Annotated in this window: 44 protein-coding genes (1 of these 44 running past the window's edge); 3 read left to right on the plus strand and 41 right to left on the minus strand. The window is 37.9% G+C overall.

Annotated features, from left to right (window positions below):
- Positions 1-246: 246 nt before the first annotated feature.
- From VK159_RS09440 to VK159_RS09510, 15 genes are all read right to left on the minus strand, one after another.
- Positions 247-963 carry a SprT family zinc-dependent metalloprotease gene (locus VK159_RS09440; protein ID WP_324229886.1) on the minus strand — a complete coding sequence of 239 codons (717 nt, stop codon included), beginning with the start codon at positions 961-963 and terminating at the stop codon, positions 247-249.
- A gap of 1 nt (position 964) precedes the next feature.
- A complete protein-coding gene (locus VK159_RS09445; protein ID WP_324229887.1) occupies positions 965-4,042 on the minus strand; it encodes a type I restriction endonuclease subunit R in 3,078 nt (1,025 codons plus the stop codon).
- A gap of 1 nt (position 4,043) precedes the next feature.
- The gene (locus VK159_RS09450; protein WP_324229888.1) at positions 4,044-6,518 is read right to left on the minus strand and encodes a GmrSD restriction endonuclease domain-containing protein; all 2,475 of its coding nucleotides are present in this window, start codon (positions 6,516-6,518) and stop codon (positions 4,044-4,046) included.
- Position 6,519: 1 nt separating this feature from the next.
- Positions 6,520-8,385: a DUF262 domain-containing protein gene (locus VK159_RS09455; RefSeq protein ID WP_324229889.1), complete on the minus strand. Its 1,866-nt coding sequence runs from the start codon at positions 8,383-8,385 to the stop codon at positions 6,520-6,522.
- Positions 8,386-8,433: 48 nt separating this feature from the next.
- Positions 8,434-9,087, minus strand: coding sequence for a hypothetical protein (locus VK159_RS09460; protein WP_324229890.1), 654 nt, complete (start codon positions 9,085-9,087; stop codon positions 8,434-8,436).
- A gap of 49 nt (positions 9,088-9,136) precedes the next feature.
- Positions 9,137-9,745 (minus strand): hypothetical protein, encoded by a 609-nt coding sequence (locus tag VK159_RS09465; RefSeq protein WP_324229891.1) that lies wholly within the window; start codon positions 9,743-9,745, stop codon positions 9,137-9,139.
- Positions 9,746-9,790: 45 nt separating this feature from the next.
- Positions 9,791-10,306, minus strand: a complete 516-nt coding sequence (locus tag VK159_RS09470; RefSeq protein ID WP_324229892.1) for a mismatch-specific DNA-glycosylase — start codon at positions 10,304-10,306, stop codon at positions 9,791-9,793.
- Positions 10,303-11,508: a restriction endonuclease subunit S gene (locus VK159_RS09475; RefSeq protein WP_324229893.1), complete on the minus strand. Its 1,206-nt coding sequence runs from the start codon at positions 11,506-11,508 to the stop codon at positions 10,303-10,305. The genes VK159_RS09470 and VK159_RS09475 overlap by 4 nt, the downstream gene beginning before the upstream one ends.
- 241 nt (positions 11,509-11,749) lie before the next feature.
- On the minus strand, positions 11,750-13,507 hold the full coding sequence (locus tag VK159_RS09480) for an RNA-binding domain-containing protein (protein WP_324229894.1): 1,758 nt from the start codon (positions 13,505-13,507) through the stop codon (positions 11,750-11,752).
- Positions 13,508-13,519: 12 nt separating this feature from the next.
- Positions 13,520-16,009 (minus strand): N-6 DNA methylase, encoded by a 2,490-nt coding sequence (locus VK159_RS09485; protein WP_324229895.1) that lies wholly within the window; start codon positions 16,007-16,009, stop codon positions 13,520-13,522.
- A 316-nt stretch (positions 16,010-16,325) separates the two neighbouring features.
- The gene (locus tag VK159_RS09490) at positions 16,326-17,729 is read right to left on the minus strand and encodes a DUF2779 domain-containing protein (RefSeq protein ID WP_324229896.1); all 1,404 of its coding nucleotides are present in this window, start codon (positions 17,727-17,729) and stop codon (positions 16,326-16,328) included.
- Positions 17,730-17,858: 129 nt separating this feature from the next.
- The gene (gene rmuC, locus VK159_RS09495; RefSeq protein WP_324229897.1) at positions 17,859-19,259 is read right to left on the minus strand and encodes a DNA recombination protein RmuC; all 1,401 of its coding nucleotides are present in this window, start codon (positions 19,257-19,259) and stop codon (positions 17,859-17,861) included.
- An 82-nt stretch (positions 19,260-19,341) separates the two neighbouring features.
- On the minus strand, positions 19,342-19,740 hold the full coding sequence (locus VK159_RS09500; protein WP_324229898.1) for a hypothetical protein: 399 nt from the start codon (positions 19,738-19,740) through the stop codon (positions 19,342-19,344).
- Between the two features lie 90 nt (positions 19,741-19,830).
- Positions 19,831-20,199 (minus strand): hypothetical protein, encoded by a 369-nt coding sequence (locus tag VK159_RS09505; protein ID WP_324229899.1) that lies wholly within the window; start codon positions 20,197-20,199, stop codon positions 19,831-19,833.
- Positions 20,200-20,263: 64 nt separating this feature from the next.
- The gene (locus VK159_RS09510) at positions 20,264-20,977 is read right to left on the minus strand and encodes a hypothetical protein (RefSeq protein ID WP_324229900.1); all 714 of its coding nucleotides are present in this window, start codon (positions 20,975-20,977) and stop codon (positions 20,264-20,266) included.
- 288 nt (positions 20,978-21,265) lie between these two features.
- On the opposite strand from VK159_RS09510, the gene VK159_RS09515 reads away from it, so the two are divergent.
- From VK159_RS09515 to VK159_RS09525, 3 genes are all read left to right on the plus strand, one after another.
- A complete protein-coding gene (locus tag VK159_RS09515; RefSeq protein ID WP_324229901.1) occupies positions 21,266-22,729 on the plus strand; it encodes a replicative DNA helicase in 1,464 nt (487 codons plus the stop codon).
- Positions 22,730-22,871: 142 nt separating this feature from the next.
- A complete protein-coding gene (locus VK159_RS09520; protein WP_324229902.1) occupies positions 22,872-24,014 on the plus strand; it encodes a reverse transcriptase family protein in 1,143 nt (380 codons plus the stop codon).
- 238 nt (positions 24,015-24,252) lie between these two features.
- Positions 24,253-24,558, plus strand: a complete 306-nt coding sequence (locus tag VK159_RS09525) for a hypothetical protein (protein ID WP_324229903.1) — start codon at positions 24,253-24,255, stop codon at positions 24,556-24,558.
- A 237-nt stretch (positions 24,559-24,795) separates the two neighbouring features.
- Here VK159_RS09525 and VK159_RS09530 read toward each other — a convergent pair whose 3' ends face one another.
- From VK159_RS09530 to VK159_RS09655, 26 genes are all read right to left on the minus strand, one after another.
- Entirely contained in the window at positions 24,796-25,047 is a 252-nt protein-coding gene (locus VK159_RS09530) for a hypothetical protein (RefSeq protein WP_324229904.1), read from the minus strand.
- On the minus strand, positions 25,001-25,828 hold the full coding sequence (locus VK159_RS09535; protein ID WP_324229905.1) for an SOS response-associated peptidase: 828 nt from the start codon (positions 25,826-25,828) through the stop codon (positions 25,001-25,003). Before VK159_RS09535 ends, VK159_RS09530 begins: the two co-directional genes overlap by 47 nt.
- Before the next feature lie 219 nt (positions 25,829-26,047).
- Positions 26,048-26,992: a toxin-antitoxin system YwqK family antitoxin gene (locus tag VK159_RS09540; protein ID WP_324229906.1), complete on the minus strand. Its 945-nt coding sequence runs from the start codon at positions 26,990-26,992 to the stop codon at positions 26,048-26,050.
- Between the two features lie 381 nt (positions 26,993-27,373).
- Positions 27,374-30,352, minus strand: a complete 2,979-nt coding sequence (locus VK159_RS09545) for a DUF4132 domain-containing protein (RefSeq protein WP_324229907.1) — start codon at positions 30,350-30,352, stop codon at positions 27,374-27,376.
- Between the two features lie 6 nt (positions 30,353-30,358).
- The gene (locus tag VK159_RS09550; protein WP_324229908.1) at positions 30,359-31,498 is read right to left on the minus strand and encodes a VWA domain-containing protein; all 1,140 of its coding nucleotides are present in this window, start codon (positions 31,496-31,498) and stop codon (positions 30,359-30,361) included.
- Positions 31,499-31,630: 132 nt separating this feature from the next.
- Positions 31,631-33,907, minus strand: a complete 2,277-nt coding sequence (locus VK159_RS09555; protein WP_324229909.1) for a DUF5682 family protein — start codon at positions 33,905-33,907, stop codon at positions 31,631-31,633.
- A gap of 22 nt (positions 33,908-33,929) precedes the next feature.
- Complete coding sequence (locus VK159_RS09560; RefSeq protein WP_182802581.1) at positions 33,930-35,012, minus strand: ATP-binding protein; 1,083 nt, start codon at positions 35,010-35,012, stop codon at positions 33,930-33,932.
- 10 nt (positions 35,013-35,022) lie between these two features.
- On the minus strand, positions 35,023-36,513 hold the full coding sequence (locus VK159_RS09565; RefSeq protein WP_324229910.1) for a DUF5691 domain-containing protein: 1,491 nt from the start codon (positions 36,511-36,513) through the stop codon (positions 35,023-35,025).
- Between the two features lie 18 nt (positions 36,514-36,531).
- Complete coding sequence (locus VK159_RS09570) at positions 36,532-37,836, minus strand: SWIM zinc finger family protein (protein WP_324229911.1); 1,305 nt, start codon at positions 37,834-37,836, stop codon at positions 36,532-36,534.
- A gap of 61 nt (positions 37,837-37,897) precedes the next feature.
- Positions 37,898-38,464: a hypothetical protein gene (locus VK159_RS09575; RefSeq protein WP_324229912.1), complete on the minus strand. Its 567-nt coding sequence runs from the start codon at positions 38,462-38,464 to the stop codon at positions 37,898-37,900.
- A 16-nt stretch (positions 38,465-38,480) separates the two neighbouring features.
- Complete coding sequence (locus tag VK159_RS09580; protein WP_324229913.1) at positions 38,481-39,575, minus strand: hypothetical protein; 1,095 nt, start codon at positions 39,573-39,575, stop codon at positions 38,481-38,483.
- The gene (locus VK159_RS09585; protein WP_324229914.1) at positions 39,565-41,166 is read right to left on the minus strand and encodes an FAD-dependent oxidoreductase; all 1,602 of its coding nucleotides are present in this window, start codon (positions 41,164-41,166) and stop codon (positions 39,565-39,567) included. Before VK159_RS09585 ends, VK159_RS09580 begins: the two co-directional genes overlap by 11 nt.
- Before the next feature lie 3 nt (positions 41,167-41,169).
- A complete protein-coding gene (locus VK159_RS09590; RefSeq protein ID WP_324229915.1) occupies positions 41,170-42,693 on the minus strand; it encodes a polyamine aminopropyltransferase in 1,524 nt (507 codons plus the stop codon).
- A gap of 3 nt (positions 42,694-42,696) precedes the next feature.
- Positions 42,697-42,900, minus strand: coding sequence for a DUF350 domain-containing protein (locus VK159_RS09595; protein WP_182802588.1), 204 nt, complete (start codon positions 42,898-42,900; stop codon positions 42,697-42,699).
- Positions 42,901-43,080: 180 nt separating this feature from the next.
- Positions 43,081-44,991 carry a DUF4178 domain-containing protein gene (locus VK159_RS09600; RefSeq protein ID WP_324229916.1) on the minus strand — a complete coding sequence of 637 codons (1,911 nt, stop codon included), beginning with the start codon at positions 44,989-44,991 and terminating at the stop codon, positions 43,081-43,083.
- The gene (gene speD / locus VK159_RS09605) at positions 44,991-45,344 is read right to left on the minus strand and encodes an adenosylmethionine decarboxylase (RefSeq protein WP_324229917.1); all 354 of its coding nucleotides are present in this window, start codon (positions 45,342-45,344) and stop codon (positions 44,991-44,993) included. Before speD ends, VK159_RS09600 begins: the two co-directional genes overlap by 1 nt.
- A 95-nt stretch (positions 45,345-45,439) precedes the next feature.
- Positions 45,440-48,133: a hypothetical protein gene (locus VK159_RS09610; RefSeq protein WP_324229918.1), complete on the minus strand. Its 2,694-nt coding sequence runs from the start codon at positions 48,131-48,133 to the stop codon at positions 45,440-45,442.
- Positions 48,130-50,523: a hypothetical protein gene (locus VK159_RS09615; protein WP_324229919.1), complete on the minus strand. Its 2,394-nt coding sequence runs from the start codon at positions 50,521-50,523 to the stop codon at positions 48,130-48,132. Before VK159_RS09615 ends, VK159_RS09610 begins: the two co-directional genes overlap by 4 nt.
- Positions 50,520-51,239 (minus strand): hypothetical protein, encoded by a 720-nt coding sequence (locus tag VK159_RS09620; RefSeq protein WP_324229920.1) that lies wholly within the window; start codon positions 51,237-51,239, stop codon positions 50,520-50,522. The genes VK159_RS09615 and VK159_RS09620 overlap by 4 nt, the downstream gene beginning before the upstream one ends.
- A gap of 8 nt (positions 51,240-51,247) precedes the next feature.
- Complete coding sequence (locus VK159_RS09625; protein ID WP_182802595.1) at positions 51,248-52,402, minus strand: AAA family ATPase; 1,155 nt, start codon at positions 52,400-52,402, stop codon at positions 51,248-51,250.
- Positions 52,402-53,034 (minus strand): hypothetical protein, encoded by a 633-nt coding sequence (locus VK159_RS09630; RefSeq protein WP_324229921.1) that lies wholly within the window; start codon positions 53,032-53,034, stop codon positions 52,402-52,404. Before VK159_RS09630 ends, VK159_RS09625 begins: the two co-directional genes overlap by 1 nt.
- Before the next feature lie 33 nt (positions 53,035-53,067).
- Complete coding sequence (locus tag VK159_RS09635) at positions 53,068-53,802, minus strand: metallophosphoesterase family protein (RefSeq protein WP_324229922.1); 735 nt, start codon at positions 53,800-53,802, stop codon at positions 53,068-53,070.
- A 2-nt stretch (positions 53,803-53,804) separates the two neighbouring features.
- The gene (locus VK159_RS09640) at positions 53,805-54,344 is read right to left on the minus strand and encodes an RNA 2'-phosphotransferase (RefSeq protein WP_324229923.1); all 540 of its coding nucleotides are present in this window, start codon (positions 54,342-54,344) and stop codon (positions 53,805-53,807) included.
- A gap of 3 nt (positions 54,345-54,347) precedes the next feature.
- The gene (locus VK159_RS09645) at positions 54,348-54,896 is read right to left on the minus strand and encodes an NADAR family protein (protein ID WP_324229924.1); all 549 of its coding nucleotides are present in this window, start codon (positions 54,894-54,896) and stop codon (positions 54,348-54,350) included.
- A 10-nt stretch (positions 54,897-54,906) separates the two neighbouring features.
- Positions 54,907-55,989 (minus strand): SIR2 family protein, encoded by a 1,083-nt coding sequence (locus VK159_RS09650; RefSeq protein ID WP_324229925.1) that lies wholly within the window; start codon positions 55,987-55,989, stop codon positions 54,907-54,909.
- Position 55,990: 1 nt separating this feature from the next.
- A protein-coding gene (locus tag VK159_RS09655; RefSeq protein ID WP_324229926.1) for a Piwi domain-containing protein crosses the window boundary here: on the minus strand, positions 55,991-57,671 show its 3' portion. The gene runs 203 nt beyond the window's last position; 1,681 of the gene's 1,884 nt are visible here — the last part of the coding sequence; the start codon falls outside the window, past its right edge; the stop codon is at positions 55,991-55,993.

Raw genomic sequence — 57,671 nt, forward strand, 5'->3', positions numbered from 1 at the left:
ATAATTTTATCCTACGTTTGACAAGTAAAAACAACCAGTTCTTTAACAGCTTCAGAGTATCTCTCCTCCAGTTTTTGGAAGATTTTTTTAGGGGGTCAATTTAAAATGGCGGATGGGGGTCAGTTTGGGTGGTATTTACAATAGAGAAGTCAGTTTTAGATAAAAAGAAATAGCAACACAGTTCATTGATTTTATGAACATCACTTTTATTCAATTCTTTATAATCTATCATAGGTACTTCTTGTTTTAGTAAGTCCATTCACCATGACTTACAGGTAAACGATTTAATTCTTCTTTATAAAACTTCCATTTAGGTATAAACTTGTCAAGGTATGCAAGGAAACGGTCGTTGTGATGGCGCTCTAATAGGTGTATCATTTCGTGAACTACTATGTATTCCAAACAATATGCTGGCTTTTTAGCCAGTTCAAGATTTACCCAAATGCGTTTCTGTTCTATATTACAAGTACCCCATTTGGTCTTCATTTGTTTTACACCCCAGTCTGCAACTTCTACTCCGATAATCCTTTCCCACTTGACAATGAGTGCAGGTATATGATATTTTAATTGATTGCGATACCATTCATTTAAAATAATTTGCCGTTGTTCTATGCTTGAGTTCGGTCTTACAAACAGGTCAATGTGGGTTTTGGTTTTAATAATGACTTTTGGCGGAGCTTCGTGTTCTGTTACTCTTAACAAATACCTGCGTCCTTCAAAGTAATGGCTCTCCCTTTCTGCAAATGATCTTGGCGACTGTCTTTCCTGTTTCTCGAATTTCCGTTGGTTCTTTTTTATCCAGGATAGTTTTGAAATCGCAAACAGCCGTACCGCTTCATCATCAATAGCTAAAGGTGCGGCAATACGGACCCTGCCTGTTGGCGGATATACAGAAAGGTGCATATTCTTTATGCTTTTTCGCACCACATCAATGGTAAAGTCGCTTATTTCGATTTGATGCATTTTAATATTCCTTCTGGTTAGAAACTAAATCAAATATTTTACGGAGCACGGCTTCGTCTGTTATGCCATATTTTTCTAAAATTTCCTTAATAGCCAATTCAACTTTTCTTCGCTTGATATGTGTGCTTCTCCAGTCATCATCTTTTACATAGCGTACCTGTTCATCCATCAAAATCGATAATTCTTCGTTCTCTTCTAAGTTGTCGTAAAGAGCTTGCTTTGGCTTTGTGTCGATGTCTTTGGGATAAGATTTCTTTGTGTTTGGCTGAATATCCTTTGCCAATTCTTCATACTTTTTCAGCAATTCTTCGTAGGTAATGGCTTCTTCTTTTCTTAATCGTATCAATTCTAAAAGCAGCACACTCATCCTTTCATAATATGCAGGATTTACAGGCATTTCCTGAATAATTGTTTTCCGCATGTTATTTTCAATGGTTTCACTCATGGCCGCTTTGTTGCCTTTGATACTTGCCGGTAATTTGTCTGTGGCTTCTTCAATACCATTTTCAACAATGAGTTGCAGCAAGGTTGCTTCGCCTAAATTGGAAAGTACACGGCTTGGATCGGCTGTGAGATACATATCCAACATCTGACGCATATCGGGTTCGTATTTCTTTAAGTCGATATAGTCGGAGCTGTAATGCTTGATGCTGTTTCGCAATTCAGCATAGTAGTTTACTTTCTCTTTTATTTTGTCGGCTTCAGCTTGTGTGTAACCTGCTTCTACTATTTCAGCGGCAATGTTATTGTAAGCCCTGATTAATGCTACTGTCAATTTGTATAAAGTCAAACGTTTTTCTTCGTTATCCTTCAGATCGTCTTTGTTGGTTGTGTCGCCACAGAAATAGTGATAATACTGTTCCAGTTGTTTAGGTGCAGGCACATCTAAACATAATTGATGCAAGGCTTCAATGGCATCTTCCAGGCGTTCTTTTGCTTTTACTAATCTATCGGTCAACAGGCCTTCTACGTCTTCAGCATCAAAAGCATCAAAAGCATCTGACGTATAATTGGTGATGGATTTATTGAGATTGTCTATCAGGTTTTTGTAGTCAATGATATAACCAAACTCTTTGTAGTAAGGATCGTTTTCTTCTTCTTTACCTAACCTATTAGTACGACAAATGGCTTGAAACAAACCATGGTCTTGCATCTGCTTGTCTATGTACAAATACGTACAATGGATGGCATCAAAACCTGTGAGCAATTTATCAACTACAATAAGCAGCTGCATATTGGCAGGTTCTTCCTTAAATTTCTTTTTGGCAAATTTTTCAAAACTCTCGGCATCTTTAAAACCATAGTCTTTGAGCATTTTTTGGTAAATCTCAAACTGCTCTTTTTTCTCCGTTTCTCCGTTACCAGTTTCTTCTATTTTAATGCTGTTCTCGTTGGGTTCAAAACTCGTGATGATGCCGCATTTCTTTAAACCGAAATTTTGAAATATTTCGTAGTACCTGCATGCTTCATAAATACTTCTTGCTACCAATAGGGCGTTTCCTCTACCGTCTTTTAATCGTGGTTTGGTAATAAAATCTTTTTTGATGTCGAATACAATTTTCTCCAAGCGGCTTTTCGTACTCAACACTTTTTGCATAGTTCCCCATTTCTGTTTCAGTTCTGCTTTGGGCAGGTCGTTCATTCCCTGGGTAACAATTTCAAACCAATCATCAATCCCCTTTTGGTCTAATACGTGTTGGTCAACATCACGGGCTTCATAAAGCAAATCCAAAACAACTCCATCTTTTACCGCTTCGTCAAATTTGTAAGTATGTATATACCTGCCGAAAACCTCCAGACTTTTCTTTTTGTCTTTTTTCAACAAAGGTGTGCCTGTGAAACCAATGAAAATTGAATTTTCAGGCAAGATGCTTTTCATTGCTTTATGCAAATCGCCACTTTGGGTACGATGACATTCATCAATAAAAACCACAAAGTCGCCTTTAGGATGAAAGTCTTTTGATTGCTTTAAAGCTGATACAAATTCATGAGCTGCATTTTCTTCTTTACCTCCAAACTTATGCACAAGGCTGCAAACCAAACGTGGCGAAGTATTATTGAGTATCGAAACCAAATCGCCTCCGCTTTTGGTTCGTTTGATGGTTTCTCCAACGCCCAGAAAAACGCCTTCAATTTGTTCGTCTAATTCAGTTCGATCGGTTACGATCAGCAAGCGGGCTTTAGGGTTATTTTCTAAAATCCATTTTGCCAGCCACACCATCGTTAAACTCTTACCGCTGCCTTGTGTGTGCCAAATGATGCCGCCTTCCTTTTTGGCTATGTATTTCTGTGCTTCTTTGATTCCGAAATACTGATTAGGACGACACAATTTTTTCGTACCAAAATCAAAAATCACAAAATTGTGAATGATTTCCAATAGGCGTTCTTTGTTGCAAAATTGAATAATATGCTTATTTAACAAAATTTCATCGGCATTGTACACATCATTGTCTTCTTTCCATTTTAGAAAATACTTTTCTTCGGTTTTGGTTGTCCCATAATACAAACCATTGCTGTCGTTGCCTGCCAATACCAGTTGAATGGTAGTGAAAAACGGTTTGTTGAAAAGGTGTAATTGATTGCTGATATTTTGCCGAATACCTTCATTCACGGAAACACTTGCTTTTTTAAGCTCTAATATGCCAATGGAAATACCGTTGATGTATAGTACAATATCGGGTCTGCGTTCTTTGGCTCCTTTAATGGTTACTTCTTCGGCAATGGCAAAGTGGTTATTGAGTGGATTTTCCCAATCAATAAAATCAACGTGCTCAGGTCTTCGAATGGCATCTACTTTTTTTGATGTGCCATAGCGGAGCATTGAATACACTTCTTTGTTGGCAGTGTACAGGTCGTCGTTGCTATTGATATTGGCTTCTTTCTTTAAGGCAAAAATGGCTTTGGTAATAAGTTCATCGCTGTATTTGCCTTGCAGAAATTTGCGCAACTCTGCTTCTTCTATATTGCTGTTGCCTTCACGTTCTTCCCAATTGCCTAAATATTCGTACTGCAATTGCTCTCGAAACAATTGTATAATGCGGTTTTGAGTGGCACGTTCTATTTGACCTACTTTGCTCATACTAAACAGATTTCAATAATTTAATAATGGCTAAGGAAGCAGTGTTATATTCTTCCGCAACTTTTTCCTTGCTCATCTTATAAACTATCTTATTATTTAAAACTTCGAAATCGGAAATATCTACAAATCGAGTTATTTCAAAATCAATTACAAATGCACACTCGTCATTACTATAATTGGGTTCATAACAAATACTAATAGTTTCAGCAGCTAGTTTAATTTCAATCTTTGGCCTATTAGATTCGGTTCTTCGCCCATTCACTGAAATATATTTAACATTATAATCTTCCGCACCCAAATCAATATATAGCGTATGAGAATATAAATCAGCGTGCTTCCCACTGAATGTTGATTTTTCTAAAAGTCTGATATCCCATAAACTTCCCCAATCAATCAACCGGTTCTGCAAAAAATTGAGGTTTTCAATGTACTTTTCATTTATGAAAAAAGTTGCCCAGCTATTATTTGAGTAGCTCGCTAATGAAACAGCGGAAATATCCAAAGAAGACGACTCGTCTAAAACTTCCTTTATAAATCTAAGCTTGGTTTGATCGTTAAACACTTTTCTCCAATTGTCTTGTCTTGCACGAAGACCTCTGATGTTTGATTCACAGAATGAAAATTTACTGTTGGAATGTACCAAATAATCACCTTTTGACAGCAATAATCTATGAAATAAAAAATCGTTTACTTCAGGCTGGTTAAATATTCTGATTAACTTATCGCAATAAAACTGAAATTGTTGATAATCTTCTTTATTATCTAAAAGATTGAAGATAAAATCAATTTGACCATAGAAATAAGAGTGATTCTCAACTTCTACTATTTTCTTTTTCCAATTCTCCCCTTTTTTGAAATATCCTATTTTCCTGATTTCTTCCTTTAGCTGACTATCAAAGAATTTAATACTAAAATTCTCTTTACAGATTACTGTCTCAATCTCGTTTTTATGAATTGACAACTCCTTGATGGACTTTATAGCATCGATGAAGTTATCCGGATTTTGGATATAAGTGTTGAAGATGATATTGCGGCATATTCTCATCCATTTTCTAAGTTGTTCAATAGTTTCAGCTTTGGAAACATCAACAGAACTTTCGGATATAAATAATAAAAAAGCGTAAAAGAAAACTCTGTCTGGCAGAGACGGGTTAATACTATCTGATAAAAATATGGAAGGCAATTTAACTTCCTTATCAGCGGTACCTAAAAAAGGGAAAAGAGTAATGTCTTTCAAATTGGCATGCAAAATATCTAACTCAATTTCAGATAATTTCCTCAAACAAGAGAAGGTGAAGTTTAAACTTTCACTGCTAAAAAAAAGCGATTCCTCATACTCAGTTACTGATATAAAGCTTTTTTCTTCTTTGTTTTTATTGATTTTATCTATTAGTTCCCTGTTGATGGCATTTTTATTTTGATTCTCCTTACTTGATGGTTCTTTTTTTGTGCTTAAGATATACTCATAAAGGTTAACACTTTTAATGAAATTATAAATTGAACCATCTACCTCGTAAGAATTTTCAGGCTTATTGCTCCAAAACAAATCCAACCATAGAGTATCAATTTTATCAGACCAATTGTCCTCCGAAATCTTAATCACCTTCGATTTAACGTATTCGTGTAACCAAGACTTGAAATGCTCAAAATCTGTTAATTGCTTTCCTCTTGCATTCATTTTTACATACAACTCATCAGTTTGTTCGTATTGATCCAAATCCAAAAAATCAAATGTTACTCTTCGGTTCTTTGCTAGGTTATACCAGTATGCTGTCAACAAACTTTCATCAGCGTATTTTATCAAATCGTGTATTTCGTCAAGTGTGGTAAGCATTCCTTGCACGGAAGGATCTTTCTTCCAAATACTTTTAAATTCAGGGCTTTCTCCTATAACTTTAGAAATTGATTTGTGTGGCTCAAAGCCTAATGTTGAACTTTTCTTTATCAAAAAATTGCAAAATTCTTTCGTGGTATTTCTGGTTTTATAGCTAAATCCCTTTAGTTGATTTAGAATTTTACTCTTATTTTCAATTTCTATTTTTGCCAGAACGTACCAATGCAAAAGGTAAAGTGTGGTAAGTCTTTGCTGCCCATCTAATGGAATAAAATTGCTGTTAACAGAGTCATTAATGGTGTCAGGCACTTTTATTTTCGGGTCGAAATCAATATTGCATTGGTCCGCATATCCTTTAACTGCCAATAGAATATTTTCAATAGCCTCTTTGTTTCTTGCAAAAATAAGTTTCTGATTTTTGCCATCAATCCTACCATAAACAAAATCAAGATGGAGAGGTTTAGAACCATCTTTTAAAGCATAGATTAAATCTCGAATAAATTTCTTTCTGATTGGATTAATTCTATTGCTTATTCGCCCTTGCGCATAGTCCCTTTGAATAATAGGAATTTCAATTTTATGATTGCTTATGATGTCAGTAAAAGTTATTGCACTACCGTTTGCCAGATTCTGATGCTCCATATTATTCAATGCTTAAAAAGTTTGATAATTGCTCGCCAATTGCCAAAATATAATCCTCACGATCATTTTTGCCCCAATAGGTAAATTGAATATCCTGAACTCCAGTGTTGTAGTATTTTAAAAACACATTTTTTGTTGCAATAGGAATGAATACTTTCACTTTTTCGTTATCTATTTCAATCTCTCCGGCCCCGTCAATTTCTAAAATTGCCCTTCTTTTATTTCTGAAATTATTATTGCCAAGTGATGAATTTGTTCGTGTATCCAATAAACAAAGATTGTCTATATTATCCTTATTAAGGACATTGCTCAATGTATTGTAGAAGCCCAAAAGTTTATCCTTAATTTGACGAAGCTCTTTGGTTTTGAGTTCTTCTAAAAGACTTTTTGACTCATCGAGTTTATCCTTGTCACCGATATCTTCAAGCAAAGACTGTATATCTTCAAGCCAGTCAATAAACTCTTGTTTTTCAGAAAACTCATCGGCATTTTGAGCGTGGATATGTTCCAAAGACCAAGTTTGGATTTTGAGTTTATCAAATGGGAATCGATAATTGAAGTCGCTAATATAGTATGTAGCAATATTAAAAAGGTGCAGGATGATTTTGGTTTCGTCAGAACTTTTGTAATCTAATTTAGCTAACTCAAATTCTGGTTTTTTTAGTTCTTTGGCTATTATCGACTTTAATTGATGCTCAAAGTCTGTCTTGTTTTTAACGTTATTTTTATTGTTATATATATTTATCAAGTCGGAAATAGTTTCTATTTCCAGGTAAACAATAATTCCAATCAGATGATATAGTAATCTGTCTTCATACCATTCTTTTAGTAATTCGAACAAATCTTTCAATTTTTTCCAATTATCTGATGTTTGATCAATGCTATTATTTGATTTTATATAGGAATGGTAAGCAAAAAGAGAATCTTCTGTTGTTTTGGGTTTACCAGAAAGGATATCAAAAAGTAAATCAATACGGTTATACCTTTTTTTATCGGAAGTATCATTGCTAACAAAATACCAGAAACGGTCATCCTGTAATTGAGCCTCAATAATGTTCCATTCTTCTGCAAACTGATTGATATGAATACTTCTGATCTCGAGATTAATTATTTCCTTAAACTTAATCACAAATAATGCTTTTATCAATTCCGCCTGCTCTAACTGTATTTTACCTTGGTTGAAATTGATAAATACTTGCTCGGCATTTTTTAATTGAACTGCAGGTGCTTCAGCTTCCTGTTGTATGTTGTACCATATTACTTTTACGTGTTGCAACAATTTGTCTATTAATATTGCTTGGTCATTACCCTTCGCCCATTGATAAATGAGCATACACGCTTTGAAAAAATGATAATTATCTACATTATCAATTTTCTTATTTTGTTTTACCTGCTGCTTCCAAATAATATTTAGCTCTCGATTAGTTTCTTTAATATTGTCAGGCTGCAAGGTGAACGATAGTGGTTGTATAGTGGCGATGTTTTTCAAAAACAATTCACTCCCAGGTCTTGTTTTGTAAATGAGTTGAAAAGGTAATTGCTCTTTTGCCAACAACGAAAGAATGATGAATGCGGTGGTTAATCGTTGTTGACCATCAATAAGCTCATAAACACTTTCTTTATTTGAAATTTTTTTTTCAGTAATTCGTGGATCTGCTGCGTCTATTTTTTTAACCACAATTGGCTGCAAACAGTAAAACCGAGAACCAATTGCTTCAAACTCTTCAATATCATTGAGTAAATCTAACACCTGCTGCACATCCCATTTGTAGCCTCGTTGGTATGCCTCTACAAAAAAAGTCATTCCATTTAACTCATTAATGCGTTTGAGTGTGAAATTGGTATTTGGGATTTGTGTTTCAGTCATAGCAACTAATTATTTTGTATTGAAAAAACTTTACCGTCAATAAGTATTTTAAAAATGCCATTGTTCTTGCCATCTCATTAAAATATATTCATTTAGGTTGGCCATGTTATATTGGTTATTAGGATTGTTATGGTTATGTGCAAACATGCTGAATCTTGCATTTTTTGAAGGAGTCAGTAATGTTGTAGACCTGATGTTATTCTCTTCGCAATAATGAACAACAGGGGTCCAGAGAGCATTCCAAAATGCACCATTAACTCCATTGGTAATGTATACATTATTTATAGTAGGGTTATTTTGCAATAGACTAATGATGTCTGTAAATACAAAATCATGGAAATTATCAGCAATTGCATTGTCTGCATAATTTCCTATTAGTGCAACATCGTCTGGATCATCTTGATCAGCATCTTTTATGGTGGTTATCAAATCTGTAAGTGCAATTTGTTTGCGGGAACAAAATGCTTTCCAATCAGCATGTACAGCATTAATTAAAGAATGCTCTCCTTGGTAAAGGCGAGGTAATACATCCCAAAAATTATTATTTTGATTACCATGATGGTGATGGGTTCTTCCGTAAAACCATTCTGCATTATTACCAGCCGGCCATTCCGGATTAAACGTTCCCACAATTAAAGTAGTGGGTTCAAAATCTAAATGTTCCAGATTTAGGTAGTCAATGAATTTGTGATTACAAGGCATACTATATTAAATATATTTCTACGTTAATAATATCTGTATCATTATATTTCTAGAAGTTGGCTCTTCTACAATCATAATATGACTCATCTTCTTCTTCATTAACAATATCACTTTCTATATCAGCTAATGTTAATGATAATGCAACACGAAGCTTATGCGCATAGTCCATGGGATATTCCCTTCGTATTAGATAATTAAGTATTGCTACAAATTCTTGATTGTGACCCAAATCTGGATTCCAGTTATTTAAGTGTATCTCAACTTTATTCCCAATAGCCTGATCACATTCTTCTAATTCGATATTAAGTTGATTTGTCAGTTTTTGTTGCTCAATCAAATGAGCTAATTCATGAAGTGCAATCATTTCGGCAAGTTCATCAGGATCTTCATCGTTAAAAGGTAAAAACTTCACATGCAGACCAATTCCTGCATTAAATTCTGTCGTTTCAAGGTGGGTATTATCAAGGTAAAAGCCAAATACTTCGCCGAATTTAATTTGCCCTTTGGCAATAGTGTCTAACTCCTCGTTTCGGATTCCTGAAACAAATTGAATTTCGGATCCTGAAATCTTATAAAACCCTGTATTAACATTTAAGATATCAGGAACATTGAACTTTTCTGCTACGCACCTAAAAACTCCTTCTACATTTTCAATCATACAAGCCATATTTTTCCGATTAATAAATTTTGCATGATACCCATATTAACTTTTATGTACTTTTCTATTCTTTAGCAATTCAAATAATTCTTTCCATACATTTTCGTCCCAATATCCTCTTGCACTGCCGGATGTACTTGGTGCAACAAAAAGTTTAGTTTTTTTTATGATATCTGTTTGAATACCATATTTAATATTCTTAGTCTGTTTTAGACTATAAAATACCCTTGCAGCTTCTTTACCATTGAAACAAACATATTTTGGTTGGTATTTGATAATTTTTTCTTTAAACCCCATCACATCAAAATCGCTACTTTTTAGTTTTGCATCAACACCTTGCGCAAACTTGGCAATATCTGTCAAGCCTATTCTATAATTAAGTAAATCAGGGAATTGACTAGGTAGAAGTTTTATAGGAGTAAAACCAACTGAATTAATAATACTATAAAATTGATTACCAGGTCCTGCATAATATGCTTTCAATTCAGCGGATTTATCTCCTGCTGCAGTACCACAAAAAACAACATCTAAATCTTCAATTAGTAAATCAGGCAGTTTCATATAAGTCGTATTTTCCCCGTTAATAAATTCTGCATCATCCCCAATTTTACTTTTCTGTATTTCTCCAATTTGGTTTCTAAGGCACTTATCTCGGCATCCATATCGGAAAGAATGGTGGCGTTGCGGGTTTGTTCTTCTTTTTCATTTGGTATAGGTAGAAGTATGGACTGTATTTGCTTCCCACTAATATTTGGTTGAGCACCTTGAGCAATTTCTTTAGTCAAATTCTCTTTAAATTTCTCTGAACGAACTATATGAGAAATAAATTCTTGTGATGTTTCATTCTCATTTAATACCACAAATTTGCCAACACGTTGATTTATATATGCAATTCCATCATAATTGTAAATCCCAATTTTTCCAGTTGTGGCACCAGACATTGCAATTAAAACATCACCTTTTTTTGCTACAAATTCTTTGGGGATATTAAAAGGTTCATAGCACACAGAATAGTCAGTATCTACTTTGTTGTTTCCAACATCAGAAATTCTAATTATCGGAACGCCCACATTTTTAAATAACTCACTCTTGAAAGCATATCCTCCTTGCAAATAAATCACCTCCCCCAACTTCTTTACCTCCCAACCCTCTTTTGGTTGCAGCAATTTTTGCATTGCCCCTTGCTTGATGTTGCGTTTTTTGGCAATGAGTTTCTCTAAACTGCTAATCAAGGCATCGGCATCGGATAGGGCGGTGGCTATGGCGATTTGTTCGGCTTTACTTAGTGGTACTGGGAATTTAAAACCTTCCATTTCCCATTTTTGTGTATGAACTAAAGCTGAGGCACCATGAGCATTATCCTCGATATGTTTTGTTAGAACTTTTAAGGCATGATTAAAGAATGACTTAACAATTACATCTTCATTAATCACTATTTTCCAAGTATGATAATTTAAAAGTGCTTTTGTGCCAAACCATATATGTGGTCCAAACGAAGTGCCTCGACTTCCTGACCAAGCAAACAATAGTTGACCATTTTCCACTTCAATTTTCTTGTCATAATGTCCATCATAATAATTGTAGTCATTTGAACCATTCAAATTTTGAATTCTAATTATCGGCAAACCTTCCTTTTTCCATTCAAATGGTTTAAATCCTCTTCCATTGATTAGAACACAGACATCTCTTATACTTTTCACTGCCCAATCACTCGGAATTAAACCTACTTCGGTTTGTTTATATTTCTCTGCTACCAGCTCCATACAAATCCCATGTTTTGAAGGTGAGTACATGTATTAACTACTGATACTTCGTTACTGCTTAGCAGAGAGTTATTAGGCTGAATGATTACAATGGTTTTATGTTTTACTAAGGTTACTGTATCCTGGTTCTTTCTGCTGTTTTTTTCTTTGCAGGGAGTATACAGGCCCGATAAAACCTGCAAAGGGATTTGCAAAGGATCCTTACTTAACTTATTGATATTCATACTTTTTTCCTTTGCAATCATTGCTTTTTTCGTTTGTAAACCCGTTGATGATGGCCCTTTTCGTAGGCAATTTCGATCAGCTCTTTTGTTAACATTTCAGCAAACAATCTGCTCATATAAGATGCATTGCTATTCGGTATATTCAATAGTTTCCGGGCACTTTCATTGTCAATTTCGTCTACACTGTCTAAATACCTCAAAATGGCTTCAACTTGTCTGGCCTTCTCCTGCTTCTTCTGTTTGGAATAAGTTATCTTTTCTTCCGTAGTTTCCAGTTTACTTTTATGGATCAGGTATTTTACATCGGAAGTTTTACCTGTTGACTCGATAAGCTCTAATTCCTGCAGCTCGGATAATATTTTTCGTAATTGGTATTTATTTACAAAGGCGGCACTTTCAAGTTGCGTGAAAGTGAGTTTTTGTCCGGTATAAATAGAGTTCAATACCAACAATTTTTCTAAATCAATATCAACTTTGGTTAACTGCTTATATAAAATAGAAAGCTCGGCCAGTTTCTCAGCATATACATCTGCATCTATTTTTATAATTATTGAGCTTGAAGTTTGTATGGGTTGCGGCAATTGTTTACCCTTGGAAAGCAGGGCGGTAAAAATTTTATCAAAACCACTTCCGGCTTTTTCAGCATAATTGATTTCACGGAATACATCCATAATGCTGGGATTCCTTGGATTGGTTTTACGCAAAAAATTAGTTTCATCAACTCCTTGTGGAAAATGCCCCGGGCTTTCAAACTCCATGTAATTTGGATACTTTCTTATTTCGATGATTTGCTGGCGGCTATAATCCCGGTGAGCAATGGCATTAATCAATAATTCCCGTAAAACCACTTCGGCATAATCTTCAATGTATTCTCTAAACAATCCAAAATGAAACTCTTTTATTTTGGTTTCCGATTTTAACTGGGCAAAGCATTCATCGGCAATTTCTATCAGGTTGCCACTATACTCAAACGGCTTGTAGCTACCATCTTCATAGTAGCGTATGTATTTTATTTGATTAAAAGGAAATTCTTTTAACGCTTTCGTGTTACCAATAAAGAGCACTCCGGCTGTGGTAGGTAGTATTTTTTGATTTTCTTCTTTGATTAACCCTAAGGTTTCTGTAAACTCAATGGATGTATTTTTTAAATAAGGGCTTTGTGGTTTTTGAAGTTTGATCCGATTGTATAAATCTCTTGTTTTCTCAATATCCTGCCAACCGGGGATGGGGTTTCCCTGTGCATCGTTTTGTGTAGATTTAAAATCGAAATGCCAGGTCTTTTGATCATATACAATCAACTCTTTTTCTGCCTGTATAGTATTTAATTCATGTGGCTCAATAGCTCTGTTACCATCATTACTTCTAATTAAATATTCACTTTTACTGGTTCGATGCAATTGCTTGGAAAATGGCACCTCAAGAACCAGTAACGCAATTTGCTCAACTTTTAATTGATGAACTTTAAGGGTGATGCTCGGCGATGTCCGGTCCTGAATTTGTTTAACCAAATCAAATATCTGTTGGTTATTATAACTGAAATCTTTGTTTAGCTCTTTACTGTCGTCCACAATTCCAATAAAGATGAAACCACCTTTTTTATTGGCGAATGCAACTACATCTTTTGCCAGTTCTTCATACTTTGGGGCATAGCTTCTATATGATTTCCCAAAGATATTTTTATCAGAAAGCTCTTCTTTAAAATCTACCAATTCACATTCACCAACTTCTAATAAGTTGTAAAACCATTGAATGCTGTGTTTCGTATACTTTTCCATCAGGATTTTAAATTAAAATGAAAATCCCATCTTTTGAAGGTGAGCGGTTACCTTAGTTTCTAATTCTGCCACTTCCATGGTTTGTTTGGGCAGGGGCGTTTCGTATCGTTCTGCCAGTTCTTTTATTCGTTGGGTAAGGCGTTGGCTGATGCGTTCCATTTCTGTTTTTACACTGCGTTCAATACTTGCCATCCATTTATCGTCCACAACCAATTGTTTTATTTCGGTTTCGGTGAATGTTTTGTATCGTGCCAATGTTATTTTATCCAACTCGGCTTCTGCTTCTTTTATTTTTTTATTGAGCTCAGTTTGCTTTTCAGTTAATTCTAAATACTGTTCTAACACTGCTTGTTCTCCATAAGCAGTTTCTGCTTCAGCAGCCATAGCCAAGCTTTGCTTTGATATTTTGGGTTTACTTGCTAAAATTTCTTTCAGTCGTTTTTGCACATTGGCTTTGTTTACCTTGTCGAAATCAGAAAAATAACCTTCGTCTCCACTTTGTTCTTCTTCGAGTTCCTGCAAGGTAGAAGCAACCGTTTCTCTTTCAGCTTCCAGTTTTTCAATGGCTTTTTTCTCTGTTAAAAAGTAGCGGTCAATTACCAACGCTTTCGGCACCAAATCGCAAGCCCAGCCCTTGTCCACCTGTTTATCATCCTTCCCTTTTACTTTAGTTGTAACAATAATCCGATAAGGTTCTGCCTTCCATCCATCCACGGCTATCAAATAACAATCGTCTTGCATGGTGTCATTCCAATAATTCATCAAATGCTGGTACACATCGTATTTATCCATCAGGGCTTTGCCTGTGTAGGTTTGCAATACATCTTCCGAAATGTTGTGAATGGTTTGTTTGGGTTTAATGCCAATCGTCAACGATTTTAAGAAAGTCGTATTTCGCATTTTCCACTCCGCAAATAAATTGTCCATTTCCTGGCTGAATGTTACAAATTCGGGATGCGTAAAAATTTCATTTTTCAATTGGCTATGGCTGATTGTTAATTCCGAAAAGCCTTTGCGTCCATCTTTAAACAATTGCTTTCTTAATGATGGATAAACATTCCAATAACTACTTAATGCTTCAATATCTGCATTAGGAATACCACCCTGCAAATGGGCTTCAATATCTTGTATGTCTTCTATTTCCTGGCTATCAATGTATCGGGGAATGTTTAGATTGAAATCATTTTTTGGATCGCTTATTTCTTTGTACGATACAAAACGACTGAACTTTGGCACTTCAATTTGCTTATTGAATACATCGGTTATTTTATGAATATCCTGTTCACGCAAACGGTTTTTATTACCGTCTTTGATAAAACCTTTGCTTGCATCTACCATAAAAATGCCACGTTCCTCTTCCGATAAATCTTTAGTGGCTTCGGCATTTTCCATATCTATCACAATCACACATGCAGGAATACCTGTTCCGTAAAACAAGTTGGCAGGTAAACCAATAATGCCTTTGATGTAGCCTTTCTCAATAAGGCTTTTACGAATTTCGCTTTCTACATTTCCTCTAAACAAAACACCGTGTGGCAAAATACATGCCCCTTTTCCCGTGCTTTTTAGTGATTTGATAATGTGTAACAAAAAAGCATAATCGCCATTTTTTGCAGGCGGTATTTTTTCGGTATCAAAACGATTGTAAATATCATTGGCTGGATCAAAACCATCTGTCCAGTTTTTAGAGGAGAAAGGTGGATTAGCTACGACAAAATCGAACGTTTTTAAATTACCCAATTCGTTTTTATGCAAAGGATTGGAAAGGGTACTTTGTCCTTTTTCAATTACCGCCTCAGGGTTGTTGTGTAAAATCATATTCATACGAGCCAAGGCAGCGGTTACTACTGTTTTTTCCTGTCCGTATAAATTTACTTTAGCTTCTGTTTCTTCGGCAACTTTCAGTAACAGCGAACCCGAGCCACAAGTAGGATCATAAATGGTTTGTTTTTCTTTGGTTACTTTTTTTACGGCAATCACTTTTGCCAAAACTCTACTCACTTCGGCAGGGGTATAAAACTCGCCTTTACTCTTACCGCTTTCCGAAGCAAAATGCCGCATGAGGTATTCGTAAGCATCGCCTAAAATATCATCGCCTTCAGCTCTGTTTTTACTAAAGTCTAAAGCAGGATTTTCAAAAATGGTAATCAGGTCGGTGAGCTTGTCCACCATTTCCTTGCCTTTGCCCAGTTTCTCTTCATCCTGGAAACTGATTACATCAATTACATTCACCAGATCATTTTCCTTCGCCAATGCGCTGATGGCAACATCTATTTTTTCGCCAATATCTTTCTGCCCCTTCAGTTCTTGCATATCCTTAAAGCTTCCGCCTTTCGGAATTTTTATCAAACCATTTGGATCGTTGGCATACTTATCACTCACATATTTTACAAACAACAACACCAAAACATAATCTTTGTATTGGCTTGGCTCCATGGAACCCCTCAACTTGTCGCAACTTGCCCACAGGGAACTGTATAATTCTGATTTTTTAATTGCCATTAGATCTTCGTCTGTTTTGGTTACAACAATATTTTTCTAAAGTTTAAGTATATGCTTTACTCAATGTTACCGGTGTATATGCCATTACAAAAGCCTACTGAAATACCTTAATTCCAACAGCCAGTCATGCGATTATCAACTATAATTCAAATAAAAAACGATCAATCGATTCAGTACGGCAATATTCATATTTTTTTGTAAGGCTTTTTATTTTAGCATTCAAAAAACGGCAACTGTTTATTTTTTAATGCCCGTAAATATCGTTTATAGTTTTGTATAAAAGAACAGTGTTTTTCCCTCAGCAATCGAATGAGTATTAGCTGGCAAACGGATCGCCAAAATTGGCACTTGCTTTATTCAAGTCGACCTGCAAACGTTCCAGCAATTTTACCATGGCCCATGTATCCAGCTTACAATATTCCAGCAATGCATTACGTGTTGTTTCTATTGCAGCAGCATCGGTTGCATGTTTCAAATTATAAAAAGCTGCACTGGCAGTACCGCCATTGCCAATTGCAAGTTCGGAATAACTCAATTCTGGAACCAAAGCAGGCAATACATATTTGATGGAATAGGAACCTTGCATCAATGGTGTGCGGTAATGTTTTCGGAAAGGAGCCATCAGGTCAACAATACGTTCCTGGATATGTTCAATAGCTGGTGCCAGTTCTTCAAATTCCTCTTTGAGTTGATTGAGAATCATATTCTCGAATGTTTTGTTATACACCACAACAGTGCCACGCTGCGGAACAGAACTGAGCAGATGTAACGCAAATTGCAGATGCGGACTGTGTGGTCCTTCGGCGAGATAATGCATATGTTCTACTTCCGTTTCTTCCGAATGCTTAATATGCAGCGAATATTGAAAAGGTACTTGCCTGTAAGGCCAATGGCCATCCTGTTCGGGCACTGCTGCCATCCATGTTTCAAAATCGAGAAACAGAATGGGGTATTGTATGGTTTCTAAAAATGCACCAATAGCTCCTGTATTAAAATGATATTCTTCATCCGCTGCTTCTTCCTCCACCAGGTCTTTGCTACAGTAACCATAAAAATCGCAGGGGTAGGGTTTGCTGCAATGATTGCCGGGCTCAATAGCTGGCTCCGATTTTAGTTTAAGTACATCTTTCAGTTCTGCTTCCTTCTGTTGAATGAGCGGTTGCAGTGCAACCACATTCTCTAAAACGGATGTTGCTGTAAAGAGTTGTTGAATATCGAGATCACCAGAACGCACATAATCACGGTTGAGATGGAGTATGCTGATGTCTTCCAACTCAAGACCTGCATTTGAAAGTACGTAGTATTGTAATGCTGCATCCAATTCATGTTGTTCTTTTACATCGAGTGTACCTTTTACTTCAAAGGCATACCACTTTCCGTTTTGCTGCACCAGGATATCCATTGCTGCTAATACCCCGTTGTATTGAAAAGCTGCTTCGTAAATGATTGTATGTCCTTTGCTGATATACTTTGCTGTATCGGCTACAGATTGCTGATAGAGATAAGCTGTTTCAGGACTTGCATCTATACCGCCAGGAAATAATTGACGGGCCAGCATACCTACATCGGTACCGGATTGAAAGATGGCTATTTGTGCTTCATCTTCTTCATCACGTACTTCAGGTTTGAATTTATGCAGCCACAACCGCTTGGGGCATTGGCAGCCATACATGAAGGTTGATTTGGAAAGGAGATGGCGTTCGGGTTTGGGTGATTTCATGAACAGTTCAATTTAAAGAATTCATAGTGACTAGCATAAGATTCCGATGGTATTTTAATTACTGTGCGCTTTTAAAACATAACTGTGCAAATAGGCATGATAAAATTTCTCCCATCAATTTTATTGAACTTACTCCTCCAATAAAAAATCCGTCGGAATATGTTTCACTGTTTTTGCACCCATGTCTTTGAGTCGTTCCACCTGCCGTGAAAAATTTCCCTTGCCAGTTGACAATTGCTTGTATGCATCTTCATATGTTCGTTGGGCTGCACCAAGAGAATCACCGACTGATTTGAAATTGTGCAAAAAGCCCACAAATTTTTCATAGATGGCACCTGCCTGTTCTGCGATCGCTTCGGCATTTTTGGTTTGCTTATCAACCTTCCACATTTCCTCCACTATCTTTAGAATAGCCAACAGATTGGTAGGACTAACTAAAATGATTCCTTTATCATATGCATATTTCCAAAGAATTGGATCCGATTTTACTGCTTCTAAAAAAGCAGGCTCAATAGGCACAAACATCAATACATAATCGAGTGCCTTGGCATATTTTGGGTAGTTCTTTTTACTCAAGCCATCTACATGACCTTTTATTGCACGTACGTGTTCATCCATTAGCTTCGCAGCGTCTTCAGGAAGATCAGCACTAACCGAAGCTTCATAAGCAATCAGTGAAACTTTTGAATCAATAATTACTTTACGATCATCAGGATAATAAATCGTTACATCTGGCTGTAGTCCTCTTCCGTTCTCGTCTTTTATAATCGCTCCTGCTGCATCTCTGATAAAATCCTGAATCTGGAAATGTTGTCCTTTGATTAGCCCACTATTTTCAAGAATTGTTTCAAGAATCATTTCACCCCAATTACCCTGCAACTTTTTATTCCCTTTTAATGCAGTTGATAAATTGTGTGCCTGTTCGCTAACCAATTGACTGCTTTCAACTAATTTCTGTACTTCACGACCAAGTGAAAACCGCTCTTTGCTTTCCTTATCGTAGGTTTCTTCTACTTTTTGTTTGAAATCACCAATTTCGGTTTTAAGAGGATCAAGAATAGCCTTCATATTTTTTTCATTCGCCTCGGTAAATTTTTGGGTCTTTTCATCCAGAATTCCCTGGGCTAAATTTTTAAACTCAAATCGAAATGTGTCTCCTAGTTTTTCTAAATCCTCTTTCTGTGAGTGAAGCTTCTCATTAGCAGCATTTAATTGCTCCTTCATGGCAGCAAGTTGATTTAATGCAGCCTGATAATCGAGCTGCATTTGCTGCGCTCTATTTTGCTCCTCTTCAAGTACGGATACTTTACCGGCTATTGACTGAAAACGACCAAAGTAATCCTCCTTTTCAATACTCAGTTTTTGATTCAGTTGATACAACTCATTATTTGAGCTTTCAAGTTGTCGGCATTTTTCAGTTAGCAAGGCTACAGATTTGCCAGCTTTGCTCTGACTAATAAACCAACCAATTAAAACGCCAACTACTAAAGAAATAAGGGATAAGATAATGTACAGCATAGATGTTGTCATAAAAGAAATTTAATAAAGAACAAATCTAATGGAACAGGTTGCAATCTATTTGCAAAGTGAAAATTGTAACGTTATAAATTATTTACCGTATAGTAAGTCGATAAACACCGCTATTATTCCGTTGAATATTTCTGATTCTAAATCCCATATTATCGGCAGTATATTCATGCAAATTAAATACAGGCCAATCGTCAGGCAGTTTAGGAAAAATTAACGTGAAGGAAAATCGTTCACCACTGCGGCTAAAGAATTTTCGCTCAGGTGACATTGGTATATTGATCGCATGGATGAGTTGAACTTGTTCACTATTGTTTTGATTCACTAAATACGTGGTCGGCCAAATGCAAACCCAGCCACCCATCAGATAAATGGGAGGTGCTATATAGGAGCAATGAAGCAACGTAACGCCTTGCTCTTCTATTGAAGTAGAGAGTTCAACGTCAGATTCAATCAATTGATCGAGGTCAAATTGTAGAGACATATCGGGTAAGAATAGGTTTGTTGAAAGTATAAAAGGTGTTTGACACAGGTTAACAAAACCATTAAATAAAACTACTATGCAAAAAAAGAGTTACGCCGTATCTATTTCCAATAAAACCGACACCGCTTCATTATCAAAAAGTTTTTGATCGGCTGTATTAATATATAATTCCTGATAGTTGGTACTTGTTGATTCGAACGGGAGTTTCACCTCGGTATCGGCCGGGTAATACTCCAAGGCATGAAAGCTATCCGTCTTTACTTCCTGATTAAACAGATAAACACCCGGTGAAAGAATCCGTCTCTGGACCGGCAGATTACGCCAACCGATATCCAATTTCATTTGCTGGTTCGATTCAACTGTCATTTGTTTGCTGAGAATCTGATAGCCTGCAAATGCACCTTGCATGATCATTCTGAATTCAGGTTGTTGCTGGTTAAGTTGGATTACAATAAACATGTGTCCGATTGATTTATGATACAAATCTAGATGAGCACATTGCAACCTATTTGCAAAGCAAATTTTAATTTTCGGCAGGGAAGTAGCGGTCATAATCTATCTGCTCCTTTGATTTGAAGAAGTAGAGGTCTTCAGGTGTCATAATTAATTCGGAACCTAAAGGTTGGTTGATAGAGAAATCATAATCCGGTATAAGTTTTCGAAGTGCATCTTTAAGTACAGGGTTTACCGCCATCAGTTGATTTATTAAGTTCCGGTACACCCTGATCGATGCTATCAAAAAATGAATGCCGTATGCCGGGCCTTCAATCAACAATTGTAAAAAATACAAGCCCGTATACTTTCGCTTGGTAATAACCAGCTCAAAGATATCATCGGAGATAACAATCAATGGAACTCTTCGATTTGAATTCTTTATTGAATTTCTTTTCCGTTTCTTCAACTCCTTCAGCAGATCCTGCATAAAAATGTAACGAGATGCGACCGATCCATGATCAGGATTCGTTCTGTTATAGAATGGGTATGGCAGCGTTGAGAGATTACTCCCAAACACCTTTACTACGTTCGTTTCAGACATCGCCAAGGCAAATCCTATCTCATTATTTGCTATACTGTTCTTCCAGTTTGTAAGCAAACGTTGTAAAAAGTGATAGAGCTGTTCCTGATTACTATAAAGCAGAAACAAATGAGGAAGCTGGGAAAGAGGAATCTGCCGCAATTCACTATTACTGGTTCTTCCAATAATAACCGAAAACTCATTCCATTCAGATGCTTCCATGTTTACAAAGTTGGTGGCTAATTCATAAACTAAAAAAAGAGAAAGTTTTCACATTGCAAATAGGTTGCAATGTTGCCGGTTAGCTTGCACAGCGAATGTGAGACTATAAAATAAATCTATTACTGCAATTCAGCAATAGCAGTTTTCCAGAAATAGCATTTTTATTTTCACATTCGCACAAAGTTTTTCACAACTAATTCCTGTGGATAAAAAGAGACTTTGTATTTATTCACAGGTGCTGTTCTGTGATTTAAATAATCACAATTTCATGCAAATACAACCAGCGCAATGAGTCAACTTGATGAAATCATAGAAGTAGAAAAACAATTTCTTGCTGTTATCCTGAATAATCATGATACATACTTTCGGGTAGCTCACATTATTACCGCTAGTACCCGCTTCTCTGCACCAGAGCATCAGGAGATTTATGCAGCTATGAAGTTACTTGTTGAACGTAATGATCAGATAAGACCATCAACTGTTTTATTTGCGTTGAAGGAATTGTCAGGAAAAGAAAATACGAGTGCCGAAGCTCGTTTGAAAGAGTTAGCTTGTATACAACCTGATGTATCGGCGATGAGATCTTATATGAATATCATACACAGGCATTCCCTCCGTGGCGAGTTTCTTACAGTCATTCAAAAGTCGGAACGTGATTTACAAAATCCGGCATTCGATATTTTTGATATATTAGGTGATATTCAAATCAAGTCCTCCATACTGTTAGGCCATAGAAAGAAAAATAGAGAACATTCGCTGAAAGACTTATGGCAATCACATACCCAGCGATTCAAACTAAACAACGATAAACCAGATCAACTAGCAGGTTTTTCTACTGGATATGAGAAGCTGGATCATGCGATCAACGGATTACAGCCTGGCAGACTTTATGTGATTGGAGCACGTCCTTCTGTTGGCAAAACTGCATTTGCCGTTAACCTGATGCTGAATGTATGCAGCAATGAAGAACAGCCTCGACGTGCTATTTACTTTTCGCATGAAATGAGTGCCGACCAATTGAGCCAACGAATCATGGCATGTAAAACAGGCATAAAACTGGAACATATTGCAAAAGGGAAATTAGATGCACAGGATTGGGAATTACTTCAGCAACATTCAATAGACGAACAACGAAATGATCAAATCATTATTCATGATCGTCCATCTGTTACAGTAAGCGACATCAGGCAATCGTTACATCTACACCACAGCAATCCTATTGACATCATCTTTATCGATCATATCCAATACCTGAAAGGGAAACAAGGGCGATACAGAGATGAGGAGTTAACCCATATTATGAAAGAGCTGAAACAGCTCGCATCTGAATTTCATATAACCATTGTGCTGTTATCGCAGCTCAACCGGAATATAGAAACCAGAACCTCCGGACGAATGCCAATGCTATCAGATCTGCGGGAATCCGGTTCTATTGAACAAGAGGCTGATGTAGTCATGTTTTTATATCGACCGGAATATTATGAGTTACAGGCTGATAACGCTGGTCAAGGTATCACGGGAGAAACACATCTACGTATTGCCAAAAACAGAACTGGCATGCTAGATACAATTCACTTGAGCGCTCTACTTCATATTCAACGCTTCATACCTTATGACAAGCTGTTTGATCAACTTCATGAAATTGTTGAAGCCAAAGAATCGGAGGGGGAATGGTCTAAACGCTTTCAGGATGAAAAGAAAAAATATGAAAAAGATGTAAACAACTTAGATCAAGAGGATATGCCTTTCTAATTAACTCAGAAGTTAATTCAGGTATTAACTTATAAATCAATTGAAAATTTATATAACTGATTATGCCGGGACAAACTCATTATGAGCGTTAACACCTAAAACTAAAACGCTTTGTGGCTGTGTAACTGCGGCCCTTGGAGATATGGGAACTACAGGACGGCTTCGCCTTACAATAAGGCTTGCCTGCTCCGTTCCTCCGCATCCAAGCCTTATTGATATGGTGGTTCAGATAATTGATAAGTCCCGGCTATTTTTTATGGAGATAAAACCATTTCATAGAAAGATTACTGAACTGCAGATACAGCAGTTCTTACACTTTAATAGTGTACATGATCTATCGCATCTAATAAACATCGATACGGACATTATCGAACATGTGTTCGATGAACCCAAAAGATATCATGAGTTCCCTATCCCAAAAAGAAAAGGAGGAAAGAGACTTATTCATTCGCCTTCTCGGCCATTAAAAGACATACAAAAGCGATTATCAATATATCTCACAAGAATCTATCATGAGTATGCTCCGGCATATGTACATGGCTTTATCCGGTCAAATAAAAAAACATCAAGCAGGAATATTATAACAAATGCGACTCAACACCTGGATCGTCCTTATGTGCTTAATATAGATATTGAAAACTTCTTCCCTTCTATTAATGCTGAGCTTATTAAAAGCGCTTTTAATAAGCTTCCCTTCCAGATGTATTCCGATGAAGGTGCCAGTATCATCAGCTTATTATTAACCAGAAATTGGATATTACCTGCAGGCAGTCCTGCATCACCCATTGTATCCAATATTATTTTCTATGAAACTGATATAGCTTTACATAAGTATTGTCTAGAAAATAAGCTGGTTTATACCCGTTATGCTGATGATCTTACTTTCTCGGGAGAACTTATCAATGATCATATGACAGAAGCAATAAAGAAAATTATTATTTATCATAGCTTCATGATCAATGATAAGAAGGTACGGTTACAATCAAAACAATCCGCTCAATATGTTACCGGTATCAAGGTTAATAACAAGCTAAATGTGAACCGGAAATATATCAGACAGTTGAGGTCGATATTACATGATTGGGAATCCAACGGACTTGAAATGGCATCGACCAGGTATTATGCCGGTAAACTTCATCGTTATCAAAACAGACTGGATATGTATACTTCCTTTAAAGCTTCTGTTCAGGGAAAACTGGCATTTCTCCAGCAAATTAAACAAGAAGAACCTGTTCTTCAAGGTCTATATAAAAGATTCATAGCTCTTAAAAACACCTGCATGTAGAATCTGATTAAAGCGCTTTTATTTATCTTAAGTCTTATTAAATATGCGAAAGAAGATTGTTTATTTAGATGATCAAGTATTATATCCTGATGCAGTAATGAAGCTTGTTGACCCCAAAAAGGAACGATTTCTTTTTGTCAGGTTTCAGCATCCGGATGCTTGCTTAAAATATGTATTTAATTAGATAGAAAGTAATTCGAAGATTGATTTAATCATTACAGACTTTATTCATCCTGGTGTGAATGGTTATGATTTTTCACTTTCCGTTCGTTCAATCGAATCTTCGTATTCATATTTCAAGCCGATCCCTATTATTCTATTGAGTTTCACAGACCCATCCTATGAGCTGTCTGAGAAAGATATCCAAGAGCTAATGATTAAAAACCCAGATAATGACAGAGAGTATTATGAGCGCTATCGGGAAAACCGGCGGGCTTTTAAACAAGCAGTAGATAATAACTTCTTTTCATCTGTGTTAGGAAAACATGTTGAGGGTTCCGAAATACTCAAAGCAATTGAAAAGGCTTTGGAGAGTAATGAATAGCCAGATATATAAAAGCGCTTATAATTGTTTGTAAAATTTTTGGAGTTTTCGAACGCAGTTTATGTAATAGAACCCTTTACTGCCCGGATATTTGTTTCAAAAATCTCATACAATACTGGAAGAAAATTAAATTATATAAATAAAATTATACAAACTTTTATTTCAACCTAAATAACACCGTCACCCCCATTAATCTAAAAAACAAACAATGTCATATTAAAGACAAAAAATAATAACTCAACGTTTCGGAACTAAGTACCCAGATGTTTCATTTCCTTTCTGATCTAAGTAGCGATCAATTGCATCCTGCATATCACGCAGTGCCATAGATGCTTCCTGGTAATTAGTAGTATTGATATCGACTTTGGTGACTTTCCAAGGCTGTCGTTTCAGTTCCAATCTTTTTTCCATTAAAATGTAGCGGTCGTTTTTGCCTTTGATCTTAAAGCGTTCGACCTGGGGGCTGCTGTAATAATGTTCTACTTCCATGCGGAAGCGGCCTTTGGTTTTTGTATCGACCGAGATGTGGAAGGTGACGTTGATGTTCATAGGGGCGGAGGTTATCGTAATGAAATTCTTTTGTAGGATCAGGAGCATGCAGGAAGTTTTTTGCAACGGGCCATGCTTTGAATTTTTTGGGATCGCATTGGTAGGTTGCGAGTTGGGCAATGCGTTCTTCAGTAAGGTCTTGCTGCATCCATTCCAGTGCAAGCTCTGGCGGGAGTATGACGGGCATGCGTTTTTTTGTATTGTGTATCTGAAGCATGGGGCCTATAGCATCCGTTGTTGCTATTGCGAATGTGGATGCTTTCTGATCCATTTCGAGATTGTGCCATACACGTGATACAGCTGCCATAAAAAAGTATTCTTCACCGTTATCGTAGGTGATGTAGTAGGGTATCTTTTCTGTTTCTTTTAGTGGTTGGCCTCGCTTGCCGATCTTGGGAATATGTCGCCACTCGTAGAAGCCTGTTGATAGTGCTAAGATGCGACCATGTAATGCACCTTCACGATACATGGATTCCTTCCCTTTTTCATTGACCAAAATATTTTCGCCTTTTGCATTGAGCCAGGTGAAATTTTTACGGGCAGCGATTAACTCATCGGCATCATGAATGGATTCGGGGATGTATTCCCAATGCATCAGTTGTATGTCGATGTCGGTTCCATTTTGGATGGGGACGATGACGGGCCAGTCACGGTAATCGAAGCCGCTTTGTACGGGGCGGTTGAGGAAGAGGAGGTTTTTGATTTCCTTTTCGATGGCCATGAGGCGGATGTATTCTGAGCGGGTGACCCGGCAGCCGTTGTAGTAACACATAACGTAAAGGTACAAGGGGCAAGGCCCAAAATACAAGGGAAGAAAAGGCAAAAATCCAAGGAACAAGAGCCAGGAAGTTAGAACTCAACTGGCCACAGATAAACGAAAATGAACGCAGATGGGGCCATTAAGTTATAGTAGCCTGAAACATGGTTGTGAAAAAACATATTATTGCTCGACTCCGTTTATGTAGGTGGCAGTTTCACGAACGGTTCCGTCTTCGTTATACAGGATAAGTGTACCGTTGCCATTTTTTAGTGTCCCAGGATTTCGCTTTTTACCTGAAGCATCATAGTTCGCAATAACAGTCCAATGCTTTCCTTCTTTGTAAATCTCTTCGATCCATACTTTACCATCAGGATAAAAATAGCGCCTTGTTCCATTGAACTCCCCATTTTCAAAATTCACTTCTTCGGCCACTATACCGTTTTCATAAAATGTTTTTGCAGGACCATTGGGTACTCCATCAACCAACATTACCTGACGTTGAGGGTTTCCATTTGGAAAATAGATTGTTCTCAGCCCATTTCTTTTTTTGTTTTCAATTGAAATGGTTTCGGCTAAAATGCCTTGCTGGTTATAATTACGCTGTATATATTTTCGTTCTCCGTCGAGAATCTCTTTTTCATCCATGATTCTCTTTCCATCGATCCAATAGGTTGTTGACAATCCTCTTTGGATATTATTTTCAAATGTTTGTGCTCCGACCAATGTGCCTTGTAAATTATAGGTTTTCCAAACTCCATTGAGCTGATCGTTTTTAAAGGTCTGCTCGTAGATGGGGTATGTTTTGGCGGGATTGAGACTGTCAACTACCCGGTAAACAAAAATGCCTTCCCGTTTGCCATTCTTGTATGGGCCTTCCATTATAATGAGAACTTTGTAATTCCACTTTACATGAGTTGAGTTGTTGTTGTCGACATCCCAGAGTGTAGCATCTGTGATTGCATAGGTTCGACCGATACCGTTTTCAGGAGTATCAATTTTTACTATACCAGGTGCCCAAGCTGTTCGAAATAGTTTTGGCGTGTATGGAGGCTGCTGAGCAATAGATTGATGGGTGGTGAAAATAAATAGTATCAGGAGGGTGATTGCAACAGTTGTTTGCTTCATTCTGTTTTGCTTTTGGCTCGAAAATTAATGCAGAAATATGAAGAATAAAGAAGCAAACTACAACTGCTGCATATGGGCCATAAGTGCGGGGAAATCCTGGTTTGCCCGGCAGGAATCAATTATGACTCGGTTTGAAATTTTTGGTGAAGTAAGATTTCCGTGACGTGTCCACGATATTCAGGTTTATGAATTACACAGTCAGTGTCAGCTAAATTCAAAGCGATTTACTTTCAACTATATCTTTGAAAAACGGCAGGCACCCCTTTGCGTTTCTATTTCCGGCAAGTAACTGAATTTGAGCTGTTAAAACAGCTAAACTCAGCTAATCCTGTCGCACATTTAGTAACAATTTGCGACGGGATGATGAGTAAAAAGGCATTGTTACGACTTCGCTGTTTCCACCTGCTTAATCGCTTCAATTGCCGCCAGCATCTCACTCATAAAAATAGGCGGAAGCTGATCAAAGGCAACCAGTTTTTCATCTTCTTCATTCTTAGGATAGGTATCCCACCTGGTTGTGGTTTTAGTTTTATCAATTACATACAGGCGGCCAAGTTTTTCATCCATCCCCCAGCCATAACCGGCACCCACGCCTTCCACTTCCAGAATTGCTTCGAGCTTTTTCTCGAAATACAATAAGCGCATCGATTCAAGCATACCACCATCTCCGGTGGGTCCTTTGTGCCAGCCATAACGTTCCAGTGTGGAGCGGATGGAACCTGTTTGCATATGTCTGCCTTCGTATTGATGCAGGATGGTTGTGTGCAGATTAATTGCTGAGAGATCGGGTATCTTCCGATCGAGTTGGGGAAATACCTGGTCTACTTTTTCATCAAATAAAAACTGTTGCCATTGTTGTAAAACAGCCGGCGCAAGTTGTGTGGGATGAACCATGCCGATCATTGCCTCTTCAGGTATCGATACTTCATCATGATTCACATCAATCAATGAACTGTCTTCGTTGCAGGTGAAGGTGGTTTCAATTGTATGTTCGTTTGCATACACAGCCCACACAAGTTTCGTGGCATAAATAAACATCACAGGGTTGTTGAGGAAAAAGGCCTGCCATGCAGCAAAGCTCCAGCGCCGCTGCACAATGAGATAATACTCCATACGTGGCGATTGTGATTTCACCACATCTCTTACTTCTTTGGCAATGGCTTTAAATTCTTCTTTCAACGCAGCATCAGCTGCAGCAGGAATTGCTTTGAGTTGTTTATTGTCTTCATTAAAGAAAGCAAGTTTAAACTTACTGTCAATAAATGCCCTGTACTCTTCATTGCCAATGGTAAAGCTTTTGTATAAGCCATCAAATCCAAAGTCGGGTACAATACGATCGCCCAATTCATGCGTGCTGATGTTGAGTTCTTCGGCCGCCTGCTCCAATGCAGTCAATGCTGCTGCGCCTACGTTTGCTTTTTTGCTTCTGTATTTGCGGCTATACCATTCTACCCAACGAAGGGCTTTATCGCTTCCCTGTAAAGCGAGGGCACCTACTCCATATTCCGCCATTTTGTAACGTCCTTCCTCTATCCATGTATTGGTGATAGTGCGGAGTTTATCTGTTACTTCATCGTTACCAAGTAAGGCGGCAGCAGCAAGCAAATACTTATGCTCCGGCTTAAAGTGTTTCTCTTTATACAGCTGTAACAATTGCAATGCAAAGGGTGCTGCTTTTGCTTTATCAAGTGTTTGAATAATATAGTTGCCTTCAGTATCCGATTGCATTTTATTGAGGCGGCTCATGCGGTACAAAAAGAAACGAATTGTTTCAGGTGTTGCAGCTGTACCATCAGCTTTGTATAATGGAGCTAATTTGCTTTCATCCAGAAATTCTTCCACAGGTTTCTGCAGCTTACCCCGTTGAGCTGCACCTTCAATCATCTGTTGTATAAATGCATCATCTGCATCAGCAGGTAAACTTGACGAAATACTTTCAAGCAGCAAATCTCTTGCTGCATCATTTTGTTCTTTGTGAAGTACATTTAAAATCGCCCGTTTTGAATTCGCCGAGGAAAGCAGGCTCAATATTTTTGCGCCAAACAAACGAACTTCACCTTTTTTATGATCGAGTAAGGCAATGGCTTTTGTTTCTGCTTCAGGATCATTTGCAGCTAATAATTCTGCTGCAAAGGTTTTGATCTGGTTCGATTTATTCATCCCCATCTTCCAGAGCACATAAATATATTTTTCGGCTGTACTTATTTTTTGCAGATAAGAAAAAAGCTCACGGTAATAGTCTACACCACCTGCGGCGCCGATGTACTCCACAATTTGCTCAATGTACTCAAAAGCTTCATTCCCCAAGTGATGATGCAATACCATGATTGTTCGTACATCCACAAATGCTTTTCGCTCAATAAGATGCTTAATAAGTTCGCTTGCCTTTGTATGATTTAGCGTAAATAAATAATGAACCGCTACGGTACTTAACGGAAATTGCTGTATGTGTAAAAGCTCTTGAAGGGAGGTTTCAGGAATTCGATGTTCCCAACGTGCCATTGAAGCATCACTTCGATACTTGACTAAATAATCGTAAGAAACTGATTTTACAATTGAACCAAATCTATCTGGTATTACTTGATAGAACCGGGATGCCGAAATCAGTTTTGCCCGAATCATCTCGACGTCTTCCCGATCATACTGTTGCAGAATTTTTTCGATCACTTTGATATAAGACCCGCTTTTATACTCCATAAAAAAACGGATTAGTTCATCATCAAGAAAAAATAAACCAGCTTCAATGTATTCTTCTGTAAACTGAGAATCAATTTCCTCCAATAACTTAAAATATGATTTCACCCATGCTACCTGAGGCGCAAAGCTCATGCTCATATGATAAGGATACAACAAGTGACCTTTATTTCGCAGTGCATTAAGCAGGTAGTTTTTTACTACACCATCTGGTATTTCCAATCCTTGCTGATCATAGTAAACAGAGACAGTCGCAATAACAGAAAATTCATCATCTGCATTTAAACCTTGTTGTCTTAAAAAAGTTTGAACTGTGTGTAAGATTTCTGAAGAAGGGTTTAAATACAGATCATTAATCATTTTCGGATTGAGGAAATAGGGAAATATCGGCTGTAACAACGGATCATTAAATACATTCAATACAAGTTGTTCCTTAGCTGATATTTTTTCAATCGACCCGATTAAATTCAGTAATGATTTACAGAAATAGAGTTTGTGATCTTGCTGTAAGCTGTTGAGTACAGGTGTGACACCAGTTAAATAATCAACAATTGGAGCATAGTTGACCGATGATTTTGACTCAACTAAACCCTGGGAAAAATAGAATTCGTTTATTTTAGTCTGACTAAGGGCTTGCTCTATTTCTTCAATCGTAAATGTGTTCATAGCTTACTATTTCTTTAATACAAGATCTTCTTTCGCTGCCCAGATACCAATATCCTGCTTGCTTAATGCAGCTGCCATCAGATCGGGAAATTTATCGGGTGTACAGGCAAATACAGGAATGCCGAGTGTTGCCAGGAAGTTGGCATTCTCATGATCGTAAGAGGGTGCGCCTTCATCATTCAATGCTAACAATACAACTACCTGCACACCTGCTGCTGCAAGCTCTATTGCACGTTTGCGCATACCGGCCACATCACCACCTTCATACAAATCGGTGATTAAGACTAACACCGTATCGGTAGGGCGTGTAATAATTTGCTGGCAATAAGTGAGCGCTGCATCAATATCTGTTCCGCCACCTAACTGCACACCAAATAATAATTCAACAGGATCAGTGAGTTCTTCTGTAAGATCAGCAACAGCCGTATCAAACACCACCATCTTTGTTTTGATAGCAGGGATAGAAGCCATTACCGATCCAAAAATACCGGAGTATACCACCGATGTACCCATGGAACCACTCTGGTCTAAACAAAGCACCACATCTTTTAACGATGTACGTTTGCGGCCATAACCGATTCTTGTTTCAGGAATGATGGTTTTATATTCTGGTTGATAATGTTTCAGATTTTTCTGAATGGTGGCGTGCCAGTTGATCTCGTTATGTTTGGGTCTTCTGTTTCTTGTACTTCTGTTTAAACTTCCAACAACAGCTTGTTGCGTAGGTTGCGCCAGCTTCTTCATCAACTCATCCACTACTTTCCGCACCACCATCCTTGCAGTGTCTTTTGTTTTATCGGGTATCACATGGCTTAAGGTCATGAGCGTTGCGACCAGATGCACATCGGGTTCTACATTTTCCAGCATCTCCTTTTCAAACAACATTTGCGTGAGCTCCAGTCGTTGCAATGCATCTCTTTGCATCACCTGTACAACCGTGTTGGGGAAGAAAGTTCTTATATCACCTAACCAACGGCTCACATTGGGCGATGATGGACCAAGCCCGCCTTTGCGATCTGAATCATACAAAGCGCCGAGTGTTTTGTCCATCTGCAAATCATTGCCCTGCAATGAGAAACCTGTTCCATCGCTTTGCTCTCCACCGAGGATCATCCGCCATTTACGTATCAGTTGCTCGTTTGCCATGTTACATCATTCTTTTGTTTACACTATTAAAACATTAACCCACCCCAACCCCTCCCGGGAGGGGAAACCGTTCTATTCAGCTATTGTATATGTATTGATCAAGTTGCATCTATTTATATGAAGATTATCATTTTAATAGCCCAATAGTTTCAATACAATCGGTATTCCTTTTGCTGCACGTTCTTCATCAATACCTGTTTGCACTTGTTTTGTAATGATGGCTGTTCCACCTGTTTTTACTTTCTCACCCAATTTCCTGCGTTCGGGTTTGGAGAATTCAGCAAAGGTTCTTCGCAATAAAGGAAGTACTTCAATAAACACTTCGTCTTCTAATTTTTCCACCCAACTGTTTACAACAGCCCACAGATCTTCATCGAGTAATAAAATGGTTCCGCTTCCTTTTAAAAAACCTTCGAGCCAGGAAGCAGCAACTGCAGCTGCTGTTGATTGCGACATGGCATAGTAAAATACTTTCACCAACTCATCGCCCTGTAATAATTGATGATCGTGTAACAAACGTGTGCAGTAACCGGCCAATACAGGTGAACTGTTTTTGTTGCCTGAAATAGCTTGCAGCGTCTGTTGCCACTCTTCTTCAATTTCTTTGTGCTGTAACAACTGAACAGATTCATTCATACTCACAAACAAAGGCAGTAAATCCAGTGCAGCATCATCTGCAATACCTGTACTTGCTGCTGGCAAACTGATGCAGGTGCGGGTGATCATACTCTCAACAATACCTGTTACCAGTTCGGCATCTGTTTTACGTACGTTACCATAACGGGTAACATTTACCAGTCCGGGTATTACGCCCATAAACTGAATTACATCCGTACCTGTTGCTGCAAGATTATTGATTTGATTAATGAGTTGTTCAATAGCAAGCGGAAGTTCAGCAGGCAGTGTGCGTTCCAATAAACCACATACCTCATTGAGTGATTTTGATTCCCCTGCTTTTGAAACAATGTATTTTGATGTTGCTTCTTCAACCGTATTACCCCAGTTTCCTTTTTCAATGATCTGGATCGATAACTCCGGTTGCCATTGCAGGCGCCATTGTTCTTTAAAGGTTCCTTTACCTGCTACATCACTTCGTTGTCCCCAATGTATGCCGAGTAATTGCAGACGATGCAATAACACGCTTCGCTCGAGATCGTTTTCTTTGCGTAAGTCGAGTGTATAATCTTTCCAATCGGCAGTGGATGGTAAACGTAATCGCTTTTGTTGTTTTTCAATATCTGTTTGAAGAGGAGGCTTTGGAATCTCAACCGGTACTTCACCAATCTTATCGCTTACAATCAATTCATCATGCACAAGTGACATACGGATCACTTCACCATTGCAAATAACACTAAGCGTTGCTTCATTCAACTCTTCCAATCCTGCTTTAGGTAAATTACGCAAAGCTGCTAATGATTCAGACAATCTTACTGCTTCCATTACATGTGCAACAGAAGTATCCATTTGTTTTGAACGAAACAACTTCGCTACTTTAGCCATCCATCTTGTTCCATCATCGTATGGATAATGCCAGATATGATCGTACCAACCCGGTGATGCAATACCTGCGCCATAACCACTGTACATACTTAAGCGGTTATATGTCCACGGTACCCATGTACATTCTACTTTTACTTTCGGCAATCCTTTCAGCAGATCATTATCTTCTTTTTGTTTGGGCATGTTGAGTAATGCAGGTGCGTGCCATGCGCCACAGATAACAGCAATGTTTTGAAACATTTCTTTCTCTGCCTGGCGGATTGTTTTACGCATATATGCTTCACGTAAACTTTCTGTGCGGTCATCCTTCGAAGGAACTTCATCACGCAATACCTGCATGGCTTCGTTTACTGCATCAAACACTTCTTCGTTTTGATGACGATGCTCAAACATATGCTCCCACCATTTTTCTCCATCATCATACCCAGCTGCTTCTGCTAAATATGAAACAGGATCTTTCTTTATGATGACGATGGGCTCTGCTTCATTATTATTGATGCTGTAATTGTTGATTGTATCAATCACATCTCCTTCATCTGTTTCATCCGACGCTGCCTGCTGCTCTTCTGCTTTCTTTTCCTCTTCTGCATCAAGTGCAAACTGGTGTGCAGCAGGCAGATCCATAAAGCGGACATGAATATTATTTTTCCGAGCATACAGAATGGCTTGCCACTCGGGTGAAAATTCTGCAAAGGGATAGAAGGAAGAATGTTTGGTATTATCGGGTTGAAAACAAAGAATGGCCACAGGTGGTTTTAAATCTGTGTGCGATACCCATTGCAAAACAGGATCAGCATCTGGCGGACCTTCCACCAAAACAATATCCGGTTTTGTTTTCTCCAAAAACTCTTTTACGTTTCTGGCAGAACCCGGACCATGATGTCGTATACCAAGAATATGTATTGCCATTGAATGCGCTGCTGATTATTGATTAGATGCCAAGATCTCGACAAGCCCTGTAAATATCTTTCCATTCATCTCTCGGCTTTACCACCGTTTCTAAGTATTCCTGCCATACAATTTTATCTTGCACGGGATCTTTTACTACAGCACCGATAATACCTGCAGCCAGATCATTAGCTTTTAATTGTCCATCGCCAAAATAAGCGGCCATTGCTAATCCATTATTCACAACAGAAATTGCTTCGGCAGTACTGAGTGTACCACTGGGCATTTTAATTTTTGTCTTACCATCCATGGTAACACCACTTCTTAATTCACGGAAGATGGTGACAATGCGACGGATCTCCTGCAACGCAGGTGGCTCTGCAGGCAACTCCATAATTTTTTCAAAACTTTCAACCCTGCGTTTTACAATATCAATTTCTTCATCCATTGAATCAGGCACAGGAAGAATCACCGTATTGAAACGTCTTTTTAATGCACTGCTCAATTCATTTACACCTTTATCTCTGTTGTTGGCAGTTGCAATTACGTTGAAGCCTCTTACTGCCTGCACTTCTGTATTTAATTCCGGAATAGGTAATGATTTTTCTGAAAGAATAGTGATCAATGCATCCTGCACATCTGCGCCAATACGTGTCAACTCTTCAATACGAACGATCTTACCATCTTTCATTGCACGCATCACCGGTGTTTCCACCAATGCTTTTTCTGTTGGACCTTCTGCTAATAATCTTGCATAGTTCCAACCATAACGAATAGCTTCTTCACCTGTACCTGCTGTCCCTTGTACGATTAATGTTGAATCACCACTGATAGCAGCCGCTAAATGTTCACTCACCCAACTCTTGGCAGTACCGGGCAAACCATATAATAACAATGCACGGTCGGTTGTTAATGTAGCTACGGCAATTTCCATCAGTCGCTTGTTACCGATATACTTCGGTGTTACTTCAAAACCATTTTTCAGTTTACCGCCGATGAGATAAGTAACTGCCGATTGTGGAGACAGATGCCAGTTCGCAGGTCTTTTATCCTGGTCTTGCTTTCTTAACTCTTCCAGTTCCAATGCGTATAATTCTTCTGCATGCTGACGTAAGATGGTTGCCATAATGATGTATTTAAGCGGTAAAGGTTGTTGTGATTTGATTTTTTAAGTTGATGAGTTTCACTAAATATTCTTTCGTTTTATTCCAGCTGTTACGTTGGTATTCTTCTGCAGGTATAATCAAACCCAGTTCTCTTTCAATGGCAGAAGGGATACGTTCAATATGCTGACTAAAGAATGATCGTGTATAGTGATAAGGATTATTTGCAGCGTGCGTTAAAATCTTTTTTGTCATTTCAATACTCCATTCCCTCTTGAATTCAACAGCATAACGAATAATGGCATCTGCATGATCGGCAAATGAACGGTTTGAATAATATTCCTGTTGCTGTGCCGGTAACATCGGAATAAGATCAATATAAAATGTGCTGCAATACTGCATCATAAACACTGCCCATTGATGCTGTTTGAATTGCAACGTAGCCAGCACTAATGCCGTGATCATTTTTTTACCCGTAGCATCTTTCTCAAATAACTCAATGATCTGCTGCGGCGATTTACCTAACTGCTGCTCCCAAAATGTTGGTGGCACAAACTGTATGAGTTGATAGATGATAAACTCATCGTCGCTAAACTCTTTACTGTTACTGCTCAGCTTTTCAATTCCTGATTTGAATATTTCAGGATCAATATCTGCAGGCACCTGAAACGAAAGTGATGTCTTACTCATCATGCCCAACAAAGCCTTTTCTGTTTTTATGGTTACAGCTTTTTGTAAGACGGCTATATACTGTTGTACCAATGCAGAACCGGGAATCTGCTTTAGTAATTTCAGTGCTTCCTCTTTTACTTTCTTACTCTTTTCGTTTTGTAGTGATTCAAGAAACAGAATATCATCATTGCTGACATTGATTGACAGTATTTCTAAAAAAGAAACTTTTGTTGCTGCATCTTCCTGTGCCCATGTTTGTTCCAGTAAAACTCTTGCAGCAGCAGGATCAACAGAGCGTAATTCAGTAATTACAGCTTTGCGTTGGTCTGTTGTACCTGTATTCCAAAGTTCTTCCTGTGATTGTGATACAGAGAAATTCCATTCGTGATTAAACTGGCATAACCATTCGCCACGTTTACCTGTACAAGGTGCGATAGCGGCTCGCAGCTGTTTATATTGTTTACCGATTGCGAATAGAGACGGAATCATTTCAGGCGATACCAACCTGTTTGCCTTTGCACAGGCTGTTAACCATAACTGTAACAACGATTGACTTTCTTCAAACAGGATATCCTTTAACACCTGCATGGCTGCAGGACTGCAGTATTGTTTTTCTTCAGCTGGTGCCTTATCAATATTGATCGTTTCTTTTTTCAATGGCAGCACAGCGCATTGGCGATAGTTATACGTGAGTGATGCCAGTTGCAGAAACTTCTCTTCCTTATCAATCGTTGTATTTTCTGTAATAACAGCGACTGCTCCGGCAAGTGTTGGCACAAGCTCTTCCACACCGATCATTTTTTTATCGGTGCCCATCATTGCCGTGTGTATAATCTTATTCCATGCTTCCATTATTCAATGCTGTATCGCTTATTGTAGTAGTTTATATTCATCGTGCAGCCAAACACCAACTGCTTCGTATTGATCTTCTCTTCCGATCAAAGCCATGTCTAATGCTTCGCCTCCGCTGATTGCTAACAGCTTCCAGATGTAACGTTGTTCGTTTTTCAACAACATCATTTTCTGTTCTGCATCCTGCAACCACCATTGCTGATTGTATTGCACCGGTCTTAATTTGCTGATGAGATAGGGTCGATCGCCTCTTACCGGCAACTGGCTGTTTAATGTTGTTTCCGTAGCCAGCACTTCATCCCAGTTTTGGTAACCACTGAAACTTGCTTTCATGGTTGAAGCAATCTGTCGTTTTACAATTGCACGCAAAGGAGAAACCGAAGGAAAGAATACCAACTCTGCCTGCACGAATATTCCGGGTGTGAACGTTAATTGACCTCCTTGTCCACGTACAATGAACTGCAAGACCAATGCATATTGTTTCGATGCAGTGCCATACAACCAATAACGTTCGGTGGAAATATTATCTACTTCTGAAATTTGCTTCGCTAATACCAGCCATGTATCGGTTACACCTGTTTGTTCTTTTAACTCTTCCTGGTTTTGTGTAAAGCCGATCCATGAGCGAATGTCTTGCTGCAAGGTTTCATCCAACGATGCTGTATTCTGAAACGCTTTCGTGGAAAGATAGATAACAGCTAACTGATCCATGAACTTACTCTGCCAGCCTTCTGCATAAAAGTTGATCTCTCCTAATGAACGCACCATGCCTGCCAAGCCCGGCGCCTGCGCATCCACCATTCGCTTTGCCATATTTTCAAACCAAAGCGATCCTTTGTCGGGCATGGTTAATATACCATTACGTACAATATCCTTCAACCATAATTGTAATTCTTCAATACCATCTGTTACTTTCAGCTCACGTGCCTGTGTGCGTTTTGCTCTTGCTGCTTCATCAACAGGTTTGTCTTCTTTCTCAACCTGCTTTTCTTTCTTCTCTACACGTTTGCTGATCCAGTCTTCTACCCATGCAGGCATTCTTGAAGTACTAAAATCATTTGGCTGACGGGCATTGTATAACAACAAGCCTAATCCATGTTTGCAAGGAAATTTTCTGCTGGGGCAGGAACATTTGAAGGCAATATTCTGCAGATCGATTTGTGTTTGATAGGGCTTGCTGCCACTTCCCTGGCACTCGCCCCACAAAGCCTGTTCATTAGCGCCTTTGCTTACCCATTTTGATGGGTTCGCTAAATCTTTTCCTGATTTTTTGGAAGACTCATCGGGGGCAAGATTAAATATTTGTTCTTCGGTGAATTGCAAGAGGAAAATTTGAGGTTTAAATATATCGACAAACTAAAAACAACCCAACAAGATTGCAAGATTATTTGCGAGTAGTCAATTCAAAGCTTTCAATCAAATAGCTATCTAAGATTGATTTTTTTACTTCAAGTTTTATAACATATGAACTTTTTAGTTGCTGCAAATCATATCCAGCTATAGAATAGTACCTTGAATATCTTTTATCCAAGAAAATAAACGAGATTTTGTCATAGCCAATCGTATTGACGCTCTTTATTCTGCAGTCATAATACTCGCAAGCAGATGAAGTTGCACTTTGTGCAATAAGGAGATTAATTGGTACTCGTAAAGCAAACTGAAAAAGACCTGAAAAAAAGATAATGCCTACAACAAACCCCAAGACATAAAATTTATCCCGAAACTTACGTAAATAGTATTCTTTATAGTATCTGTAACGGACATACATGAAGACTATAATAACTAAAAAGGAAAGTATTAAACAAGCCAGTGATAAAAATCCGGGAAAATTTAAAATCTTGCTGCTTGTTACCAGGTATAAAATTATAAAGGCTAATATAATTAGATAAAGCCTTCTACCGTTAAGCAGCCGAACAACAAACATATCCTTTTTAAATTTGTCCTTTTTCATCAGTTCACAATTTTCCTCATTCTTCATTATTCCATTTAAATTCTTCTTTTTTTATTTTCCAGATAAAGCCATCGAGGATATAGTGCGTAATCTGCGGCAGGGCCAGCAGCGGAACAACAAAACTTAACAGTGTATCATTCAGCTCAGGCAAACGCATGTTACTGATACCGAAAACAGCAGCATGTTCTTTCCACACAAAAGCATCCCAAATTCCTTCTTCGAAATAAGCAAAGAGAAATAACAAGCCGAGGAAAACAACCACGCCATATTTGCTGAATACTATTTTTAGAAAACGTGACCCCCTGCCCGGTTGCAAATAATTCTTTTGCCCGTAGATCCATACCAATGCCATGTACGGAATACCATGACTCACTACATTCAATACGGTGAAAGCCATATCACCATTGAAATACACAATGCCAAAGTACCATGAAAGAAGAGTACCTGCTACAATAGCAAGCTTTGGAAGATTGACTTGCTTTGTCAAGATCCATCTTCTTCCTTCATATAAAATGTAAACCCCAATAACCAGAATATATAATACTGTACTTAACTGCAACAGGAATGGTGATTGCAGGTACACAAAATCATTCTCTATAAACCAGTTGAAATTTCGTGGACCATTCAAATGCCAGTAGATGAGCGGATAAAGTGTGGCATAATAAATAGCAATTCGATCGATCCAGATAGAAAGTTTTGTACTTGCTTCTTTACGACTGTACACCCGCATAAAACCGTATTGCTGTCTTATGAAATGAAACACTGCCGTGTATGCCAGTAAACGCCAGAATAACTGGCTGCTGATGGAATAGGCCATCACTGCAATTACAAAACCAATAAAAGGAATGGCAATAAGAATTGAACGTTGTTTGCTGAATGCCTGCGGATCAAAATAAGTACGGTAAAGAGTGCTGTACACATGTGCCACATCAATCAGCAATACCAACACTACCCAGCCTGCGTCCGTAACCCCTTCCTTATTTTGAAATACAGACGGGAATAAGAATACCAGTAACAAACTTGCAAAAGGAGGAAGTAAGATGAACAGGATGTCGACCAACGGTCGGCCAATCCAAGGTTGTTGTTTAAAAAAGGTTTGACTATGCCACATGCTGCATTACTTTTTTTGCGGCTTCCAATCCCTGGTAAAAGCCTTCTTCAAAAATACTGATGCCCGCATTATCGGTATGGGCAAAATGAATACAATCATCAATTGACGAAGCCAGTTCTTTTCGCAAGAGGCCATGTATAATTCCGGGAACAGGTTGAACCATTGCATGCCCCCACAAAGTGATATTAATTTCTTTTGCTTTCTTTTCAATATCGGGATGAACAATTTTTAAATCTTGAATGATTTGCGTTGACCATTCATCGTGTGTTTTCTCATTTGCTTTCTTTCGGTCTTCTACCGTTTGCGTACTCGTAAGAGGCAAATAGTAGGTAAGGTTTTTTAAAGGTATATTCTGCTGTAAAACTTGATGTGTTGCGTTTACATAGCCGAGTGATGCACTGCCATAAATAACATTATCCCAACTTAATGTTTCACCTGATCGTTCTTCCAATGTGTCGGTTACAATATTCGCCACCATCCAGGGAGCATATTGATAATTGCTCTTTACTTTTTCAATCCGCTGTTCATCTTTGAACAAACGTGCTGCCACAAATTGAGGAATGGCGATGATGCACTGGTCCGCAGTTATTTCTTTGAGTTGTCTATTCTTTACATCGTAATAGTGGATGATTATATTCTTTCCTGCTTTCTCCACTTTGGTTACCAACGATTCTGTACGCACAAAATCATGCACATCTTTACTTAATTGTTGAATAAGGAATCCATTGCCTTCGGGCCAGGTAAGCACATCACTGTAATCGGCGTTCGCTGCTTTCCCTTTTCGTCCGGCGAAATAATGAATGCCCGCCCATGCGCTGCAGAGATGATGTGGTGTGCCAAAATCATCTCTTGTACAATAGTTCACATACCAATGTAAATACTCGCTGGTATAATTATTCTGCAGCAACCATTCTTTCATGGTAATCGCATCGAGCTTTGTATAAACAGGATCAGTGCTTGACTGATTAACAGGTATAGCAAATGCATCTTTTCCATCGTTTCCCTTCGCCATGCGAAACTCTTTCATCTGTGCAAGAAAACGTTCAATCTGTTTCAACTCCTTTGCAGGAACGCCGTATTGCGGAATTAATCCTTCCTGCCATCTGCCATTAATGTATAAACGTTCTTCCGGATCAAAACACAAATACGCTTCGTTGTAAACAGGTAAGCCATCTTCATTGAAGTCTGTAATAATATCTGCCGATTTTAAAAACTCCAGGTATTCTTTCAAGTCATTATTCGGAATAGGAACATAATGTGCCCCGAATGGAAAAGCCGAAATGGAATTTGAACCATTCGCTGCATTACCACCTATATGCTTTTCTAATTCTAAAATGATAATGTCATTGATACCTTGTTGTTGCAGGTGTCTTGCTGCCGATAACCCACTTACACCAGCCCCAATAATCACCACTTGTTTTTGTTCGGTTGAGGATGGTGCTGCAAACTTCTTATCACGCAACAAATGACCAACAGATGAAGAAGCACCAAGTATGGAGCCTTTAATTTTTGTTTTACGCTTACATGAACTTACCACTGCAGCTATACCTGTTGCAGCAACACCCACTTGTATAAAATCTCTGCGGTTCATTCGTTAGTCCAGGTATTTACTCCATTCCTCTTCGAAATAATGTACCAATGCCTGGTTATTTAATTTATTGGGTTGCAGTTTTTCTTTGGTACGCATGTCTTCCGGGAAAATAAACATCTGCTGCACCGTTATTGAATCGATAAACTTTAAACCTCTGGGTAAAGAATGAAACCAACCGGCTTTCTCATTCGGTGTGGCAATAATATAACCCCACTCTCCAAACGATGGCACATAATTATGATAAGGCCTGGTAAAGAAACCAACAGAACGAAGTGTTTCATCGATGCACCAAAAACTTTTGGGTGCCACGTAAGGTGATGTACTCTGGATGACAACAATTCCATTTTCCTTAACGGCTGATTGGAGCTTTGTATAAAATAATGTACTGTATAATTTGCCTATTGAAAAAGCAGAAGGGTCAGGAAAGTCGATGATCACTGCATCAAACTCCTGCTTATTATTACGCAACCAGATAAATGCATCGCTGTTGATGACCGTTACTTTACTATTTAATAAAGATTTTTGATTCAGTTTCAACAATACACTCTGCGAACGAAAGAGTTTGGTCATTTCGGGATCAAGATCAACCAGCGTAATTTTTTCAATTGAAGGATATTTTAATAATTCACGAACGGCCAGCCCATCGCCACCGCCTAATACCAGAATTTGCTTTGGTTGATGAACAGATGATAATGCAGGATGCACTAAAGCTTCATGGTAACGGTATTCATCCGCCGAGCTGAATTGAAGGTTACCGTTTAAGAACAAACGCAGTTCACGCTTATTACGTGTAAGCACAATCCGTTGGTAAGGCGATGATTTTGCATACACGATCTGATCGTTGAATGCCATTGTTTCGCTGTACTTCAATATCTGTTCACTCATTACAAAGGCAACCAACTCCATCAGCAACAATATCACAGCAGTAATACGTAACAATGATGCTTTCTTTAATTCCTCTGCAAAAAAATACAGCAGGTAAAGCCCCACTGCAATATTGAGAATACCAAAAAACAAGGATGTGCGGATCAAACCCAACTGCGGCACTAATAACAAAGGGAAGATTAGTGATGCCAGTAATGCACCAATATAATCGAAGGTGAATACCCGGCTTACCAATTCTTTAAACGCTACCCGATGTTCGAGGATGCGCATTAATAAGGGTATTTCTAAACCAACTAAAATACCGGTAATACCAACAAGGCTATATAATACAACCTGAAAAGAAGCTGCTAACGGAAATACAAGGAACAGAATGGCAGAACTGAAGCCACCGATCAATCCCACTAACAGTTCAATACGTACAAACCAATGAAGCAGGTTGCCTGAAATGTATTTTGATAAAAAAGAGCCAATGCCCATGGAGAACAGGTACACACCAATGATGGTACTGAACTGCATTACACTATCGCCCAGTAAATAACTGGCCAGTGTACCGGCAACCAGTTCATAAATTAAACCGCAGGTAGCAATGACCAATACGGCCAGTAACAAGATCCACTGCGCTTTGCGTTCACGTTCCTGCATTTGTTAATGGATAGCCGAAGCAATAATAATAGCTATTGAAAGCATAAAGAAGCCAGCCAATAAAGCCAGGGCCACATTTTTGTTTTCAAGAATTTCTTTACGCAGGTTATGTTTTGGCGTAAGCAGTTCAACCAAAATAAATGCAACCAGTAAAATACCGATGCCTAAAAAAGAATACACAACTGAATTGATAAATGCCTGTGACATAGTTGTTGTTTTTAATGTTATTTATGATAACCCGGACCACTACTGTTCCATTGTTGTTGCGCTGAAGAAGTAAACATGCGTCTGCCAGTAAGATCATGGTAAAGCATTAAGGTGGCAGCGACAATTAGGATCGCAAGAAGCCATCTGAATTCATGAAGAAATGATCCTCGTTTAAATAATTTATTCATCATCGTAAGTGTAATTTGAAAAAGGACTATTACGCCAGCGTTCTTTTTCAAAGATCTGGCCTATATAAAATGTTATTACCGCCCATGCAATAATCGCTATAATTGGTATAAATACATTGCGTGGTGTTTCTATATCATACTGAGCAACCACACTAACGTAGCTGATATTCATATCGCTTGCATCTCTGCTTGCTTGTAACTGCAGCTTATAGGTTCCTGCAGGTATTGCTGTAAAGTATGCTTCTGACGATGTTGAGCCTTCTGTCCAGGATTCACCTTCACTATAACCATAATAATATTCTATTCCTTCTTCGAGTGAATACTCTTTACCTGTCACTGTATTAACCAATGTAGCACTGACTGATGCCCAACTATTACTTACCGGTGCATTGATGGTAAGTTTCAGATTACTACTAGCCTTATTAAACTCAAGGTTTTGTGACACATCCGATGCCTGGTTCGTGGAATCAACAATTTCCAACCTTCCTTCATATACCAATTTGTTTTCTAAAGTAGCAGCATATAAACTATGCATCAAAATAAGTATCAACACCCCAAGGAATGTTGCAATGGCGAGTTTAACCGGATTTTTATAACCGGTGGGTTGAACAGCCCCGGTACCTATACGATAGGGAAGTTCGTAAGCAAGCAGAAGTGCTTCTTTGATTTCCCTTTTACTGATGTGCCGACCAAAAAACCAACGGATACCTTCTTCATTATCTTTTTCCTTGATCCAAATCTCCGGTGGAGAAATAAACTCTTTTACTTGTGTGTCCTCATTATTAAAAATATCATAAGGAAACTCACCCGCAGCAGTAAGTACTTTGTAATGATATCGGTTAAAGATGGTAAAAGGTTCTTTAGCGTATGTAAAATCACCGATAGATTCAGCATAAAGCACCGGTGTCTCAGCCTGTTCTCTTAAAAAAGTCCAATGTCCATCGAATTCACTTAAGAAAGCATAACCATGTACATCATTGTATAATGTATACTCCCGCCATTTAGAATGATAGCTGTTCTTCTCTTCTTTTTGTGCGCAACCAACAACTTCCCAGTTAACGCCATCGATAATACCTGTAACACCAAAATCAAACTGTGGCGTAAACTCTTTTTTTCGTTTAAAGACTTTTGTAAACCCTTTAACCGGCAGGTAATGATAACCTGTACCGCAACGGGTGCATGCACAGCTTAATGCATACGGGAATGATTTTATTATGATTCTTTCCGGGCATTCGCTGCATTGGAAACTATGTCCGGCTTCTCCATTTACTTGCCTCAGGTTTGCAAGTTGCAGATCCTCTCTTTTTACAGAACCAACTTCGAAAGCCTGTATCGTTTCAGGGTCCCATTGAATGATGCTGACCTTTGTGCCGTTATCTGCTGCAAAATCATACAGCTTCATATCTTTTGGAATAGCAGGCATTTGCACAGCTCCTTCTACTTCTGCTTTCCAACATTCATTCTTATTAATAAAAAGATAAGGCTGCTCTCCCTTTAAATTAGGCTTATTATCAACCCTAATTTTCTTCAGCTTATCAGCAGTAAATGGCGTTACTGTTGTATCAGGTTTTAAGAAAGCATAAAAACCATACCCTTCCTCGAGATACCAAATTGTTCCGTCGCTAAATAATGCAGTCCAATAATTTAGTACTGCCTCTCTGCACCATATGCGTACAACACCGCTTAATGTAAATGCTTTGTTTTGCCATACACCGGTTGTACCTGGTTGCAACTGACCAATGTTCCTTGCCAACTTTGTTAGAAAAGTAGCCTTCACTCCATCCTCACCAACAAAAGGAACTTCCCTGCAATTGCATACCCACACATTTAGTTTGGCTGAAGCTAACTCTGTTGTTGCTCCGCAAGCCGGACAGGTATGTCTTATTGTGATGGAATTGTTCATCAGCGGATGATTGTTTGACTGTGAACAATATCACCAACGAAAAATGATTGCAATGCATCAAATATCTGTTGCACAGCACCATCGTTACTTCGTTGAAAATTGCTGAGATAAATATCCAGGTTCACTCTACCGTACTCGGGCCAGGTATGTAATGAGAGATGGCTTTCGCTAAGACAAACAACCGCAGTGAAACCTGCAGGTGAAAAATTATGATAAACTTCACCCAGTTTTTGCAACTGATGTTTCTGAATTAACTGATCGATGAGTTCTTTACAAAGCTCATATTTCTGCAGATTAGCAGTGTGTGCAGTGTTTAATGTGGCAATCAGGTGCTTACCCGGTTGGTAACTCATAAGCTGAATCTGTCTTCGAATGGTTGATTAGAAATTAAAAATAGGGGATTCGTAAATAATTTTTGCTCCGCATGAAAAAAAACTTGTTTCTGTATTTAAACGATGTCGCAAATAGTTATCCTTCCGGTTTCCTCTATTAATGCCAACTGGTTTCTATTGTTGCCCTGTAAAACACCGACAATTGAGGCGTGCGTTTCAAATTGCTGAAGCAGTACAGGTTCATAATCACTATCTATTTCAAATAAAATGGCCCGTCTTTTTTCTGCTAACACAAACCGTGTTGCTGATATAAATACGATCTGGTTGGGTATAAAATCCTGTGCAAACACTTCTCCGTGCAAGTTTAATTCTTCTCTATCCGGTTTGGTTACATAACAGCCTTTGTTAGTACTGATTACCAGGTAGAACTCGTGTATTGGATCTGGAGCTGCCAACAATCTCACACCTGTTTCAAGATCATGTGCATACCCATTTCCAAATTCAGAAAAAGAAATGATGTGTTTATCACTAAACGTATAATAGTGCCCATCCTTGTAAATAAGATTTGCATTCTCTGAATTAAAGGAAACCCTAAAGTTTTTGGTTTTGAATCGAATAGAAGTCGATTTTTTTAACAACCCCTCATTACTGTATTGTTGAAGAGTCAGCTCACTATTGATCTCACTTAACAGATAGCTATACCCGTCTTCTCCTATTAATGCAAGTGCCTTATTATTTTGAAGCCAAGACGGACAAGAAATATGAACTGTTTCGGTGAAGTATTTATTCTTTGGCAGATCTTTCTTATTAACGACAAGACCTTCAGATGAATGTAAATAAACCTTATTAGTTTGATAAGGAGAATGAATGAATGTAAATCTTGTATGATTCTTTACAGGTTGAGACCAGGAATAGTATTCAAGATTCCCGTACCAATTACCACGGGCCATTTGCAGGTGACCATTTTTCGAGCCAATTGCAAGAAACTGATTTCTGTGTGATATAGCTTTCAACCATTTAATACTCTGATCTAAATGCAAAAGTTTTGAATGATCTTCCTGGAAGGTTTGTTTCTTGTTGTTGGTAATATACCGGCTGGCATCTGCGCCAATTAAAAGATCACCAGGTACAAATCGTTTTAACGAATGCAGTAGCTGAACATTTCCTTCTTCTGCTTCATCGTGAATAATTTTATAGGCGATATTTTGCACTTTTTCTTTCACTGCTTCATCTGCATGCTTTTTATTTACGTATTCCAGTACATTCAATAAGCCTGGTCGCTTATACCTGGGCAGCTCCTTTGTATAAATAAGTCCAACTATTTCTTCCGTACGTTTTGCTTCTGTAACGTGAACTATATCAAAGAATTTTTTAAGACAAGGCTCGTATTGATTCGTATTATTCCATCCGTCCAACAATATTATTTTTGCCCGTTCCGGCTGATCCATTTTCTCATACATCACACGTGATGCATCGAGATAATCACTGTTTTTTAGTTTTGAAATAATTGCCTTTTCATAGTACTGCTCAGCATTTGAGGGTTGATTGATCTTCATAAAAAGATCAGCCGCCTTCTCGTCCTGCTGCAATTCCTTATAAAGTTCAATCGCTTCCGTATATAAGCCTCCCCTTTCAAGACAGGAAGCTGCAGCCGAAGTATTTTTCAGGTGATCTTTATATAAGGCTGCTGCTTCCCGATACAGATTACCCTGTTCCAAAACATTCGCTGCTGAAGAATAATCACCCATCAAATGGGCATAGATGTATGCAGCTTTTTTAAAATCTCTTTGCTCAATTTGTTTTTGTGCTGCGCTCATATACTTCGTGCGCAAATCATAATAACGATCTCCAAGATTCCAACCATCTACAACATCTCCTCCTCCTAATTTACCTAGGTTAAATTTCAACGGGTTTCTTGTAAGCCTGTCAGAAACAGATTGACTGCCCCTGTTTAAATAAGGTGAGTTAAGAGGTATTGCATATTGCAATGCCTCATCCGTATTTTCTTCAAACATGTTTAAGAGACGATTGATCTCACGATCTCTTTTCTTCTGCAGCTCATCCATATTCCTGTGCAGCCAACTTTGCAACTTTTGTAAAATTCCCTCACCCTCGTAGTTATTTGAAGAACTACTCTCCGGAATAATTTTTACAACAACTTCAACAACAGAAAAGATTCCGGTAAACAGGATGAGTTTTATTTTATCCAGGAATTTTTCGAAAGCCGATGGCTGCTCTCCCTTTTTTAACGGAATTTCTTCCAATGGTTTTGGTTGAATTGATTCCTTGATCGCATCAATTATTTCCTCCGGCGTCATTTGTTCTACCAATATCTGGTTGAACAAAATCCGATCAGGTATTCCGGGATGAGCAAAACTCCAATCAGTTTGCAGGTTTTGTTCATAACTGAAGAGGTCTGCGAGATTTACTTTATCCTTCTTCTCAAAGCCGGTTAAACCAATGGTTGGATGAAACACCTGTAGCTCCCATAACAAAACAGATCTTAATTCCTCGTTACGAATTTCTGGATAGAGTCTTGTATTTGCCGGAATAAAAACATATTGATCAATGCAATAGTATGGCTCCAACAGATCAAGTTTTTTACAAAGAGCAGGATTTTTGAAGACAACAAATAATCCTCCAACATCTGTTACATGAATCGATTGAGGGAGTATGTAACAATCAAGCTCACTTACAGGAACGTTCCATCTGCCGATTTCGAGCATCCATTGCTTCACATCATTGCCCCGAAGAAATGCAGCTGCAACAGGCTGATGTAATGATTCAATATAGTGTAACTCTAAAATCATGCAGATATGATGCGATTAATAAAAGGTTGCAAATAGTAATTATAGAATGATTCAATTGGAATAACGGTGTCTTTATCATCATAAAAATAGCCTGATCCAGAAAGGTTGCCGTCTGAAGTCCAGGCGGCAGTAGCCCGATTTATTACTAATGCTATTGAAAACTCTGAAATACTACTATCAGAACTTCTCAAATGCAAAAAGCCTCTTGTGTCAACAACTGCTTCACTTCCATCCTTCCATATAAACTTCCTGAATCGTATTCGCTTATTTGAAAGAGGTCGATAATCTGTTTCATATTCTTCAGCATTGTATATCGGAGAAGGCTTTTCGGGTATTAAATTTAATTTAATAGTATTACTATTTGAATCTCTATCAATACGATGATTACCTAAACATATTCTGTTCGCTGCATCTATATAAATATTGTGAAATTTAGTAAGTATATTATCTGTACTAATTCTATAGAAAATATTTGAAGCTGGTTTATCCATTGATGAATTTCTTTCAGCTATGCTATCAAATATTTTTTTTGATTGCATGGAAATCTCCCAAGTCTTACAATTAAGACAGGAATAAGAGTCATAATGTTTTACATAGAAGGAGTGATTATCGAAAATTATTTTGTGAGCAAAAAATACCTTTTCTACTGATTTCTTTTGAATGAGACTCCCACTTTTCAAATCGAATGAATAAGCCCAAATTCGTTGGCCTTGTTTTTCTTGAAGCATTACATATCCAGTATCATCTTGCCTTAATCCAAAGGTGTACGTACCGTCTTCAATAAAGTTCAAAAGTTCTTTACCTCCCTTTTGTTCACTTTTCCTAAACACCAGCCTGTTAGTTTCGTTCACGAATATTGTACCCGTGTCTGCCCTTTGCTCGCATTTTTCACGAGAGCTATTTACCCGGACTATTGGGAAATAAAGTGGAGCAATATCCTGTTGAACAAACAGTGGCAATTCATCATTAGCCTCGGTTCGATTTCGTTTCTTGTCATCAGAAAAGAACAAGATCTTTTCAAGATCAAAATTAGCAGTACTTAAAAGCTTGGTTCGCCCGTTTGAACAGGAAAAGAATTCGAGTTTACCAGAACGGCTTACAAATAACAAATAGCTCAGCGAATCTTTTATGGCAGAAAATGATCGCTGAAATGAAGGCTCTTTTACTGACTGCTCATCTGTAATGAGTATATATTCATTTTGTTCAGAAGCAGGTATATCTTTTATAATTGCTTCAAGAGCCTCTCCACAATGCATAGCAGGATCAAGTGTTTCCAATGTTTTGATAATATGCTCTTTACTATCTAATCCTGTTTCCTTGTATTTACTACCACCTAAAACATATGCTTCAATCAACTCGCCATGTTTGCTGTTTTTAACACAGGCAAGCGCTGCCGACAAAGCAAACACCCTGGGCATACCCCACATTTTAAGTGTACTGTCAAGTAAAATCGTTCGTTGCCGTTTAGGATTATCAGGTGGCTCCTCTCTTCTGAAGTAGAGTGCTTCATTATTAACCAGCCTTGCCATTAATAACAAATCATCATGCGCAAGTTCACTTAGTAATAGTTTATCATAATTACCTCTGTTTGTAATATCGGATATACCGCCATAAGATTGATCACCGCTTCCCTGTGAATGCATTGGTATTTTTAACGCAGCTACAATATGCTTTGCTAACCGTACAAGTGAAGCAGTTTTAGGATCATCAGATAACTGGTCAAACAAATCGCCTGATACTGGTTCGGGAATTCCAATCTTTAATGGTTCAGGCAGGTGATAGACTCCAGCAGTCAATCGTAAAACAAGTGAGCCAGAATTAGGAAACAATCTGCCGGCTTCAATCAACGGATTCAGCTCGATCAAACATTTTGTTCGTGTTATTTTGTCTCCCGGTTGAAAAATCAAATGATCGATCCGTCCGCTGTTTAGTTCATCAGCCGCTTCACGCAAACTCGCTCCTTTCATTACAAAATTCTGACTGCTGAACACTTCCTGTAGTAAACGGGCGCTCTGCTTTCTTTCCCGTAATTCTTTCGGGAGTTTCACAACAACATCCAAAAACGCTAATGCTTTACGAATAGATTCTTCAATTTCTTCATCGCTAGGCTCATTACTTCCTTTTGGCATTGACTTTACAATACCAAGTAAGATACCAGCCACTTCGCTCTCGGTATAAGAATCCATGGTTGCTGACAGCAATAACAAAATAGTTCCTAATGGAGCTGAAGCCGGAATAGCTGCTTCTTTTAAAATAAGAACCAGTTCATTGCGATGACAGATCGTTATGCCATGTTTCCATTCAATAAAATCTCCGCCTTCTGCCCATTGCCAGAAGTAATTCAATGGTGCCTGAAAATAATGTTGTGTATTTGTAACAGCTTTTATCATGGAAGAGACCTTGCCGGATTGGTTAATCGAATTGCACTTCGTTTTGCTTCTACAAAAAGACTTTCATCAATCAGCTGCCATTCGTTGTTCGTATTAAAAAGAATCACTCCTTTATTACCAGAGAGAATATTGTTATTCAGGAAAGTGCTTACAAATGGAACTTCAAAGTCATATCCGCATGGGAGAAGAATATTATTATGCAACCAGTATTCTTTTCCCGGTAAGGAAGGCAAAGGGTTGCCAATGACCAATACTTCACTAGTTACTGAAACTGCAAACTTTAATACTGCTAATCGTACAGCAGACGCAGATTCTGCATACTCTTTCCAGATTTTTAAAGTGGTGAGTACTGCATTACCACGTCGTTCAACAATTGACTGAATTAATTTAATATCAATCTTGTGGTTTGTTTTTCCAGGCAAATTCGAAACCGGAGCTTCAACAGGAATAAATTCATTTATAGGTATCCATTCCATTTCTTTTAAAATAGCTACCGGAGTTACTGCATCAGGAAGGAATAATTGATTCTTTTCGTCAAGTGTAAATGTGCTTTTTACAGGAAGCTGTTTCAACTTGCTATCAACGCCTGAATTATTGTCAACTACACGAATCCAAATATCATCGCCATCCTTTGCTGCAAATACAGAATTAAGGCAACGGATATTTCCCAACGAAACTTTATCACGTTCATGTAGTTTAAATAGAATGTATCTCATAAGCTATATCAGGCCGAGTGAATTATTTTTTGCCATAAAGCATCAATCGGTTCCTGCACAAATTTTCGTTGCACTTCATTGCTGATCCATTCGCAACGTCCATTCAAATAACGTAACCTGTCTTTAATAATAGTACGTTCTGCTAGTGCCAAAGAAACATCGTCCCACTTCTCTGTCATGTCCACAACCTCTTTATAAATTTCATCAGCATTGGGTATTGCTTGTAATGATGCACGTGGATGTTGACTTGCGGTTTCTTTATCAGCGGATACAACTGTATTAACAATACCTGCAATTACTTCCTGCTGCTCCTCTGTATCCCAGATATATCGCATCACCCACATATCCGAAGGAATTGCTTTTGTTCGCTTGCATAATAGTGCGCTTGCAGCAATCAACCTTTGAAGTTTTACTGCCCGCCGATCACTTACCTGCACACCGGCATTCCGCAACATTTCAACCAGGTTAATATAAGCAGGGCGTATTTCCTGGAGATCAACTAACCCGATCATTGACTGAATATCAAAAATATTCTCTGCAGAAATTTCAGGCTTGTCGGCCATATCCTTCTTTTCAAGTTTCCAGCCAGCCTCCAATACATTATTCAATAAAGCAGGATCAACATAATCGCAACGAACACGAATAAGAAAACGATCGAACAAAGCAGCCAGTGCTTCATCTTCGGGCAAATGATTACTTGCGCCAACGATCATAACTACCGGCAATTCTCTGTTTTCTCTACCTCTGCGAAATACTTTTTCATTCAATACCATCAAGAGACTATTCAGAATAGCGCTGTTGGCATTCAGTAATTCATCTAAGAATATCAGGTTTGCTTCAGGAAGCATTCCCTCCGTATTCGTTACAAGATCACCCTCTCTCAATTTTCTAATATCAAAAGGACCGAACAACTCATTCGGTTCTGTAAACCTTGTGAGCAGGTATTCAAACGATTTACCATTGATAAGTTTTGATAACTCACGAACCATTGCGCTTTTAGCTGTACCGGGAGGACCAAGAAGAAAAAGGTTCTCACGACCTGCCAGACAAATGCCCATTAAGTCGATAATATCATCTTTACCGACAAATTTGTTTTTCAGGTGATGGAGAATATGATTGAGATGATCAATTAGCTCAAATTGTTTTTCAGTGGTAGAATTCATTACGCCATTGTTTGTTGTGTTGTAAAGCCGGGCCAAAATAATTTGATCTGTTCGCCGGCGGTTTCATAAATATATTTCTCAAGTCCGAATTGCTGTACTCTTTTTTGATCTTTTTGTTGAATGATGCGATCGATGTATTCGGTCTTTAAACTTTTATTGGAAAGAATGACATCATGTTCAGCCAGGGATTGCTCAATTTCTACTCCCACAGATGAGAATGGCCATTGTGCTGCTATCTCCCGAAGCTTTTTTACCAATACATCTGCAGGGGCTAATCCTTTTGCTAATTCAAAAAGATTGGGAAGGGAACGAAAAATCAAATCAACTGAATAGATGACAGATGGGTTTATGTCACCTCTAAATGGTTTTAGTTGCTCCTCAATTATTTCTTCTCCTGCATCACGCATTACAACTAAATGAACAGCGTGATAAAAATAAGTTGCAGCCCAAAGAGCAGATTCTTCAGAAAAATCCGGAACGGGTGCAGGCATATCCAACACATCTTCATGATACATCTGCTGCAAAATGATTTTGGTTGCATTGAGTTGTTCTTCATCTAACTCAAGCGGCTGATTTGTTACGCCAACCTTCCCTTCTGTAAAAAGTGATTGTATAAATTCTGCTAGTCTCATTCCTGCTTAAAGCATAAAGATAGACAGAGTGACTTAATCTCTATTCCTTCCCTTTTCATTTGGATACAATTCTGGCAAGAAATCACTCTGCCAAAACTGTTTTGTATCAACATCAAGTATTGTTAGCGGACCGGTAAATGCTGCACCTGTATCTATATTCCACACGTTACAGCCCTGCATTGGCACAGTTATGTTGTAAGCAACAGTTGGCGTATGGCCAATATAGATTTCTGAAAATAATTTCAACCGTTTCGGAAAAAGAAGAGAATCTTTTTGAATCCTTTTATCCATGGTTAAGGCCATTTCCCAAAGTGTTCTGTCCCAGGTGAAGTTTGTTGAGTAGAATTCCTGCTCAGGTCCATGCATGGATGTGAAGCCAGCATGAATGAATAAGCGGTTCTGTTCATCCACATGAAACATTTTCGTTTGCTCAAAGAATTGAAGATGCCTCAATCGTTCTTCTTCACTAAAGCCATCATAACTTTGCCTTGTTTCTTCACCGCCATTAAATAACCACCTGTTTTCTGCTGCACCAGTTCTCAGCCAACCTTCAGTCCACGCATCATGATTCCCTTTTATAAAAATGCAAGGTTGCTCCTTTGCCAACTCAATAAGGAATGCAACTGTTTGTGCAGATTCGCTCCAACCATCTACATAGTCACCGAGAAAAATCAAACAGTCATCTTTTGTTACAGCTGCTTTTTGCAACACCTGTTCCAGAGCTTTTAATGCGCCGTGTATATCACCAATTACTAATGTCCTTTTCATACTTAAAAGCGAATGTATTGAACCGGCACTTCATCTGTTAGCCAGACTTCGTTTTCGGATAAATAAAATTTATGCCCGTCAGCATACATCTTTGCTGATTCAATAGTGAGAATAAATGGCTTGCCTCTTCTGCTGCCAACATTAACAGCCGTTTCCATGTCTTTGCTTAAGTGCACATGATGACGCTCCATCTTTTTCAATCCATCTTTTCGTATTGCCTCTACAAATTTTTCAACGGTCCCGTGGTACAGTAATTCGGGAGGCTGCACTTCTTTCAAATTCAGTTCAACATCTATGCTATGCCCCTGATTTGCACGAATCATTGTTTTGTCTTCATTAAAAACAAAACGTTTTTTATCGTTTGTTTCGATGATGGTATTGATCAGTTCAAGTGTTACATCTGCACCCGTTACATTCATTTTATCGATCAGTTCCTGCACATCTGCCCATCCATTTTCGTTCAGTTGTAAGCCAATCGTCTCCGGTTTATGCCGAAGCACAAGGCTCATGAATTTGCTTATCTGCTTAAGTTGTTTTTCCATTTTCTAGATCTTTAAATAATCACGCACTTCCATTAATGCAAATCCCAAAAGGTTAATGCCTTTCCATTGAAATGGATTGCTTGCTTCGCTTGCATCCTGGGATAAACCAATGCCCCATATGACATCAGCAGGGCTTGCTTCTACAATTACTTTATCTCCAGTGTACAATAGAAACTGTCTCAGTTCCTCATCTTGCGAAAACTTATGTTGATTCCCTTCAACAACAAGTGCATAAGCGGAAGCTTTCCAAATGTCTGCATCAAAATTTCTCACTTCTCTTCCAAGAGCTTTAACAACAGCTGGCTTTTCTGTAATAACGATCTTTTGAAATATCTCTTCATCATTAAACAGTTTAGCTTTTTGTGCCATCATCCAATGTTCCGCAGTGGCATAAGTAATTCCATCAACAACAAATGCAGATGGGTACCATTGACTGAAACAGGATTTATCAATTACTCCTTCTTTCTTCGGTTTATGTCCCCAAAAGAACAAGTAATCGAAATGCTTCGACTTTTCGATTTCTGATTGGAGCCATTGGATGGAATACTTCATAAAGGTGTTTTTAAATCGGTTCGTTATCAGACTCTTCAGAAAAAAGAGTAGAAAAAAAGTCGGTGTTTAAATTTTCAGTGAAAAAATCCTTTGCAAACTTATTTTCAATCTTTAGATTCTCCTCTTTAACACCAATCTTATTTATTAATTTACGTCTAAGAGCTTCTTCATCTTTCTTGTCATCGTAATAAACATTAACAAGCAATTTCTTCTGCTTATCAAGACGAAAAGAACTAATTAAATTGTCATTTATATGCTGATCTAAAAACCCATATCCACTAACAACTATTAATTCCGCATCAATACAAGCTTCTCTAAAAGAATAGAAATAAAATAAATACGGATCATAAGATTGAAGCTTATTTTGGATTCCAAATATTATTTCCATATTCAATGGATCAACTGAAGTTGGAGAATCAGCATAAGTAAGTCTATTTTCTAAATCCCGCTTCCAATCAAGAGATCCATGAAGTTTGTATAAAAAATAATTGACTTCTCTTTCAGATGGTTCATAAAGTCTGTAATCCCATTCTTTCTTATCATTAAAACCTCTTTCTAAAACAATCCCCTCGCCATTTACATTATCTTCTACACACATATCATAATTCAAAGAGAATATTCGCAAAGGATAATTATACCCTGTTCCCATCAGGTTTTTATAGTAACTAGATGTTTGTCGAAAATCATCGGGCATTAACCATTTATTCTTTAATTGTGTCAATATTTTCTCTTTAAATTCTTGAGCAAGGCTAAGCTTACTACCGCCAGCAACAGCATGTAGCTCTTTTTCCCAACTACCAATAAATGGGTAAATATCAATTTCCTTTTTTGAGATTTTAATAATGCTATCAATCAAGCCAACAAGGTTCTCGATATTAAAAAATATTTCAGATCCGTTTGTTCCTTTTATTCTCTCTAAATGATAATGCGAACTATGTATGTAGTTATATAAATCTTTATATTGACTCCATTCTACTTCGAGTAGCTTTTCGATTTCACGAATCATTTGAAATGAATTTTTCATTCCAGCATCACAGCTAGCTCCAGCGCCTAATAATACTATCAGTTTACCATCAGCAAAATTCTTTTTCATATTATAAAAACCAAGGTTTTAAGTTATTGATTTCAATATGTCCTAATTTGTACTCGTTAAATTTGCTTATGAATTCAGCAATTCGCTCGCAATAAAATATTGAAACTGGAAGTTGTTTTGATTTAAACCCTCTCCAATTAGCCCCAGATAAATTAATACAATCCTGTAATAGATTTTCTTTTAAATTCTCATCACTTAACCAGTTGGGATTACTAGAAAACCAGAATTTTATTGTTAAGGGATTACTGTAACGCTTGGCTATTTTGGGATTATTATATTGCAATCCTTCAAACCAAACTAGAAACTCATCTTTTGCTAACTTAATGTAAGTACTCTCGAAAGGCACAAGCCCATTATTGTCGTAATCAAACCCAAACAAATCTGCTTTGTTATTAATTACAAGAACATTAAGCTCTGTATCAAGTGGTATTTTTTTAATTACTTTTTCAAACACTTTAGACTTACTTAGTCGAACCGGACTATGAATAGTTACTTGCTTATACCCAGAGCTATTAATAATTCGAATAATATTATTAGCTAGGTTTGCATAGTAATTATCATCGCTCTCAACTCCTTCACTTAAAACTTGAATATCTTTAAACAAACCGCTTGAATCCGTTAAAACAGAATAAGCTATACTTTTTTTAACAATGCTCTTGGTCTCAAGCATTTCGATACTATAAGACTGCCCGATACCAATAATTAAGTAATCTTTTGATGCCGGTACCATCTTCCAAGGTTTTCCTCCAGCTTTTGAAAAAATTTGCAGCGCTATATTGCTCAATGAGTACTTAACCGAATTATCATTTGCAAGTAATTCTTTTGTTACTATCTGGCAAGCAATGCCAGCGCTAGTAAATTTATGTTTTAAGAAGTAGTACAGTCTGTCGCTTTCTGCGTCTAGACGATTCTTAGTAATAATTATTGGGATAATATTTTTACCTGATTCTTTTATTTCGTTTATCTGTTCCGTAATCGTTTCATTATTAAAGTCTTCAAGTGTTACACCCTCAATTCGTTCGTTCGTGAAACTTAACTTAAAAAAAGTACTCATGCCGCTAAATTGACTAGGAAATGTATCTCCTCGTAGTCCTTTTAGTAATCTAACACCATAATCCCTATCTTCTTTTAAGAAAATAAATCTGAAAAAAAGCTCACCAGGAATTTCCTGAAGTGGACCAAATCTGTTTAACCCCAAAAAGGCCGAATTTGATTCGCCTTTGTTTTTAAATACATAAGTCTTCTGATTTAAAACACTTCCTTCTAAAAACTGCAAATCTGATGTCAGTTTTACTGACAAAGAATAATTTATAAGAGGAATATGATTTTTAATAAAAGCTTGAATATAAGAGTGTTTAAAAAGATAAAAATCAGCATTACTATAACCCTTTGAGTTCAATGAACCACTTGCTATCAAAATGTCTTTATCAACTTTGACTTTATTGTTTGCTTTAAAATCCTCCGATACAATAAATTGAAATCCTACCAAAACTCCCCACAGCTTTTTTGATTTTAAAAAGTAAGGCTCAATCCACATACACTTTTTACCTTTTGGATGAGGCTCAATTTCAAAATGCAATCTTCTATTATAATCATTATTTGGCTTTAGAATAAAAAAGCCCCTGACGGATTTTGATGCTTGAAATAGGTTTTCATAAATGCTTTTACTAACAAGACCTACT

It is taken from the genome of Lacibacter sp., assembly GCF_035299325.1.
GTDB lineage: Bacteria > Bacteroidota > Bacteroidia > Chitinophagales > Chitinophagaceae > Lacibacter.

Coding starts and splice junctions, on each gene's coding strand:
- VK159_RS09470 (WP_324229892.1), bottom strand. CDS start 10,306: ATGAAACTGCCTGATTTACTAATTGAAGATTTAGATGTTGTTTTTTGT.
- VK159_RS09485 (WP_324229895.1), bottom strand. CDS start 16,009: ATGGCAATTAAAAAATCAGAATTATACAGTTCCCTGTGGGCAAGTTGC.
- VK159_RS09445 (WP_324229887.1), bottom strand. CDS start 4,042: ATGAGCAAAGTAGGTCAAATAGAACGTGCCACTCAAAACCGCATTATA.
- VK159_RS09500 (WP_324229898.1), bottom strand. CDS start 19,740: ATGTCTCTACAATTTGACCTCGATCAATTGATTGAATCTGACGTTGAA.
- VK159_RS09505 (WP_324229899.1), bottom strand. CDS start 20,199: ATGTTTATTGTAATCCAACTTAACCAGCAACAACCTGAATTCAGAATG.
- VK159_RS09480 (WP_324229894.1), bottom strand. CDS start 13,507: ATGGAAAAGTATACGAAACACAGCATTCAATGGTTTTACAACTTATTA.
- VK159_RS09575 (WP_324229912.1), bottom strand. CDS start 38,464: ATGAAAAAGGACAAATTTAAAAAGGATATGTTTGTTGTTCGGCTGCTT.
- VK159_RS09630 (WP_324229921.1), bottom strand. CDS start 53,034: ATGAGACTAGCAGAATTTATACAATCACTTTTTACAGAAGGGAAGGTT.
- VK159_RS09475 (WP_324229893.1), bottom strand. CDS start 11,508: ATGGAGCTGGTAGCAGAGAAATATAAACAAACCGAAGTAGGTTTAATT.
- VK159_RS09620 (WP_324229920.1), bottom strand. CDS start 51,239: ATGAGATACATTCTATTTAAACTACATGAACGTGATAAAGTTTCGTTG.
- VK159_RS09490 (WP_324229896.1), bottom strand. CDS start 17,729: ATGAAATCACCCAAACCCGAACGCCATCTCCTTTCCAAATCAACCTTC.
- VK159_RS09530 (WP_324229904.1), bottom strand. CDS start 25,047: ATGGAAGTAGAACATTATTACAGCAGCCCCCAGGTCGAACGCTTTAAG.
- VK159_RS09580 (WP_324229913.1), bottom strand. CDS start 39,575: ATGTGGCATAGTCAAACCTTTTTTAAACAACAACCTTGGATTGGCCGA.
- VK159_RS09455 (WP_324229889.1), bottom strand. CDS start 8,385: ATGACTGAAACACAAATCCCAAATACCAATTTCACACTCAAACGCATT.
- VK159_RS09515 (WP_324229901.1), top strand. CDS start 21,266: ATGAGTCAACTTGATGAAATCATAGAAGTAGAAAAACAATTTCTTGCT.
- VK159_RS09450 (WP_324229888.1), bottom strand. CDS start 6,518: ATGGAGCATCAGAATCTGGCAAACGGTAGTGCAATAACTTTTACTGAC.
- VK159_RS09615 (WP_324229919.1), bottom strand. CDS start 50,523: ATGATAAAAGCTGTTACAAATACACAACATTATTTTCAGGCACCATTG.
- speD (WP_324229917.1), bottom strand. CDS start 45,344: ATGAGTTACCAACCGGGTAAGCACCTGATTGCCACATTAAACACTGCA.
- rmuC (WP_324229897.1), bottom strand. CDS start 19,259: ATGACAACATCTATGCTGTACATTATCTTATCCCTTATTTCTTTAGTA.
- VK159_RS09590 (WP_324229915.1), bottom strand. CDS start 42,693: ATGCAGGAACGTGAACGCAAAGCGCAGTGGATCTTGTTACTGGCCGTA.
- VK159_RS09610 (WP_324229918.1), bottom strand. CDS start 48,133: ATGATTTTAGAGTTACACTATATTGAATCATTACATCAGCCTGTTGCA.
- VK159_RS09595 (WP_182802588.1), bottom strand. CDS start 42,900: ATGTCACAGGCATTTATCAATTCAGTTGTGTATTCTTTTTTAGGCATC.
- VK159_RS09585 (WP_324229914.1), bottom strand. CDS start 41,166: ATGAACCGCAGAGATTTTATACAAGTGGGTGTTGCTGCAACAGGTATA.
- VK159_RS09625 (WP_182802595.1), bottom strand. CDS start 52,402: ATGAATTCTACCACTGAAAAACAATTTGAGCTAATTGATCATCTCAAT.
- VK159_RS09440 (WP_324229886.1), bottom strand. CDS start 963: ATGCATCAAATCGAAATAAGCGACTTTACCATTGATGTGGTGCGAAAA.
- VK159_RS09460 (WP_324229890.1), bottom strand. CDS start 9,087: ATGCCTTGTAATCACAAATTCATTGACTACCTAAATCTGGAACATTTA.
- VK159_RS09520 (WP_324229902.1), top strand. CDS start 22,872: ATGGGAACTACAGGACGGCTTCGCCTTACAATAAGGCTTGCCTGCTCC.
- VK159_RS09465 (WP_324229891.1), bottom strand. CDS start 9,745: ATGATTGAAAATGTAGAAGGAGTTTTTAGGTGCGTAGCAGAAAAGTTC.
- VK159_RS09535 (WP_324229905.1), bottom strand. CDS start 25,828: ATGGCCATCGAAAAGGAAATCAAAAACCTCCTCTTCCTCAACCGCCCC.
- VK159_RS09650 (WP_324229925.1), bottom strand. CDS start 55,989: ATGAAAAAGAATTTTGCTGATGGTAAACTGATAGTATTATTAGGCGCT.
- VK159_RS09560 (WP_182802581.1), bottom strand. CDS start 35,012: ATGGCAACCATCTTACGTCAGCATGCAGAAGAATTATACGCATTGGAA.
- VK159_RS09565 (WP_324229910.1), bottom strand. CDS start 36,513: ATGGAAGCATGGAATAAGATTATACACACGGCAATGATGGGCACCGAT.
- VK159_RS09545 (WP_324229907.1), bottom strand. CDS start 30,352: ATGAACACATTTACGATTGAAGAAATAGAGCAAGCCCTTAGTCAGACT.
- VK159_RS09645 (WP_324229924.1), bottom strand. CDS start 54,896: ATGAAGTATTCCATCCAATGGCTCCAATCAGAAATCGAAAAGTCGAAG.
- VK159_RS09550 (WP_324229908.1), bottom strand. CDS start 31,498: ATGGCAAACGAGCAACTGATACGTAAATGGCGGATGATCCTCGGTGGA.
- VK159_RS09600 (WP_324229916.1), bottom strand. CDS start 44,991: ATGAACAATTCCATCACAATAAGACATACCTGTCCGGCTTGCGGAGCA.
- VK159_RS09640 (WP_324229923.1), bottom strand. CDS start 54,344: ATGGAAAAACAACTTAAGCAGATAAGCAAATTCATGAGCCTTGTGCTT.
- VK159_RS09635 (WP_324229922.1), bottom strand. CDS start 53,802: ATGAAAAGGACATTAGTAATTGGTGATATACACGGCGCATTAAAAGCT.
- VK159_RS09510 (WP_324229900.1), bottom strand. CDS start 20,977: ATGGAAGCATCTGAATGGAATGAGTTTTCGGTTATTATTGGAAGAACC.
- VK159_RS09555 (WP_324229909.1), bottom strand. CDS start 33,907: ATGGCAATACATATTCTTGGTATACGACATCATGGTCCGGGTTCTGCC.
- VK159_RS09540 (WP_324229906.1), bottom strand. CDS start 26,992: ATGAAGCAAACAACTGTTGCAATCACCCTCCTGATACTATTTATTTTC.